Annotated in this window: 38 protein-coding genes and 2 pseudogenes (1 of these 40 only partly in view); 12 read left to right on the top strand and 28 right to left on the bottom strand. The window is 45.5% G+C overall.

Annotated features, from left to right (window positions below; all coding sequences use genetic code 11):
* From ACRN9H_RS12400 to slyA, 7 genes and pseudogenes are all read right to left on the bottom strand, one after another.
* Positions 1-80, bottom strand: a pseudogene (locus ACRN9H_RS12400) (IS5/IS1182 family transposase); the annotation flags it as partial.
* A 170-nt stretch (positions 81-250) separates the two neighbouring features.
* A pseudogene (locus ACRN9H_RS12395) lies at positions 251-766 on the bottom strand (hypothetical protein); the annotation flags it as partial.
* Positions 767-1,158: 392 nt separating this feature from the next.
* Positions 1,159-2,229 (bottom strand): c-type cytochrome, encoded by a 1,071-nt coding sequence (locus tag ACRN9H_RS12390; RefSeq protein ID WP_432314055.1) that lies wholly within the window; start codon positions 2,227-2,229, stop codon positions 1,159-1,161.
* A 10-nt stretch (positions 2,230-2,239) separates the two neighbouring features.
* On the bottom strand, positions 2,240-2,863 hold the full coding sequence (locus ACRN9H_RS12385) for a c-type cytochrome (protein ID WP_432314053.1): 624 nt from the start codon (positions 2,861-2,863) through the stop codon (positions 2,240-2,242).
* A gap of 348 nt (positions 2,864-3,211) precedes the next feature.
* A complete protein-coding gene (locus ACRN9H_RS12380; RefSeq protein ID WP_432314067.1) occupies positions 3,212-4,240 on the bottom strand; it encodes a DUF2955 domain-containing protein in 1,029 nt (342 codons plus the stop codon).
* A gap of 208 nt (positions 4,241-4,448) precedes the next feature.
* Positions 4,449-5,507 carry an HlyD family secretion protein gene (locus tag ACRN9H_RS12375; RefSeq protein WP_432314051.1) on the bottom strand — a complete coding sequence of 353 codons (1,059 nt, stop codon included), beginning with the start codon at positions 5,505-5,507 and terminating at the stop codon, positions 4,449-4,451.
* A 7-nt stretch (positions 5,508-5,514) separates the two neighbouring features.
* Complete coding sequence (gene slyA / locus ACRN9H_RS12370; RefSeq protein WP_432314049.1) at positions 5,515-5,988, bottom strand: transcriptional regulator SlyA; 474 nt, start codon at positions 5,986-5,988, stop codon at positions 5,515-5,517.
* 221 nt (positions 5,989-6,209) lie between these two features.
* Between slyA and ACRN9H_RS12365 the strand changes: the two genes are divergently transcribed.
* Positions 6,210-8,111 (top strand): methyl-accepting chemotaxis protein, encoded by a 1,902-nt coding sequence (locus ACRN9H_RS12365; protein ID WP_432314065.1) that lies wholly within the window; start codon positions 6,210-6,212, stop codon positions 8,109-8,111.
* 78 nt (positions 8,112-8,189) lie between these two features.
* On the opposite strand, the gene metF is transcribed toward ACRN9H_RS12365, so the two are convergent.
* The 3 genes from metF to metB all read right to left on the bottom strand — a co-directional run bounded on the left by metF (position 8,190) and on the right by metB (position 12,870).
* A complete protein-coding gene (gene metF / locus ACRN9H_RS12360) occupies positions 8,190-9,074 on the bottom strand; it encodes a methylenetetrahydrofolate reductase (RefSeq protein ID WP_432314047.1) in 885 nt (294 codons plus the stop codon).
* Positions 9,075-9,301: 227 nt separating this feature from the next.
* Positions 9,302-11,695 carry a bifunctional aspartate kinase/homoserine dehydrogenase II gene (locus ACRN9H_RS12355; protein WP_432314046.1) on the bottom strand — a complete coding sequence of 798 codons (2,394 nt, stop codon included), beginning with the start codon at positions 11,693-11,695 and terminating at the stop codon, positions 9,302-9,304.
* Between the two features lie 14 nt (positions 11,696-11,709).
* A complete protein-coding gene (gene metB, locus ACRN9H_RS12350; RefSeq protein WP_432314044.1) occupies positions 11,710-12,870 on the bottom strand; it encodes a cystathionine gamma-synthase in 1,161 nt (386 codons plus the stop codon).
* 211 nt (positions 12,871-13,081) lie between these two features.
* On the opposite strand from metB, the gene metJ reads away from it, so the two are divergent.
* Together metJ and ACRN9H_RS12340 are read left to right on the top strand one after the other, a co-directional pair.
* The gene (gene metJ, locus ACRN9H_RS12345) at positions 13,082-13,396 is read left to right on the top strand and encodes a met regulon transcriptional regulator MetJ (protein ID WP_220774330.1); all 315 of its coding nucleotides are present in this window, start codon (positions 13,082-13,084) and stop codon (positions 13,394-13,396) included.
* A 130-nt stretch (positions 13,397-13,526) separates the two neighbouring features.
* The gene (locus tag ACRN9H_RS12340; protein ID WP_432314043.1) at positions 13,527-14,270 is read left to right on the top strand and encodes a sulfite exporter TauE/SafE family protein; all 744 of its coding nucleotides are present in this window, start codon (positions 13,527-13,529) and stop codon (positions 14,268-14,270) included.
* Positions 14,271-14,372: 102 nt separating this feature from the next.
* On the opposite strand, the gene nrfD is transcribed toward ACRN9H_RS12340, so the two are convergent.
* The 4 genes from nrfD to ACRN9H_RS12320 all read right to left on the bottom strand — a co-directional run bounded on the left by nrfD (position 14,373) and on the right by ACRN9H_RS12320 (position 19,207).
* Complete coding sequence (nrfD, locus tag ACRN9H_RS12335) at positions 14,373-15,320, bottom strand: NrfD/PsrC family molybdoenzyme membrane anchor subunit (protein WP_432314041.1); 948 nt, start codon at positions 15,318-15,320, stop codon at positions 14,373-14,375.
* Entirely contained in the window at positions 15,317-15,889 is a 573-nt protein-coding gene (locus ACRN9H_RS12330) for a 4Fe-4S dicluster domain-containing protein (protein ID WP_432314039.1), read from the bottom strand. Before ACRN9H_RS12330 ends, nrfD begins: the two co-directional genes overlap by 4 nt.
* A 12-nt stretch (positions 15,890-15,901) precedes the next feature.
* A complete protein-coding gene (gene phsA / locus ACRN9H_RS12325) occupies positions 15,902-18,184 on the bottom strand; it encodes a thiosulfate reductase PhsA (protein WP_432314037.1) in 2,283 nt (760 codons plus the stop codon).
* Positions 18,185-18,589: 405 nt separating this feature from the next.
* Positions 18,590-19,207 carry a pentapeptide repeat-containing protein gene (locus ACRN9H_RS12320; protein WP_432314036.1) on the bottom strand — a complete coding sequence of 206 codons (618 nt, stop codon included), beginning with the start codon at positions 19,205-19,207 and terminating at the stop codon, positions 18,590-18,592.
* Between the two features lie 204 nt (positions 19,208-19,411).
* Between ACRN9H_RS12320 and ACRN9H_RS12315 the strand changes: the two genes are divergently transcribed.
* The 3 genes from ACRN9H_RS12315 (at position 19,412) to ACRN9H_RS12305 (ending at position 22,286) form a co-directional block, all read left to right on the top strand.
* Positions 19,412-19,798 carry a hypothetical protein gene (locus ACRN9H_RS12315; RefSeq protein ID WP_432314034.1) on the top strand — a complete coding sequence of 129 codons (387 nt, stop codon included), beginning with the start codon at positions 19,412-19,414 and terminating at the stop codon, positions 19,796-19,798.
* Positions 19,785-20,888: a phosphoribosylaminoimidazolesuccinocarboxamide synthase gene (locus ACRN9H_RS12310; RefSeq protein WP_432314033.1), complete on the top strand. Its 1,104-nt coding sequence runs from the start codon at positions 19,785-19,787 to the stop codon at positions 20,886-20,888. Before ACRN9H_RS12315 ends, ACRN9H_RS12310 begins: the two co-directional genes overlap by 14 nt.
* Before the next feature lie 939 nt (positions 20,889-21,827).
* The gene (locus ACRN9H_RS12305) at positions 21,828-22,286 is read left to right on the top strand and encodes a hypothetical protein (RefSeq protein WP_432314031.1); all 459 of its coding nucleotides are present in this window, start codon (positions 21,828-21,830) and stop codon (positions 22,284-22,286) included.
* A 231-nt stretch (positions 22,287-22,517) separates the two neighbouring features.
* On the opposite strand, the gene ACRN9H_RS12300 is transcribed toward ACRN9H_RS12305, so the two are convergent.
* The 3 genes from ACRN9H_RS12300 to ACRN9H_RS12290 form a co-directional block, all read right to left on the bottom strand.
* Entirely contained in the window at positions 22,518-23,096 is a 579-nt protein-coding gene (locus tag ACRN9H_RS12300) for a porin family protein (protein WP_432314029.1), read from the bottom strand.
* Between the two features lie 405 nt (positions 23,097-23,501).
* Positions 23,502-24,305 carry a class I SAM-dependent DNA methyltransferase gene (locus ACRN9H_RS12295; RefSeq protein ID WP_432314027.1) on the bottom strand — a complete coding sequence of 268 codons (804 nt, stop codon included), beginning with the start codon at positions 24,303-24,305 and terminating at the stop codon, positions 23,502-23,504.
* Positions 24,306-24,463: 158 nt separating this feature from the next.
* Positions 24,464-25,240 carry an EAL domain-containing protein gene (locus ACRN9H_RS12290; RefSeq protein ID WP_432314025.1) on the bottom strand — a complete coding sequence of 259 codons (777 nt, stop codon included), beginning with the start codon at positions 25,238-25,240 and terminating at the stop codon, positions 24,464-24,466.
* Between the two features lie 296 nt (positions 25,241-25,536).
* Between ACRN9H_RS12290 and ACRN9H_RS12285 the strand changes: the two genes are divergently transcribed.
* A complete protein-coding gene (locus tag ACRN9H_RS12285) occupies positions 25,537-27,687 on the top strand; it encodes a TonB-dependent siderophore receptor (protein WP_432314023.1) in 2,151 nt (716 codons plus the stop codon).
* Between the two features lie 131 nt (positions 27,688-27,818).
* Here the strand turns inward: ACRN9H_RS12285 and ACRN9H_RS12280 are convergent, their stop codons facing one another.
* Positions 27,819-28,532 (bottom strand): oxidative stress defense protein, encoded by a 714-nt coding sequence (locus ACRN9H_RS12280; RefSeq protein ID WP_432314021.1) that lies wholly within the window; start codon positions 28,530-28,532, stop codon positions 27,819-27,821.
* A 361-nt stretch (positions 28,533-28,893) separates the two neighbouring features.
* Between ACRN9H_RS12280 and rimO the strand changes: the two genes are divergently transcribed.
* Positions 28,894-30,312 (top strand): 30S ribosomal protein S12 methylthiotransferase RimO, encoded by a 1,419-nt coding sequence (rimO, locus tag ACRN9H_RS12275; protein ID WP_432314019.1) that lies wholly within the window; start codon positions 28,894-28,896, stop codon positions 30,310-30,312.
* Positions 30,313-30,493: 181 nt separating this feature from the next.
* Here rimO and fumC read toward each other — a convergent pair whose 3' ends face one another.
* Both fumC and ACRN9H_RS12265 read right to left on the bottom strand, forming a co-directional pair.
* Positions 30,494-31,897 carry a class II fumarate hydratase gene (gene fumC / locus ACRN9H_RS12270; RefSeq protein ID WP_432314017.1) on the bottom strand — a complete coding sequence of 468 codons (1,404 nt, stop codon included), beginning with the start codon at positions 31,895-31,897 and terminating at the stop codon, positions 30,494-30,496.
* A 216-nt stretch (positions 31,898-32,113) separates the two neighbouring features.
* Entirely contained in the window at positions 32,114-32,338 is a 225-nt protein-coding gene (locus ACRN9H_RS12265; RefSeq protein ID WP_071938697.1) for a ribosome alternative rescue factor ArfA, read from the bottom strand.
* Between the two features lie 163 nt (positions 32,339-32,501).
* Here ACRN9H_RS12265 and ACRN9H_RS12260 point away from each other — a divergent pair, with 163 nt between their 5' ends.
* Complete coding sequence (locus ACRN9H_RS12260) at positions 32,502-34,628, top strand: TonB-dependent receptor (RefSeq protein ID WP_432314015.1); 2,127 nt, start codon at positions 32,502-32,504, stop codon at positions 34,626-34,628.
* Positions 34,622-34,732 carry a pentapeptide repeat-containing protein gene (locus ACRN9H_RS12255; protein ID WP_432314063.1) on the top strand — a complete coding sequence of 37 codons (111 nt, stop codon included), beginning with the start codon at positions 34,622-34,624 and terminating at the stop codon, positions 34,730-34,732. The genes ACRN9H_RS12260 and ACRN9H_RS12255 overlap by 7 nt, the downstream gene beginning before the upstream one ends.
* A gap of 163 nt (positions 34,733-34,895) precedes the next feature.
* On the opposite strand, the gene pmbA is transcribed toward ACRN9H_RS12255, so the two are convergent.
* Positions 34,896-36,239: a metalloprotease PmbA gene (pmbA, locus tag ACRN9H_RS12250; RefSeq protein WP_432314013.1), complete on the bottom strand. Its 1,344-nt coding sequence runs from the start codon at positions 36,237-36,239 to the stop codon at positions 34,896-34,898.
* Positions 36,240-36,469: 230 nt separating this feature from the next.
* Between pmbA and yjgA the strand changes: the two genes are divergently transcribed.
* Positions 36,470-37,006 (top strand): ribosome biogenesis factor YjgA, encoded by a 537-nt coding sequence (gene yjgA, locus ACRN9H_RS12245; protein WP_107881467.1) that lies wholly within the window; start codon positions 36,470-36,472, stop codon positions 37,004-37,006.
* Positions 37,007-37,034: 28 nt separating this feature from the next.
* Positions 37,035-39,566, top strand: coding sequence for an Ig-like domain-containing protein (locus ACRN9H_RS12240; RefSeq protein ID WP_432314011.1), 2,532 nt, complete (start codon positions 37,035-37,037; stop codon positions 39,564-39,566).
* 205 nt (positions 39,567-39,771) lie between these two features.
* On the opposite strand, the gene ACRN9H_RS12235 is transcribed toward ACRN9H_RS12240, so the two are convergent.
* The 7 genes from ACRN9H_RS12235 to ACRN9H_RS12205 all read right to left on the bottom strand — a co-directional run.
* On the bottom strand, positions 39,772-40,920 hold the full coding sequence (locus ACRN9H_RS12235) for an ABC transporter permease (protein ID WP_432314009.1): 1,149 nt from the start codon (positions 40,918-40,920) through the stop codon (positions 39,772-39,774).
* Position 40,921: 1 nt separating this feature from the next.
* Positions 40,922-42,151: an ABC transporter permease gene (locus ACRN9H_RS12230; RefSeq protein ID WP_432314061.1), complete on the bottom strand. Its 1,230-nt coding sequence runs from the start codon at positions 42,149-42,151 to the stop codon at positions 40,922-40,924.
* A 65-nt stretch (positions 42,152-42,216) separates the two neighbouring features.
* Positions 42,217-43,191, bottom strand: coding sequence for an HlyD family secretion protein (locus ACRN9H_RS12225; RefSeq protein ID WP_432314007.1), 975 nt, complete (start codon positions 43,189-43,191; stop codon positions 42,217-42,219).
* Entirely contained in the window at positions 43,181-44,590 is a 1,410-nt protein-coding gene (locus tag ACRN9H_RS12220) for a TolC family protein (protein ID WP_432314005.1), read from the bottom strand. The genes ACRN9H_RS12225 and ACRN9H_RS12220 overlap by 11 nt, the downstream gene beginning before the upstream one ends.
* A 144-nt stretch (positions 44,591-44,734) precedes the next feature.
* Positions 44,735-46,183: a metalloprotease TldD gene (tldD, locus tag ACRN9H_RS12215; protein WP_432314004.1), complete on the bottom strand. Its 1,449-nt coding sequence runs from the start codon at positions 46,181-46,183 to the stop codon at positions 44,735-44,737.
* A 112-nt stretch (positions 46,184-46,295) separates the two neighbouring features.
* Entirely contained in the window at positions 46,296-47,144 is an 849-nt protein-coding gene (locus ACRN9H_RS12210; protein ID WP_432314002.1) for a carbon-nitrogen hydrolase family protein, read from the bottom strand.
* On the bottom strand, positions 47,068-47,168 hold the end of the coding sequence (locus ACRN9H_RS12205) for a YhdP family protein (RefSeq protein WP_432314000.1). It continues 4,042 nt past the right edge of the window; the window shows 101 of its 4,143 coding nt (coding positions 4,043-4,143); the start codon falls outside the window, past its right edge; it ends in the stop codon at positions 47,068-47,070. Before ACRN9H_RS12205 ends, ACRN9H_RS12210 begins: the two co-directional genes overlap by 77 nt.

Raw genomic sequence — 47,168 nt, 5'->3', positions numbered from 1 at the left:
TTGTCATAAACACGGCCTGTGCTTTTCATTAAATGAAATAGCTTTTCCCAGCGTTCATCGGTTAGCATAAGTCTTGGCATGGCTTGAGGTTATGGTTACTTTTGGCGAAGCAAATTATAACGTCTTGCCATGCTGTCTAAAAATCACTCTCGAAAGATCAACAGACCCTAGCCATTGCAACCCAAGATTGAAACCTTTCGTCCATAGTTACCTCTTGAAACTTAACGCCCGTTTAAGTGCATGAGCAACGTTATATAGCTTTATCCAACAGTTCAATCATCAATAAACAAAATGTCTTGTGGCAAACAACAACTTGTTGCTCTATTTGTATATTATTCCGCATCATCAACGCTAAAGATAAGCCAGCAAAGTATTGCCAAAAATAGTCATTCCCATCAAATTTTGTATACTTCGATAGAGTAAGAATGCGGTCTTTAATTGATGGATGTGTATCTGTGCCCTTCCAGTTTCCTTTTGGAGTAATTACAAACAAATAGAATGATGACAACGCTATGCTCATAGCTCGTTTTGAAGAAACTATTTTAGAATCATAGCCATTAGCCAAAGAATATTCTTCAGCCCCAGATAACAAAAACTCACTAGCAAACTTATCACATTCCATCTCTTCATCGTGGATTGAGATTTTGATGTCAGATTTGCCAAACATAATGTGTTTAATTTCATGAAGGAAACAATATGCTCCAGACATACAAATAAGGTCAAAAACCATACTCCCGTCTATATCCGCGGGCTTTCCATCGTATGGTTTGGGAACTTTGTCTAGCTACAAAAATAATAAATACTTTCAACAACATACATTGACAAGCCACCCATAACTAAATTCTCTGTGTACTTTAGATCAACAGATGACACTAATGCTCGAAAGGCGAGTCATGGTGATTTGCGAGACGACCGTCCGCCCCATGGACGGGGCGGTCGAGCATCCAAGGATGGACTGGCTGCGAGTCGACGAGCGAATGCCATGACAAGCCGATAGTAGCGGGCTAAACCACTCAGTACTAATACCCTGAAATCACAGAGCGCTCAGTAGAATTGACCAATAAAAAAGCCAGCAAAGCTAAATACTTGCTGGCTTTTCTGTCTAACTTATTCACTCGCTTTATAACATCACACGAGCACTTAATCTCAGCGGCTCAACTATGACTTTTTAGGAAAAACAGGGTAAGACTCAGTACCTAAAACTTTGCCATCAACACTCAGCCCATAATAGTCACTGTCATTGTGGTATTTCTCCTGCGCCTGCTTCACATCGCCCTTGCTACGCGGATCCTGTGGACGCTCGTGGGAGTTGATATAAGCGGCAACATCCCAAGCTTGTTGGTGAGTCAACTGCATGCTCTTACCAAAGGGCATATTCTCATAAATGAAAAATGCAGCGGTGTTAACTCTGTGCATACCCGCACCCCAGTTATAACTTTGAGGTCCCCACAGCGGCGGTAGTGCATACACGCCAGCAATCGCTTGACCTTGACCATCAACACTGTGACAAGTTTGGCAATGGGCTACATACACCTCTTTACCCCGTTCTGGCGAATAGGCGAGTTCAGGTTTTGGTATTTCAGGATAAGCTCGACCCGGCAAGTTGGCACGCTGCTCAACGGTCATCACATTAGCTAATCCCTCAGGTAGTGGGAAATCTTCACGTTTGGCGCCTTTAAGCAGTTCAGTATCACTCAGCTCAGGGACTGGACCACTGATTTTGGCTTCATCCATCAAGCCGCCCATACCTAACCAATAAGCGTAGGCAGAAAGTGCCACTAACTCAGGGCTACCTGATGCTGGTGCTTTACCATTCATCGAATAGTTAAAACAACCTTGGATACGTTCTTCAAAGCTACTGACTTTATCGTCTTTTTTACGATACGCCGGATAAGCAAAATACGCGCCCCATAACGGTGAGGCATTAGCCTTGCGGCCAGCATCCATATGGCAATTAGTACAGTTAAGTTCATTACCCACATACTTGTCGCGCAGCTGCTGCGTATTAACAAACAGTTGATAACCTAAACGCACCTTATCGCCAAAAGCCCCATCAGGGATTGCACTTAAAGGTCTAGGCGTTAAATAGGTTTGCTCTGGCATTTTAGGGAAAGAAGGTAACGGTGCTTGTTTATCAGGACGCTCTGGTGCCTGTTCCGTTGAAGATGCTTGCGCCTGAAGGGTAAATAATCCCGTCGCAGCCAGTAATAACATTGCAGAATATTTCATGGCCGGTTCCTTATTTCAAATTGGCAAAGTAAGTTGCTAAGGCGTCAACCTCAGCAGCGGTAAGCTTGTTGGCCACATTCGCCATCATGCCATCAACATCACCTTTACGCGTGCCATCTTGCCATGCCAATAACTGTGTTTTGATATAACTGGCTTGTTGACCTGCTAAGCGAGGAAATAAACCACCGCCTAATCCCGAAGGACCATGACATGTCACGCAGGCTGGTAAACCACGAGACCAATCACCTTGGTAAGCTAAACGTGCAGTATCGTCAGCAAAAGTAACCTGTTTACCGCGGATCACTGGCGTAACCTGGGTCTTAACTTGCTGGGCTGAAAAATAGCTGGCGACTTGCTCAATCCCGTCACCTTGAAGCGTCATTGCCATTGGCATCATTGTGGCATTTTGGCGTATGCCCTTTTGAAAATGGTGTAGCTGCGTTGAAATGTATTCCGATGAGAGTCCAGCCAATCGAGGACCAAGCGGTTCAATACCCTCACCTTGTGCGCCATGACAACTCACACAAAGTTGTGCTGATGGAGGCATAACGCCTGTGGGTTGCACAGGAGCATCCGAGGCGGCAGCATAGCCACTGACAAGCGTCAGGCTAATGACCAATGTGTTAATCTTCATTTGCGTTCCTTCAAAAGGGGTGAAGCTCTAAAGCATAGGTGGTTATTATTGTTTATGCTTATTTTCAGCTAAGCATAAAATACAATTACATCTTATTTATTATGCAGTAAAAAACGTATTGATTTATTTTTTGCAGTCATCAACTGCAAAATAGTCGCACTAGTTTAATACCAGGGCCGGATTATACATTGTTAGATTGGTTAACAAACCTATCCAGTCGAACGAATTTCATTCAATTATGGATGATTTATATAAATCAATACTGTCGCATTAAGTCGATTAAAGAACAAAAAAGCTAAATGTTAAGAGAATTTACAAAGCATAATCTCACCCTGAGTTTAATACACACTAATAACCAAAACGAGTTGATTCAAAACGATTCAATATTTTATGGATTAAATAACACATAAATAATGTGGCGACGATGGCAATAAAAATACTGCTCATCCGATAAAGGGCACTAAAGATAAGATCATTGCCTGGAGTAAGATATTGCCCAAATAGAATACCTAAGGTTGTCAGCGCACCAAACCCAACTCCTGAGCCATTGGCTTCTCTAACGTGTGCTTGGCTAAATAGCATTAATCCTATCCACAACAAGGGCACAATCAATAGCAATAACCCAGACCAATCATAAAGAAACAACTGTACTAACACCCCAAATGACACACCAAGTAACGTACCAATGGCACGTTTACGGGCGTAATCTAAGGCGCCATCCCAATGCATAGGAAACAACAATAATAAAGTTGTCGCTTGGGCTGACATAGAGTCTCGTAAATCGAATATTTGAAATATTAGAAAGGAAGCCGTCGCAATACTGGCCCCAAGCAACGCCTCATGTCGCATCCGGTGTGGCGCCTTAGGTCCAGGCTTATAAGCCGCTCTGGGCTCTACATCTGGCCAAAGTGCCATCATTAAATAAGCTATCACCACTGAGAGTACCGTGGCCCAGAAATTACTGAATACTAAGTCATTTAAATCGGTATTTGGGTAGCTGGCAAAATGCAGCATAATGCTCAAACTCAGCACACCATTGGCACCAAATAGAAATAAACTGCCGCGTGACATGGCGGCAAAACGATATAAAAACAGTAAAAAAACAATCGGCGTCATTAATCCTGGATGGCTACCAAAAAAACCACCGAGTAATCCGACTTCAATACCCGCCATTACCGATGAAGCTAATAGCTGACGCATAGCATGGCCGCTCATCACCGGCACTAATCCAAGCAATAGCATAGGTGTGACCGTAAAAAATACGCCATTACTCCAGCCAAAAATTTTGCACAGGGTAAAACCAATGGTGCCTCCGGTTGCAATGCGTAAGCACTGGCGTAAATCGTTGGCAGTCAGTGGACTATGGCGTAATAACAACATACAGCTCGCCTTGTATTAAATTTATTTTCATCGTAAATCTATATCCACAGTGCAGCTTACCTAGATTGGTACTCATCTACATTACAACTCATTTAAATTGATCATGCTTGGGGTAAAACCCCTACATTTAGGGGAAAGCTGAACCCAATAATTAAGTCAGTTTTTTAGAAATAACCTATTTCCGCGGCCAACATGAAGCATAAATTTAATAGATATAATGCAGCACACTAATGACTTTTATTTGTAGCTTAGCTAACAGGCTAAATAGACTATTTTCAGGTAGTAGCTGTACCGTCGCGCGCGCTCCGGCGGGTAAGTTATTCAATGCATTACCCTCTAATACTAAGTGCAACCTTAAACGTTGCGCATCGCGTACCCAACGATCTGATTCTTGTGGCGCAGCTAAACGACCATTCGCATCAAACTGCCCTGCACTCACCCCTGCATCAACACTACTCACTTGCGCACGATAAAGTCGGCCAGGTTCACCATCAAAGGCAATCAAAGCAATAGAAGAGGCAGTAATGCCGCGTAAACTTTTTTCACGAAAATCAGCAATAATATCAACTTTATCTGACACTACAGCTAACAGAGGTTGCCCCACAGTCGCAAAACTACCGACTTCTAACTGCAGGTTCGTCACTATTCCGTCCTGATCGGCACGGATTTGGGTATATGACAGATTGAGCTCGGCCTGAGCGAGATGGTTTTGTGCCTGACGCACCTTAAGGTTTTCTTCGCCATAACTGCCGCGGCTCACCTTAAGTTTTTCTAAACGCGCATTGGCGGCCAGTAAATTAGCTTCGGCAGCAGCGGCATCACTATCGGCTAGCTCCTTTTGCTGCTGCGATACGCCATGGGTGTCATACAGGGCATCGAGACGTTTAGCTTCACTGCGTTTCTGCTGTGAGGTAGTTTTGTTGGCATCAACCTCGGCCTTCGCTGCCAGCAATGAGGCATCTAACTCTGCATTGTCTTGGCGGGCTTGCTCTAAGGCCAATTTAGCTTGAAATACCACTAACTCATAGGGTGCGGGATCGACTTGAAACAGTAAATCATCCTTAGCAACAGCTTGGTTGTTCGTCACGGCTATGGTGTGAATTTTACCGCTGATCTGCGGGGTGACCTTAGTTACCACACGAGTCGCCATGGCCTGAGGTGTTAAGGGCATCACAGTGTCTGCAAACATAAAATAGCCAAATATCAGCACGAAACCGAGCATAGCTATTTTAACTAAGCGGGCAAATTGTTGATCCGGTGTCATCTTTTTCTCACTCAATTATTACCGGCGCGGTGGCCATTTTCGCTAACGCGTTATGGCTAATTAGTCCAATAATGCGTTCAAATTCATTAAGCTCAACGGCACTAATGCCCGTTAGCAATTCACTACGTACTTGAATAATCCGTTTTTCTACTTGCGTTAACACAGCACGCCCCGCTGGCGTCAGGCTCACAATCCTTGCGCGTTTATCCTTTTCACAACTATGGCGGCTGACTAACCCTTGCTCCTCTAATTGACCTAAGGTGCGCATTAAAGACGCTAATTCAATTTCGAGTGCATCGGCGAGCACTTTCTGACTCACATTGTCACCTAAGCGCAATAGCTTCCAGAGCGCCGTCCAGCGTGGATGCGTTAACTCTAGCGGTGCGAGTTCAATATCAGCCACAGTGCGCCATAGCCGATGTAAACGTCCTAGATTTTCTGCCAGCGATAACTCTTTAAGCCGCTCTAGTTCAGTGTGCATGTCATCATCCATTTACTTAGCATGCTAAGCATTATACTTACTTAGCCTGCTAAGTAAATATTTAGAATCAAAAAAGCTTGTGTGCTACAGTTCACAAAATGACCACGAATAAAAAATATCAGTTAAAATGACTTATGCCATCGCAAACGTGCAATGACTACATATTTATAATTGCAAACAGTTAAATAAGATTGATATATCCAACTGGGAAATTTACCGTGATAAACCTAAAAATTAGCTCGAGGATCGTAATTGGCATCTGCTTATTATTGTTAGCAATGATGGGATTTATTCTACCGATCGTACTGTCAGAATTCAGCAATCAAGTTGAAAAGGCCGAACAACGAGAGCTGCAAAAGTTATATGAAACCGCCGTTGCTGAAATCACTTCGTCGGGTAAACTTGCGCAGGCGATGGCAACAATTATTTCATTAACGCCTGAAATTCAAAGTGACTTTGCCGAACAAAACCGTGATGCACTCGCTGCGCGCACCTTGCCGATATTTAAACAACTTAAGCAAGAGTTCAATGTACAGCAGTTTCAATTTCACACATCACCCGCGACCTCTTTTTTACGAGTGCATCGCCCAGAAAAATTCGGTGATGATCTCAGTGCTATCCGTAAAACGATTGTTGAAACCAATACGCAAAAACACTCATTAAGCGGTTTAGAATACGGTGTTGAAGGCTTAGGTATCCGTGGTTTAGTGCCGATGAATTATCAGGGGAAACATACGGGCTCAGTCGAATTGGGCATGTCATTTGGGCAACCTTTCTTTGATAACTTTAAACAGGCCTACCAAGCAGATATTGCTTTGTTATTACCCGAAGGTAGTGGATTTAAACCCTTTGGAGCTACTTTTACGCCAGATACTCAAGCAGTTAGTGAGCTTAAAAGCGTTATGCAAGGCAGTGAAATCATTCGCACCATTAGCTTAAACAACACTTCCTACGCACTATATCGTCACGCCATAAAAGATTACTCAGGACAAATATTTGGGGTACTTGATATTGCGATGGACAGAACGCACACAGAGCAAGCTATTGCTAATATCCGTTTAAAACTACTGCTCATTGGTTTAGCCGCGCTCTTTGTCGGTACGGGTATCGCTTGGTTTATCGCTAAAAGTATTACTCGTCCTATCGCAGAAACCACGTCTGCCATGAACGATATAGCTGAAGGTGAAGGCGATTTAACACGTCGAATTGCGGTAAACACTAAGGACGAAATTGCCGAGTTAGCGCAAGCGTTTAACCGTTTTGTCGAGAAAATTCATACGACTGTTACGCAAGTTTCTGACTCTACAAGCTTACTGGCAACCTCAGCCGAAGAAATGTCGGGTATTACGCGAGAAACCCAGCAAATGGCGCATCGTCAGTATCTCGAAACCGAGCAAGTTGCCACCGCCATGAACGAAATGGCAGCCACAGTTCAAGAAGTCGCTCAAAACGCGACCGATGCCGCTGATGCCGCTAACCACGCCAATGAATCCACAGAGCAAGGTAAATTGGTGGTACAAAAAGTTGTCGCGACGATTAACATCCTCGCCGAGGAGATTGCAGATGCTGCCAGCGCAATCGATGATTTAGAACGTAACACCAATGAAATTGATTCAGTATTAGTCGTTATCCGTAATATTGCCGATCAAACGAACTTACTCGCACTTAATGCAGCAATTGAGGCCGCTAGAGCGGGCGAGCAAGGGCGAGGCTTTGCCGTCGTGGCCGATGAGGTTCGTACCCTTGCCAGCCGTACACAAACCTCTACCTCTGAAATTCAGCAAATGATTGAAGTCTTGCAACATAAAGCCAAGTCTACCGTTGCCGCCATGAAGACCAGTACCGCTACGACGCAAAATTGTGTCGCTCAGGTGCATCAAGCCGGTGAGTCACTCGAAGCGATAACGCATGCAGTATCAACCATTAGCCAAATGAATATTCAAATTGCCAGCGCTGCAAATGAGCAATGTGCTGTCTCGGCAGAAATTAATCAAAACGTAAATAACATCAACGATATTGCCAATAGCTCAACCCAAGCCGCACAGCAAACGGCGCAGGCGGGCGACGAACTGGCACAACTATCTGCACGTTTACAAATTCTATTAGCACAATTTAAGATTTAGCGATTATTCGCCTAAAAACAAAAACGCCGCATTTATTGCGGCGTTTTTTTATCTGACATTTCCTGCATCTATAGCAAATTACACCCGCACGCCTAAGGTATGGCAAATCGCGTAGGTCAATTCGGCGCGATTTAGCGTATAAAAATGGAAGTCTTTCACGCCTTCACGAGACAACACCTTAACCATATCAATCGCCACGTTTGCACCGACTAATTGGCGCGTACCCGCATCGTTTTCTAAACCTTCAAATTGCTTATGTAGCCAACCTGGTAGTGACACATTAGTCATACCCGCAAAACGTTTCAGCTGAGTAAAATTGGTCACAGGTAAAATGCCCGGCACAATTTCAACATCGATTCCCGCAGCAACGCAGCGGTCACGAAAACGCAGATAAGATTCCACATCGAAGAAAAACTGAGTAATGGCGCGGCTAGCCCCCGCATCAATCTTACGTTTAAGGTTAATTAAATCTGCCTGTGCATTATTAGCATCGGGATGTACCTCTGGGTACGCGGCGACAGAAATATCAAAGTCGGCCACTGAGCGCAGCAAACGTACTAAATCAACTGCAAAACGGGTGGGTTTTGCGCTACCAGCAGGTAAGTCTCCCCGTAGCGCCACTATGTCACGCACGCCCGATTTCCAGTAATGCTTAGCCAGTTCTAATAGCTCTTCATCGCTGGCATCGACTAAGGTTAAATGCGGCGCTGCAACAAGGTTAGTTTCCTGCTGGATACGTTCAATCACGCCGTGGGTACGATCGCGCACACCAGAGTTAGCGCCATAAGTTACTGACACAAACTTAGGCTTGAGTGGCTCTAAACGGCGGATTGAGTTCCATAAAATTTGTTCCATTTCGGGGGTCGATGGCGGAAAAAACTCAAAAGAAACATTAATATCGCCATTAAGCTCCGATAAGCTTTGGTTTAGCGACTGTGAATGTTGTGCGTGATGAAAAGCCATGTGTATTTCCTCAACCGCCCTTGGCGCTACTCTTTGCTAATATGAATTAGTTTAAATGGACGTTTAGACGTCTACATGTCCATATACTAGAGAAACTAAGATGTAAGTCAAGTCAAAAAATGCCCACTTCGCGGATTTTATTAGCTGCGATGCAGTAATTTATTTTAGCCAATAAAAAAGGACTCGAATGAGTCCTTCAATAAGTAAGCTGCTTCGATCACTCTCGGCTATTCCTGTAGCAGATCGCGACAGATCTGTGTCAGATCTGATTGCACTGCCGCCGCGGTCACTTCGCGTCCTGCACCCGGTCCACGGATGATCAGCGGGTTACCTTGGTAGAAGACACTGCGGATCACAAACACGTTATCGCCTGGGGTTAAGTTAGCGTAGGGATGATGGACATCAATCCACTGCAAGCCGACTTCGGCTTTTAACTCCGGGCCGCTATTATCTAAAGATGCCACGTATCTGAGTACCTTATTTTGCTCCGCCGCTGCGCCATATTGCTGCAGTAAATCGTTATCTAACTCGCCAATACGAGCCATAAATTGATCTAAGGGAATATCGGCCAAGTCGGCTGGTACGAGTGAGCGTAGTTCAATATCTTCAAGCTCTATTTCAAGGCCAATCTCACGGGCCAAGATAAGCAGTTTACGCTGCATATCGCGACCTGACAGATCGTCGCGCGGATCCGGCTCAGTGATACCTAACCCTCTGGCTTCAATCACTAATTCAGAAAATGGCTTGCTGGTGTCGTATTTCTCAAATAACCAACACAGGGTGCCAGAAAAAATCCCGCCCACGGCCTCAACACTATCGCCGCTGTTACGCAAATCATTGAGCGCATGTTGAATAGGTAAACCTGCGCCACAACTGGCATTATAGCGCCAAAATAAACGGCGATTACCTAACTGCTGCTTTAACTCACGGTAGAAAGGCAATGGGCCTGAGCCTGCGAGTTTATTGGCACTGACAATATGAATGCCGCGCTCAAATAACTCAGGATATTGCAGCGTTAAACTGGCGCTGGCACTGATATCTAAGGCCACCAGCTCATCACATTTAACCTGTTCTAATTGTTCGAACAAATGCTCGTACTGCCACGGCGTTGCCTCGGTATTAAACTCACTCTGCCACGCCGCGAGATTAATCCCTGCGGGTTTAATCAAGGCTTTACTCGAACTAACTAAGCCGACCAACTCAACACTGGCTTCGAGTTCACGGTCAAGAGATGGCGAAACTGACTTAAATAAATCAACCCACGCCTCACCGATATTGCCCACACCCAGCAATAACACGCCAATGCGTTTACGCGGCCCAGCACAGCGGCGATGTACCTTTTGGGTTAACAAATTGACCTGCGACTGCGGCACTAAAGTTACTAAACTTAAGTCGCCGCTAAACAAAGGTTTAGCGTCACGACTCAGTAATCGGGCAAAGCTACGACGATAATGTTCGGCATCGGCACTGACTAATGCCACTAGGCCGAGATCTGTGTTGATCTGCTGCTCGCTGATCCCTAATGCTTGTGCCTCGGCGTCGAGTAATCTTTGAACTTGTTTTTGATTCTCAGCGGTATAGGCCAGCTCCACCCTTTGATGGGCAGACGTCCAATGAGCCAATGGTGTTAAACCCGCGGCTATCAATAAATCTAATAAATGAGTTAACTTGCCAGTAAATTTAAAACCAAATAGCACCACAGTATTGAGGTTAGTGACTACCGGTGCACTCGCCGACGAGCTGTGGGGCGCGATTAAGGTAAAATCAGTGTGCGAGGCATAACTTGAGCGCACCGCTAAACTCACTTCGGTATTAAATAGCGGCTGCAAAGTGCGGCAATGCAATACTGGCGAGCCTAAACGCGCTAGACGGTCGGCTTCGGCAAGTGACATGCTTTTCAATAACTTAGCGTCGTTGATCTTATTCGGGTCAGCATTGAACACCCCTTCTACATCGGTCCAAATGGTCACGCGCTCAATATCGGCAAGGCTAGCAATCAGGCTGGCGCTAAAATCTGAGCCGTTACGGCCAAGTAATAGCGTATCACCACGCTCGTTGGCGCAAATAAACCCTGTTATAACTAGTCGTTCATTTGGGTGCGCTGCTAATAATGCGTGTACTTTAGCGCGGGATTCCTGCAGCCGAATTTGCGGTACTGCGGCTTCATCGGCAATTAAAATGGAACAGGCATCCACATGGCTTGCGGCCACACCAGATTCGCGCAGCAGCGCCGCCATCAAACGAGCCGACCAACGCTCGCCAAAACTGACCACATAATTCACTTGGTATTCGTTATGCTGTTCAAGAGATAACAGGGTCACTAATTGCGATCTATCGGTACTTAAACGCTCACGTAAATCGCGGGCTTGCTCACTGGATAATAGTTGCTCAATTAAACCTTGTTGGTAGCTGATTAAGACCTGTAACTCTTCTTGCCATAATTGTCCTGCATCACGCAGCGACAGTAATTTATACAAGAAATTCGTGCTTTTACCCGCCGCAGACACCACCACTAAATCATCGCTATGACCGTGGGTTAATAGAATATGGGCGACTCGGCGATAACAATCGGCATCCGCTAAACTGGAACCACCAAATTTGTGTAAGTGACAACGTGCCATCGATTATTCCTCTACTAACAAGCCGCAGCTGCGACAAGTCCTGCTTGAATATCTGCAACTAAATCAGCGGCATCTTCAATCCCCACTGACAGACGCAATAGAGTCTCTTTTATGCCAGCCTCAAAACGCGCCTGCGGCTCCATGGCTCTGTGGGTCATAGTCGCAGGCACTGCCACTAAACTTTCCACACCACCTAAACTTTCTGCCACGCTAAATAAACTGAGCGCACCTAAAAAGGCCACAACTTCGGCCTCGCCACCCTTGAGCTCAAAACTTAGCATAGCGCCAAAGCCCTGTTGCTGCTTGGCTGCAATTGCATGGCCGGGATGATCCACAAGACCAGGATAATAGACTTTGCTCACCACAGGGCTTTGGGTTAACACGGCAACAATACGCTGCGCATTGGCTTGATGCTCACGAATACGTACCGCTAAAGTACGCAGACCGCGCAGGGTTAAGTAACTGTCAAAAGCCGACCCCGTTAAGCCTAACGTGTTCGACCACCAATGTAAGCTTTCACCGATTTGTGCATCTTTGGTGACCACGGCTCCGCCAACGACATCGCTGTGACCATTAATATATTTAGTGGTGGAGTGGATCACGATATCAGCGCCAAGCTGTAAGGGTTGTTGCAATATCGGCGATAAAAAGGTGTTATCGACCACCACCAGCGCGCCAACGTCGTGGCTTAATTTGGCAATGGCTTCAATATCGACCACGCGCAATAATGGGTTCGATGGGGTTTCGAGCCACACCATTTTTGGTTTTTGTGCTATCGCAATCGCTAACGCTTGGCTGTCGGTTTGGTCAACCACAATTAGCTTAAACTGGCCTTTTTTGGCTAAGTTGATAAATAAACGGTACGAGCCGCCGTAGCAATCGTGGGGCACAACTAATAAGTCATCAGGCCCCAGCAAGGTGGTGACTAAAGTGATAGCCGCCATTCCTGTGCAAGTTACTATGCCTGTGGCGCCATGTTCTAATTGCGCTAACGCATCGCCTAAAATACAGCGAGTAGGATTACCTGAACGACTGTAATCAAATTCACGGGGCTTTTTATGACCATCGAAGGCGTAATTAGTCGACAAATAAATCGGTGGCACTACTGAACCATATTGAGTATCAGTTTCGATACCCTGACGCACTGCCAGTGTGGCTAATTGACGTTCTGCCATGGATGGGCTCCTAAATTCGGTAGACAGATATAGATGTCTGGACGTCTAAATGTACCTAAGTTCAACGCTATCGTCAATCAATTTAAAGACGTTTAGACGTCTAAACATAAAGAAATCTATTTGCATCACAAAGAAATAGTCGCAATAATTTGACTGTTGTTGGTAAGGGTTTAAAATCTGCCCCGAATTTAGCGTTATAACAGGTGAGTCAATGACTGAATGGAATGGGGAATACATCAGCCCCTATGCTGAACATGGCAAGAAGAATGAACAAGTAAAAAAAATTACTGTGTCTATTCCGCTCAAAGTGCTTAAAGTCCTTACGGACGAACGAACTCGTCGTCAGGTCAATAATTTGCGTCACGCCACCAACAGCGAGTTGTTGTGTGAGGCATTTTTGCACGCCTATACCGGCCAGCCATTGCCGAATGATGAAGATTTGTCAAAAGACAGCCCCGATAGTATTCCTGCTGAAGCCAAGCTATTGATGGATCAAATGGGAATCGAGTGGGAAGATATGGAATAGCGACTCATCGCATTCAGGATCACAGTACTCATCAATAGGGATCGTTATCGATCCCTTTTTGTTTATACCCAAATATCCTCAAGATACATGTTTCAACATCTTGAAGAGTGTTTGAGTATGTAGGAATCCTATGTTTTCAATGATAGACCCACAAACACTTATTTTAGCCTCGGTGGTAGTGTTTCTTGGTGCCATAACCCAGAGTTTGATTGGATTTGGCCTTGCGGTTGTCGCCAGCCCGTTATTGTATATTGTCGATCCGCAGCTCGTACCTGGTCCTGTAATCGCTATGGGGTTCACTATCGCCCTACTGACCTTAATGCGCGAGCGTGGCAATTTAGAATTCAATGGCTTGCAATATGCTCTCATCGGCCGAGTGCCCGGTGGCTTTATCGGCGCGAGCCTGTTGTTGTTTGCACCGCAACCAATATTAGGTTTGTCCATTGCCACCATTGTGACGGTAGCGGTTATTCTTAGCCTGTACAAATTTAGCCTGCCTGTGAATAAAAAAACGCTTTTCGGTGCAGGGGTCATCTCAGGAATTTTCGGTAATATCGCCGCCATTGGTGGCCCACCAATGGCGATACTGTTAGCAGGTAAAGATGCCTCACAGTTTCGCGCAGCCCTATCAGCCTTCTTTATTTTTAGTTCCGCCATCGCTATGGCTATTTTGGCTATCACTGGCTTATTAGAATTAAAGCATCTGTGGTTATCGTTAATGTTACTACCTTCGGTGATTTTAGGTTATTTGGTCGCAGGGCGATTAGTGGGCCGCGTCGATAAAGATAAGACTAAAATGGCAACTTTGATTCTTTGCAGTATTAGTGCCTTAGTATTAACGGTGAAATCAGTTATTGAGCTATTAGCGCAATAAGCTGTCCTTTACAGGTAAAATACCTTTGCATTCTGGTAATAAAAAAGCACTGAGATTATCAGTGCTTTTCTTTATCCATCAATATCTAAATCACGTTAACACTCAGCTTAAATAGCTTTGCCCTGCGTACACAATAAAGTGCCTTAAGGCGAGTACACCCGTCAAGCTAGCACACGCCACCATAATCATTGCCCCCTTAGTGTGGCGAGTTGCAGCAGGTAACAGCATAAACAGCAGCGGAATACCAAAGCCAATTCCAACAACGCCTACCCAGAACACGCTAGCCCATAAACCAGAACTTAACGATGCTAACGCCGCAGCCGCCGCGCCGCCTTTAAAGTACAAGGCGCAAAACAGCATGAACAGTAACAGAATTTCAATCGCCATTACGGGTAACTCTAAACCATGCATCTTGACTAAGGTTTTATCGTGGCTATCGGTTTTAAACATCACTAATGCCAATAGCGCATTCGCCGCGGCTCCCGCTGATAGACCTGATACTAAAAACAGTGCCGGTAATACCGCAGTATTGAGCATTGGGTAAGCATTCATCGCCGAAATTAAAAAGCCAGTATAAGCACCAACGCCAATCGCGAGGACAAACAGCAGCACTTCAATCAGCTTTCGAAATGGCATCAGTAACTTAGCGACGGGGGCGAGAAAACCCAAACCCCATTTGGGTAAGTCATCACGCAACACTATCACCGCATAGGCGAAAGCTAAGGGCGAATAAGCCAGTAGCGCTAACACCCCAATCGCCATCACAGATTGGAAGTTATAGTGAATTAAAATCAGCCAGAAGTGGAACGGCTTGGTTAAGTCAAACACTAAGCAAGCCAAGCCTAAGCTAATCGCCACAGGACCAATAATGGCCGCCGCTTTGAGAATACTGCTTTCTGCACCGACGCTCAGCTCCTTATTCGCCCAGCGTAAACCTATACCAATCAATAAACTGCCGGCAGATAAACCCGCCATAAATAAGTAGACGGCGATGACCCAGTGCCAAGTGACGGGATCATATTGCGCCATATCGCCCCAAGTGTTGTTCATAATCCAATCCCCCCTCTTTTGGTAGGAACGCGGTAAACCCTAGGCTTAGTGCCTAAATGGGTTTTATCTTGATAGGTTATTTTAGTGTTGAGCATGATGGCGACTTCACTATGTGGATCATTAGCATCGCCAAACACTAAGGCATCGGTTGGACATACCGTTACGCAGGCAGGTTCTTCGCCACGCGCTAAACGCGTATCCTTACAGAAGTTACACTTATCCGCCGCCTTGGTTTCTGGGTTCATAAAGCGCACTTTATAAGGGCACGCTGCCACACAGTACATACAGCCGACACACTTCTCGGTATGGATAGAGATAATGCCATCTTCACCCACATAGGCCGCGCCTGTTGGGCACACCTTAACGCAAGGTGCATCTTCACATTGCTGGCAAGATACCCTGTGATATTTGAAATGCAGATTGGGCATCTCACCAAAGGGACCTTCCACACGCACTTGCAGACGAGTTACGCCTTCGGGTACGCCATTTTCACTGCGACACGCCACGTTACAGGCTTGGCAGCCGATGCACTTATTCTCGTCGTGCACCATTACATATCGTTTATTCATTTAAGCCTCCGATTAGCGCTTTGCCAGCGTAACGCCCGTGGTGTGCACAGTCATGCCACACACAGGAGCCGTCACGTGCGGCAGTAAGTTACCGCAGTGGATACCTTTGCCCGTTGCTCTGACCAACTCTTTGTTTTTAGAGCCAAAGCCCATGTAAGCAAACACTGTATCTTGGCGAATGCCCGGCGTGACTAAGGCATGGCCTTCTTCTGTGCCAACACTGCTGGTGAGGCGGATTGGGTCGCCATTGCTGATCCCTAACTTGCCCGCAGTGACGGGGTGAACCCACACAGCGTTATCCGACATCAAGTTCGCGAGCATAGGCACATTGTGGGTGGCGCCATTGGTGTGCACCGCCACTTTGCCTTGGATAAAGTACAACTCATCTGCTTTTTTAAGATGCACTTCGCGGAACTTGATCACCCCACGGCCCGGTGCCATGGCTTCGACTTTCGCGGAGGTGAGTTCAATCTTGCCACTCGGGGTTTTAAAGGTGAGTGCACTGGCGAAAGTGCCGTCTTCATCGGCAGGTCGCGCATTGGGGTATGCCTTAATAAACTCGGCAACCATCTTAGGCTCGCACAACATAATTGGCTTACCGAAGCTCACAAAACCTTCGTCTTTGATCCGGCGCAGCAGGTCAGTGTCGCGGTTCACCTGCAGCATTTGCAGGGTTTCCATGTTTTCCCATGGATAGAACTCGCCAAGGCCCATAGCCACACCCACATCCTTAAAGATCTGCCAAGAAGGCTTAGTATCACCTAAGGTTTCAACCACACGTTGGCGCACATAATAGGCGGGATTTTTACCGGATTTGTCGGCAATTTCTTCGTCACGTTCAAGGTAAGTTGACTCAGGTAAAATCACGTCCGCATAGGCGGCGGTTTCGCTGATATACACATCACACACGGCGATAAAGTCGAGCTTTTTCATGGCTTCAACAACGCGCGCCCTGTCTGTCATGGTTTGCATTGGATTAGTGCGTGACATCACCCAGCCGTGTAACTGGTAAGGCACAGCGCTTAAGGTGGCATCGAGAATGGTTTGGTAAACGCCGCCCGATGTCCACATCATGGCGTACTGTTCTTCCACTTGATCGATTCGTTTCGCTGCTGGTTTTGGCATGTCTTTCACGCCAGGTTTTGCCAATACGGGCGCAACCGCATCACCGGCAAGCTTGTTGTAATCACCGGGTTTCTGGCCGATATAAATCCCGCCCTTGCGCTCAATATTACCAATCAAGACGTTAGCGGCGTACAAGGCGCGGCGCATCTCAAACTCTTCGGTGGTAAAGGTGGCTCTATGGCCAAAATCCACCACGGCATGGGGCGCCTTGGCGGCATATTCATGGGCAATGCGGCGAATATCTTTAGCTGGCACATCAGAAATCGTTTCAGCCCATTCAGGGGTATAGGCTTTAACCTCAGCGGCAAAGGCTTCAAAGCCTTCAACGTAGCGTTCAACAAACGCCTTGTTATAAAGGTTATCTTCAATTAATACATGACATAACGCCAAGGCAACGGCCACATCAGTACCGGGACGAATGGCGTACCACTCATCAGCCTTATCAGCCACAATTGAGAATCTTGGCTCAAACACTACCAGCTTGGCACCTTTGTCCATTTGCGCCGCCATCATGCCGCGGGTTTCGGACATATTGATGCCTTCGTACAGGTTATGGCCGAAGTTAATGATGTATTTTGAATTACTTAAATCGCGCTTAACCTTAGTACCAAAGATGGCCTTAGCGGCAATCTCATAACCACCGGGGCAAGTCGAGGCATGGGTAAAAGTATTGGGGCTACCAAAAGCGGTCGCGAGGTGAAACAAATGCTTTTCTTGTGAGCCAGATTTAGACGAGAACGCCACAGCCTCTGGGCCATATTCTTTTTTGATTTTATTTAAATTATCCGCAATTAAACGGTAGGCTTCATCCCAACTAATCTCGGCCCATTTACCTTCGCCACGCTCGCCAACCCGCTTTAACGGTTTAACAATACGCTGCGGATCGTACAATAAACTATGGCCTGCGCCGCCGCGGGCACACACTTTACCGCCAAAGGCTTTAGCAGCTTTATTACCACTAATAAAAACGTTTTTACCCTCAATTACCCGCGCCGAAATCGGGCAACGGGTCGAGCACATCTCGCAAATACTGGCAATATCTTTGCCCATGCCCTTTAGCTGCTTATTCTCTAATGCGGCTAAGCTACCGGGCAGCAAACTGGCTAACGCGCACGTTGCACCGCTTGCCCCCGCTCCCTTTAAAAAGGTCCGCCTATTAAGCTCAATCATGGTTACCTCCATCACGCTCATCCCACCCGTCAGTCGCCATTTATGGCGCCATCGAGCAGAGGTTTGCTCACTGATTTGATTACTTTTTTAGTTATAAAGCGTTAAAACAGCGCCACCATATCTTCAAAATACACGGCATACGCTGAATACACGGCTCATCCACAGAGATTGTTATCCCGAAAGAGGTAGGTGGGTATTGTGGTAAACCACATGGGGAAGCTCGGTGTGATCTAAGGCAGCGAAAAGCTAAAATTAATCTAAAAAAACGTGAATAAGATCAATAGACTTGCTGAGGGCTTTTAGAGAAAAAAGATGATATTTTTTTATAAAAAATCACCTTTGATAAACATAAAAAATTATAAAAATACTTTAAAAATAATTAGTTAATACTTATTCAACCACATTTTAATCTACAAGTTCTATATCGAGGCAGTTGAGCAGCCGAATCGCTTCGTCGCGGCTAAACTTAGCGCCTTTGATTTTATTGTTAAAAATGTCGATATCGTAATTGGAGGCCTCACTAAAATCGGCTTCAAGTAACTGGCTACGACCAAACAGACTATGACTAAAATCCGTGTAGGTGAAATTAGCTTGGTTGAAACTGCCCTCGCGAAAATCCACATCATGGGCCTTGCATTCTTCAATGATGATTTCATCTAATGACAAACCTAAAAAGGAACAGTCATTCAAGATGCATTGTTTAAAAGAAAATGGCGCAGCAAAGGCTAAACGCGACCATGCGGCGCGGGTCCAATCTATGCCAACTAATTTACACTCTTCAAACTCTACCCCGCTAAACTGACACTGAGGCACTTTAACTAAACTCAAGTTACAGCGCACAAAGCGGCAATCGATAAACTTACACTTACGAAAAATACTCTCGCTAAAATGACAATCTTGAAAGCAGCAATCTTCAAACTCTATTCCTTGCCACTCCTGTGCAATTTCGGACAAACCATTAAAGTGTTTTGATAAAAAATCATTACCCTGAAAAGCCACACTGGGCCCTACTAGTGGCGACATATCAGCCTATCCTCTTGATATTATTTATTTTAGTCATTTAATCCATTATGATTTTAAGTGTGACTATCTCCACGCCATCATACAACCGCTTTATGTTATTACGCAGTTTTACCCGATGAAATATTTAGCGACATAGCCTAATTACCTTGTAAAACGCACACATCTACACAAATAGCCGTGGCAAATTTGGTCAAAAAAGGTAGAATGTCGCCACTTTTTCGCGGCAGTCTAGAACAAGGTTCTCTCGGATTAATGGTGAGCATTTTCGAGCAAAATACTACGGCAATCGCCCCCTGCGAACCACGCTCAATGTGGTGCCAACCTTGCTTTGCGTTTGCTCTTCCTCAAGCATTATCTCCTGCAGACACCATTCAAACGCCGCTCACCAATAAGATTATTACTGCTGAAAATTTAACATCAAATCCCGCAAACTGGCTCAGCGCTTTACGCCCTAAGCCAAGCGCAAATAATAAAGCGGTTGCAATGAATCAGGCTGTTACTAACACCACTGCCCATCTGCAAACCGATACTTATAAAAACCTAATCCCTACACTCTCTACCCTAAGGAATACTCGTCATGAGTCTTGCTGATTCCGTATTAGCTATCAATAACGATTTGCCTATCCGCACCGACAGCCCAGTCCACAGCGGCAAGGTTCGCAGCGTTTACTGGCTCACCGATGCTGACAGTCGCCGCTTAATTACTACTAAGGGTTACAACGTCCCTGAAGATACTCCGCTTGCTATCATGGTGATCAGCGACCGTATCTCGGCCTTCGACTGCATCTTCCACGGTGAAGGCGGCCTCAAAGGTATTCCCGGTAAAGGCGCGGCATTAAACGCGATTTCTAATCATTGGTTTAAACTGTTCGCCGAAAACGGTCTAGCCGACAGCCATATTTTAGATATCCCACACCCGTTCGTATGGATAGTACAAAAAGCCCGCCCAATTAAAGTTGAAGCCATTTGTCGCCAGTACATCACCGGCTCAATGTGGCGCGCTTATTCAAAAGGTGAGCGAGTATTCTGTGGCATCACACTGCCTGAAGGCTTAGAAAAAGATCAAAAGCTACCAGAGCTATTAATCACCCCATCGACTAAGGGTATTTTAATCGGCATCCCAGGCGTACCCGCCCAAGATGATGTGAACATCAGCCGAGCCGATATCGAAGCCAACTACCAAGCCTTTGGCTTTGAAAAGCTTGCTGATATTGACCTGTACGAGAAGCTGTTAAAAGATGGCTTTAAGGTGATTTCAAAAGCACTGGCCGACATTGATCAAGTGTTTGTCGACACTAAATTTGAGTTCGGCTATGTCACCGACAAAGACGGTAATTCAAAACTTATCTATATGGATGAAGTCGGTACTCCAGACTCATCACGCATTTGGGACGGCGCCGCCTACCGTGATGGCAAGATTTTAGAAAACTCTAAAGAGGGGTTCCGCCAGTTCCTGCTAAATCATTTCCCCGATCCTGATGTATTGCTAAATAAAGACAGAATGCCAGAGCGTGAAGCCCTAGCTCGTGATAATGACCTGCCATTAGAGGCCATGATGCAAGTGTCACGCACTTATACCGGCGTTGCCGAGAAAGTGACTGGCGCCCCAATCCCACTGCCAGCGAATCCAAAGGCAGATATCATTAAGATACTCAAAGATGAGTATCATTTGATTGTTTAATCAGATTTTGGTTTTTATCAAAACTTAAATAGAAAAGGCGCTTAGGCGCCTTTTTGTTTAAGTCATTCACAAACTTAACCAATACATCGCTGATAATTAAGCACTGTCATTCCAGTGACACGCCATAAACTCATCCATGAGGGCTCAACGACGGCATCCATGCCGTCAACGGTCACTTACATGCCAATGCTTAATCCCGCCAACCCATCTAGCAATCTGTATGCCTTTTCACAAGCATACACTTTGCAAATTTAACAATGGGTGGCTCGTTAAAACCCTATCCTCCTTGGTCGGGTGTGGGGTGAAACCCCACGACTTTGATTCACCTCGGCCGTAAGGCCGCAATGACAGACAAAGATAGGACATGCATAACTCTCTTGGGATTGCGGCCAACACAGCGGCAACAGAAGGTCACCTCCCCTCTGAGTTGCCGCAGGGCATTTGCGTTCGTTGCGTGATCGAGGCATGGTAGTTCTCGAGCCTCCATGCACTTCACGATATTCAGGCATCCTGCCTATCAGATGCCGAGATAGCGTCAGTCGAATCAGGGACGAGCGTCTGACGCGATAGCATAAGAGCGCGCTAATTGCCGAAGGGGCTTTCAACTCCTGGTTGATTGTTTATAAATAGGAAGGAGGATAGGACGAGCAGTCCTCCTTGGTCGACTCTTTATTAAAAAATCAGGGGGGGTGAAACCCCACGACTTTGATTCACATCGGCCGCAATGACAAACAAAGATGGGATTTACATAGCTCTCATGGGATTGCGGTCAACACCGCGGCGTCAGTAGTTCACCTCCCTCGGAGTTGCCGCCAGGGGCTGATATTTAGGAAGCGAACCTTCTGGAGAAGAAACATGGTGTTGAGTACAAAGTGGTACAGTGAGATTTTGTTGGTATTTTGTATCTAAGAGACATTAACTGAATTAAGAGGTATTTCCATGAATAAAATGTTATTGCTAATTTTATTGATAATATCAGGTTGTTCACATCATAATGTTACAGATGATGAAGTTATAAAACATTATTACGATAATTCAGTTCTGTATAATGAGCTAGCAAAGCAATCGTGTTCTCAATTTGAGGTTCTTGCTAGTAGAGAAATCGTAGAGATTACCAGCAACGATAAGAAATACCCAATTATAGCTAATAATTTAAAACAACTAGAAAGAGATTCTATTTATATTGACCGGAGAGATGGAGAATGTAGTTTACAACTCATTTATTTTGGTGAGGGTGCTTTTAATACAGTCACCGTCTTTTATTTAAATTTCAACCTAAAAAACCCCAAGTTATATGATGATAAAACTGATAAAGCTAGCGTGAGAGATAAGATGAAACGCTATTATTTTGATATGCCACTGTCAAATGATTGGTACTTCTCCTATGAAACTTACTAATTAACCCACTCTAGCTCCCTTAGATTTAATTATTTTATAGTATCTAGTGTTAAAATAAGTTAAATATTAGCTCTACCTAAAACGCCTGATGAATCTCATTGGGAATTTTGTATTTTAAAATAAGCGAAACAAAATAAAATTTACAATAAAAATAAAATCAAAGTAAAAAAGGCGTAACACTTAAAGTGTCACGCCTTAATAATTAAACTATAAGTATCAAAACACTACTAATTAGAAGCGATATTCAACACCGATACTCGCTTGATTAAAGTCTGTATCTGTTTTTCCGCCATTGGCGACATTATCAACATTAATATCTGCATCATACCAAGTGTACTCAGCATTAATTAAAAATCGATCTGTGACTTTAAATGCCACACCGGCGCCGACAAATACACCTTCGCCATCGTCATTGCCAGAAAAACCGACGACGTCATAATCTGTCGAATACCATAACTGACCACCTTTAGCGTATAGTTCTACTCGGTCTACAATAGGAAGCATGACTTTAAGGGCTGCAGTATAACCATCGGTTTCGGCATTTGCTAAACCATTACCATAGTCACCAAAGTTAATGTAACTACCTTCAAGAGCAAGGTATTTATTAAACTTATAACCCACAAGGCCCTGCATTACATCACTATTATCATCAAAATCATCATCGCCATCGACTTTTAAATAACCGTAGTTAGCGCCGACATAGATTCCGTTTTCTGCGGCATCACTGTTGCTCATGTTATCAGCATGAGAATATACACTAAAAGAGGCTAAAGAAATCACAGCAGCTAAAGTTAGAATTTTATTTTTCATAAAGAACTCCTTGTTAATTATTTAAATACACTAGATACAATACAAGAGTAATGCCAAACTTAATTAACTAATGTTTACAAAAAAGAATAGCCAAACAAAAAACAAAGGAAATCAAATGATTATAATAAAAAATATGTAATATAAATTAAATAGGAAACACTTACCAAGACCTATATTAGTCTCATAATCATATAACGCTATCGCGACTAAACGCTGTCTAAATGTATTTATTGCCTATGCATTTGTAACTATTTCCGAGGTAAAATAGCAACACAACAAACAAGCTACATTTAACTATATTATTTATCATTTATATTAATGAAATAATATAAATAATAAATAGGCATAACTCTTTATTTAACTGACGAGCAAGCTATACCCAGTTGTCAAACCTTCAACAGAAGATTAAATCTTCACGCAAACAAATAATGCATTACCGGATACACAATCCCACGGCACGATTTTTTCATAATCATGTTCAAAAATATGTACGTCAAAATAAGGGGCTAACAATTGCTGTAACTCAGTAAAACTGGTGGCGACCATGGTATGTTGGTCTTGCCATAGTTCTATCTCTTGCAAACCTGCATCTAGTGTATCAAATAGTGGTAAAGCGTCTGCTAGACTAGCCGTAAACGGCTGGCGACTTTTGGCAATATTCAATTTTAAATGCTGTTGCTCGCCTTCGCCGCCATAATGCCAACCGGACTCAAAAGCAAAATGATGAGCTGCAAACTCGGTAAAATGTTTAACCGAAGTGCTGTTATCGATTTTGTGTTTATCAACACTATTAAAACAGAATAAACCACCGTCGTTGAGCGCACTGTGCACGCTGGCAATACAACTTTTAAGGCGCTCAATACTTTGGCTGTAATGGATAGAATATAAAAAACAGGTAATCAGGTCGACGCGCTGTTCAAGGTAAAAAGTGGTCATATCTTGGAGGTTAAACTGAGCTTCAGGACAACGGCGCATCGCCATATCAAGCATAGGCTGGTTGATATCTAAACCGCTACATTGGTAGCCAAAGTCGATAAAATGCCGTACATGCGGACCCGTACCACAAGCTAAATCAAGGTGCTGATAGCCATTATTACCTAAGAATTGTTGTAAACGATGAACGCTAGCACTCTGCTGTTGATAGTTGATATCGCTGCACATTAAATCGTAATAAGCGGATAAATCGGTATAGAGCGCATTAGAAGACATAGTAGCGGAACATTCACGGGGCAATTTTAGGTGGCGCATGATATATCAGTTCGACCACATCAGAAACAACCAATTGCCAATCGACAGTTACAGCACAAGTCGCGGTGATGGAATACATCTTAATCTAAGTGCCTCGCTACAGTAAAAGCTAACGCATTTTACGTTAGCGCATGAAAGTTGAGCTCAGCATAAGTACTCAGATGCTCAAGTTGCGGTTTAGCAAAGTAGTAGCCTTGAAAATATTCAATCCCAATGGCAGCGAGATAATTAAGTTCAGCTTCAATCTCAATGCCTTCAGCTAATACTGTGGTGTTCTGCTCAAGGCAAATACGTAAAATATCATCAACGACTAACTGTTTAGCGGGTTCTAAATGAATATCGCGGATTAAATTCATATCCAATTTTAATACGTGTGGGCGTAAGGTTTCCAGCCAACTGATATCAGCATAACCACTACCAAAATCATCAATAGCCGTAATAAATCCACGTTTGGCATAACTTTCAAAAATACGGATCAATTTATTAAGGTCAACGATTTGCTCGCCTTCGATCACTTCAAACATGATTTTTCGGATATCAAAGCCATATATATCAGCGGCTTCAATTGTCGCGCGGATACAAGTTTCAGGGTTATAGACCGCATTGGGTAAAAAATTGATACTGAGCATTTTATCGAGCCCTAGCCTTGAAGCCGTTTCTATCGCTTTAACGCGGCAAGCCTGATCAAAATAATATTTATTTTCGTCATTAATTCGTTCAAATACCCATGCGGCGCCCTGCCCATCAGGGCCTCTAACAAGGGCTTCATAGCCACTAATCTGCTGACTCGGCCAATGAATAATGGGCTGGAATGCCATTCTAATTTCAAATCCTAGCGACTTGCCACTTAAGCAATCCATGCAAGTTTGTTGTTTTATACGTGCGGGAAAATCCATAAACGGTCTCCTTAATATGGCAGCTAGTTAGTGTGAGGATAAATTGTTAATTTTGCCAGTTTTTACTGTTCATCATGCAATAAAATCCGCCGCTATAAAATGTAGGCTTTTAATGATGAGCACTTAGCGCATTCACGTCAAACACCATACAAAGTGGAATAGACCTGCACTGGATTCATCGTCTTATCTAGAAAACTTAACAAATGTAAATGATAACGAATATCATTAACCAAGCCATCTACTTACGCTATATTGTGCGCACATAGACATTTCATCCTACAAAATCAGGTTTAACGATGAACACACTGCGCTTATCCACACTCTATTCTGCCATTATCTTCGCTTTATCAGCAACAACGCCAAGTTATGCCGACGATACTGCAGAAAATAAAAATGTTACTGAAAACATTGAAAAAGTAGAAGTTAAAGGCAGTTATATTGCTGGATATAACGCCAGCACAGCGAGTGGTGCTTCAAAATTAGAATTACCCATTAGTGAGATCCCGCAATCAGTCTCTGTTATTACCAGTGCGCAAATGAGTGACTTCCAACTGACCAATATCAATGCGGTTTTAGACACGGCGACAGGAGTTAATGTTGAACGTATCGAGACTGACCGTACGTATTACACTGCTCGTGGCTTCGATATTACTAACTTTCAGATTGATGGTATCGGCTTACCCTTAAGCTCAGGCAGTAACCATTCCGATGAAGATACCGCCATTTATGATCGTATTGAAGTTATCCGCGGTGCCAATGGTTTAATGACAGGTGTGGGTAATCCTTCAGCCACAGTTAACTTTATTCGTAAGCGCCCGACAATAGATAATCAGCTCAATATTAATGCCAGTTACGGTAGCTTTAACGATGCGCGTGTTGAACTTGATGGCTCTGTGAATTTAAGTGACAAAGTCGCTGCCCGTGCAGTCGCGGTTAAGCAATTACAAGACTCGTATCTTGATCGCTACGAACAAGACAAAAATGTGCTTTATGCCATGCTTGAAGCCCAATTATCCGATAACACTTCGTTATCACTTAGCCATAGCTATATCAAAAATGACACTGATGGAGGCTTATGGGGCGCACTACCGCTGTATTATACCGATGGTAGCGCAACAAATTATGATCGCTCCACCAGCACCTCAGCCAATTGGTCATCATGGTTAGTGGAAAAGCACAATACTGTCGTTGAGCTAAGCCATTACTTTAGTGATGACTGGCACTTACGCGCGACTTATTCACATAAATCAAACGATGAAGACACACAGCTTTTTTATGTTTATGGCACACCAGATAAAACCACTGAATTAGGTCTGACCGGTTACGGTAGCGAATACAATGCTGCAGAGCGCAGTAATTTAGCCGATGTGTACGTTAAAGGTGATATCAATCTGTTTGGCCGTGATCACCAATTAGTGTTTGGCGTTAATTACTCCACCGCAGATAAAAAAGAAAACTCACTCTACGATTACACCACAGGTAATGGTTTCCCTGCCATGCCCGATCTCAATACTTGGGACGGCAACACCCCCTACCCAACCTTTGCCGATGATCCTCAAGGCAGTGATGTGAGTTCAACCCAAAAAGCGGCTTATTTTACTGGGCGATTTAATGTGTTTGAAGACATGCATATCATTGCTGGAGGACGCTTTAATCAATGGGAAGCAAAAGGTGAATCCTATGGCACAGCTCAACTTGCAGACGCAAATAAATTTATCCCTTATCTTGGAGCGGTTTACCGCTTTATACCTGAATTAGTTGCTTATGCGAGTTATACCGAGACCTTTTTGGCTCAAACACAGTTAGATTTAGAGAATAAACTACTCGATCCTGTTACAGGTGAAAGCCGTGAGATTGGTTTGAAAAGTGAGCTTTTTGAAGGTCGTCTAATCACAAGTTTGGCCTATTTCCAAATAGATCAAAAAAACCTCGCTAAACTCGACCCCGCCACTGCAAACCTACCACCAACAGAGCAAAGATATATTGGTATCAATGGCATAAGCAGTGACGGTTATGAAATTGATGTTGCGGGTGAAATTTACGATGGTTTACAGGTTAGCCTTGGTTTTACCGACTTTGATATCAAAGGCGATGAATTAGTAGCAAATTACACTCCAAGTCAGTTATTTAAACTGGCTGCAACCTATGAAATAGAGCAATTTGAAGGGCTAACACTTGGCGTTAATATGCGTTGGCAGGATGCCATATCCCGTGAACAAGGCGTTGTTGGTAGTGGCTTTACCAATGCGGGGGACACTATCACCACTAAACAAGATGCCTATGCCATCGTCGATTTAATGGCACGTTATGCTTTTACCGACAATGTAAGTCTTACCGTCAATGCCAATAATGTGACCGATGAAAAATATCTCAATAGCCTGTATTGGGATCAAGGCTTTTACGGAGCGCCAGCAAGCTACAGTGCAACTATTAGCTGGAAGATGTAATACCTGTGAGGCTCTGAACTGATTAGATATTTAATGTGATTGGTATAACGCTAGTATTAGCGGCAACGACTAAAAATTGCTGAAAAAATGGCTAACTCCTTGAGTTAGCCATTTTTATTATTCAGCTTTTGCTATTTCAGTTTATAAATCACTTCAACTCTATCTTCAATGCTCACTTGACCGTATTGATAACTCTCAGTCGTCCCCATGGCTTCTGCTTTAGCATTCATACGCAACATGACAGGTTGCACTGGACGTTGATCGTAATAGCGAATTTGCCAAATTTTACCGAGGTTTTCACCAAAGCCTTTAGCCAAAGACTCAGCTTTTTGTTTAGCATCAACAATCGCGGCTTGGCGAGCCTTGGCAACATATTCAGCTTCTTTACTCGACTTTAGAGCAATATTATTTACCCGATTCATTCCCTCTTCTAAGGCTGAGTCTAAGATAGTATTCAGTCGACTTAAGTCTGTTATTGTCACGGTAATTTGGCGACTGGCAGTGTAGCCCGACAGTTCTGGTGCTTTATCCTGCACATATACGTATTGTGGTTGTAGATTTAAGTTGGCACTCTGAATTTGATCTTTAGTCACACCCGCTGCAGTAAGCCGAGCGATAAACTTCGCCACGGCGGCATCAGAATTATCTTTAGCGGCTTTGGCGGTTTTTTCAGTAACGGCCACTTCTACCGTCAAATCGGCCATATCGGGTTCGACTTGAATTTGACTGACGCCCAGCGTTTCAATATGTGGGAAATCAACCTCAGCCGCCAGCACTGCGGGTGCTATCAGCATGCTAGAAAATAAACTACCGGCCACGAATATTGCTAAAAAAGATTGTTTCATCACTAACTCCAAAAATAATATCTAAAATCCCAGCATTAACATGGGATAGCGAAAACAAGAAACCGGATACTCAACTCTCAACGTTAATCCTGATATTTCCCTATAAACGCAGGGCAAAATCAAAAGGGTTAATGTTTATAACAAATATTTATAAAAAACATTTATATTTTTAGCGCGCCCCAACACTGCGATGCAGCACCAGCGCCTATTATTAAATCCATACTCAAAATAGGGTCAAAGACGACCTCGTACACTCGCCATTCAACTGTACACTTTTCAGCCAAATTTACTGTACCTTTTAATCACTTCAGGTATAATCCGCCAACTTTTTTAAGGTTGCTTTAAACCTCAGCGAGAAACCATGACAGTTGAAACTTTTAAACCCAAGCAAACAACCACGCTTGATATCCCAGTAAAAACATTAGAAGCTGCAAGCACTAATGCTGTTGCTACTGGAAATCGCATTGGTTTCATATCTTTGGGCTGCCCAAAAAACCTCGTGGATTCTGAGCGAATTCTGACTCAATTACGTATCGACGGCTACGAAGTGACTAATAGTTACGACAATGCCGATCTGGTTATCGTCAATACCTGTGGCTTTATTGATGCTGCGGTTGAAGAGTCCCTTGATGCGATACGTGAAGCCCTAGAAGAAAACGGCAAAGTGATCGTAACTGGCTGTCTTGGCGCTAAAGAAAACCAAATCCGCGAAGTGCATCCAGACGTGTTAGAAATCACTGGCCCACACAGCTACGAAGCCGTGTTGAAGCATGTTCACAAGTACGTGCCTAAGCCAGAGCACAACCCTTTCACCTCATTAATCCCACAAACTGGGGTTAAGTTAACGCCTAAGCATTACTCTTATTTGAAAATTTCAGAAGGTTGCGACAATCGTTGTACTTTCTGCATCATTCCTTCACTGCGTGGTGACTTAGATAGCCGCCCAGCGGGCAGCATCTTAGATGAAGCCAAACGTTTAGTGGAATCTGGCGTACAAGAAATTCTCGTTGTCAGCCAAGACACTTCGGCCTACGGCAAAGACAAAGGCGGTCGTACCGATTTTTGGAACGGTATGCCAGTTAAGCAAGACATTACTAGCCTAGCTCGCCAACTGGGTAAAATGGGCGCTTGGGTACGTTTGCATTATATCTACCCATACCCTTGGGTTGACGATTTGATCCCGCTGATGGCAGAAGGTTTAATCCTGCCGTATTTGGATATTCCAATGCAGCATGCAAGCCCACGCATCCTGAAAATGATGAAGCGCCCAGGCCGTGTTGACCGTCAGTTAGAGGCTATTCAACGCTGGCGTGAAATCTGCCCAGATCTCGTGATCCGCTCAACCTTCATCGTCGGCTTCCCAGGTGAGACCGAAGAGGATTTCCAAATCCTGCTCGATTTCTTAAAAGAAGCACGTCTGGATCGCGTTGGTTGCTTTAAGTATTCAGAAGTCGATGGCGCTGTCGCCAACACCATCGCCGAGCTTATCAGCGAAGAAGTGAAAGAAGATAGATACCACAGATTTATGGAACTCCAAGCCGAGATCAGCGCCGAGCGTTTAGCCCGTTTCGTTGGTCGCACTTTAGACATTCTGATTGACGATGTCGACGAAGAAGGCGCCATTGGCCGCAGCTTTGCTGACGCACCTGAAATCGACGGCATGGTGTTTATCAATGGTGAAACTGAGCTTGAGCCAGGTATGTTGGTTCGTGCCCGCATCACCCATTCAGACGAACACGATCTGTGGGCTGAAGTGGTCGACGCTGACACCCAAGACTAAGCTGTTCTGATATAGGACAGGCTATGACTCAAAAAGCGAACCTCTGGTTCGCTTTTTGTTTTTTATCATTCAATACAGTTTACGCACTAGCGTTCCGGATGCCTTTAATCAGTTTCTAGAACTGCATTTATATCAGCGCCTAATCCTATGATTTGATGCCTGAGACTTGAAGTATTAGACATCAAGCATCTGGCCCTAGCATTTTATTCGCATCGACCCAAAGCTCGAATTCTTCTGCCGTGACAAACTCAAGTTCTAATGCCGCTTGGCGCAGTGTCTTATGCTCACTATGGGCTTTTTTGGCTATCTTAGCGGCCTTTTCATAACCGATATGTTGATTTAGCGCTGTCACTAACATGAGTGAATTTTCCACATGCTGCGCGATTTGTGGCTCGTTCGCCACTATGCCGACCACGCAATGATCGCGAAACGATTGGCAAGCATCCCCCAATAAGCGCCCAGATTGCAGCACATTGGCGATGATCATTGGCTTAAACACATTGAGCTCAAACTGACCATTACTGCCGCCAATACCGACGGCAACGTCGTTACCCATAATTTGCGCGCACACCATAGTCATGGCCTCGACCTGAGTCGGGTTGACTTTCCCCGGCATAATGGATGAACCCGGTTCATTTTCAGGCAGTAATAACTCGCCAATACCGCAGCGCGGGCCAGAACCTAACAGCCTAATATCATTTGCGATCTTCATTAAACTGACCGCTGCCACTTTATAGGCCGCCGACAGCGCAACTAATTCATCGTGGGCGGCAAGCGCAGCAAACTTATTTGGCGCAGTCACTAACGGTAAGCCTGTGAGTTTTGCGATATTGCCAGCCACCTTAACCGCGTAATCCTTATGCGTGTTTAGCCCAGTACCCACGGCTGTCGCGCCTAAGGCTAGCTCGGCTACGCGCTTGAGACTGTGCTTCATAGCTTCGATAGCATGGCTTAACTGCGCCGCGTAACCCGAAAACTCTTGGCCTAAGGTTAACGGTGTCGCATCCATAAAATGTGTACGGCCGATTTTAACGATGGGCGCAAACTCATCAGCCTTAAACTGCAAGCTCTGCTGCAATAACGTCATGCAGGGCAAAACAAGTTCAACGGCTTGACGATAGGCAGCAATATGCATAGCAGTAGGAAAAGTATCGTTGGAAGATTGTGAGCGGTTAACATCGTCATTGGGGTGTAAGTATTTAACGGCATCGCTGAGCAGCCCACCCGAGAGCACATGGCCGCGATAGGCAATCACTTCATTAACGTTCATATTAGTTTGCGTGCCGGAGCCAGTTTGCCAAATCACTAAGGGAAATTGTGTATCCAATTCCCCTGCAATTAACTCATCGCACACTTTGGCAATCAGTTGCGCTTTATCCGCAGTTAAAGTGCCCAACTGTTGATTCGTGATAGCAGCGGCCTTTTTCAAGTAACCAAACGCATGGATTACTTCAATCGGCATAGATGCGCTAGCACCAATACGAAAATGCTGCCGCGAACGCTCGGTTTGTGCGCCCCAATAACAATCGGCGGGGACTTTCACCTCACCCATAGTGTCGTGTTCAACTCGATATTGCTGTGCCATGTGCATCTCCTTCGCTAAAACGCTCTAAGCGTTCACCATACTCGCTCAGGGTAAAAGTACCAATTCATTCCAAGCTAAGCTCTCAGAAGGAAAGCGACTATCGACAATAAGGCTGATTTAAGCGTAAAGACGGATGTTGAGGCTGGGGAAGTAGCAGTAACGGGCAGGACTAACGAGGGATTAAAGCAAGCGGACTAAAACAGGGAAAGCAACAGATTAACAAAAACTTAGACCTAGAAAGTCAAAAGGGGCATCGCCCTTGTGCTGATGCCCCTTTCGGTTTTGTGCATTACGGTCGTATGACCCTTTGCCCTTTTTCGCTTTCTCGGTACGGGTCCTAAATAAAGGGCTCGTCACTAACGCTTTGAGTGCGTTGTCGGTAATGGTGCCTCGGCCACTTTCGTGCTCTAAGGTCATATTTTGTGGTTTTTGCTTAGTCATTTTATGCCTCACTACTTAATGAAAGTTAAGCCCATAGCCTAACAGCGAAAATTATAACGCAATCAAATCAGATGTACAGAGTGCGACAATATGCCGCACCTGCCACACTGAGATGCTCTTTATAATGCAGCGCAATTAATCCAAGTGAATGGAAGACAATAAGATGGCTGCAAATTCTGCGTATTTATCTCACCCGTTTAAAACTTCAGTAATTTCCTCATCCCTCGCAATCGCCATGGGTTTATCACTAGCGCCACAGGCCATGGCTGACGACAGCGAATTAGCCAATATTGAACGCTTAGAGGTCCATGGCCAACAGGCCGAAAACCGTAACGCCTTAGGTTCGGCGGAAAATCTACTGAAAGGGCAAGGAGTCGATTTCTCCGAAGCGGGCGGCGTATCGGCCCTACCTATCCTCAATGGCATGATGGGCGATCGCATCAAAGTGCTGGTTGATGGTGCGGACATTACTGCTTCCTGCGCCAACCAAATGAATCCACCGCTGTCCTATATCTCCGCCAATCAAATCACCACAGCCGAAGTCATTGCGGGCGTATCGCCAGTCAGCGCGGGTGGCGACAATATTGCGGGTGTGATCAAGGTTAGCAGCCTTAACCCTAAATTTGGTGAAAGCGAGGCCATCAAATGGAATAGTGGCGATATTTCAACGGGATACCGCAGTGTGAGTGACACTTTATTACTCGGCACCAATGCCACTGTCGCAAGCAAAAATGTCAGTCTTAGCTATCAAGGCGCCTATGAAGATGCCAACAGCTATAAAGATGGCAATGGCGATAAAGTCATCGATACCCTGTACCGCGCACAAAACCATGCACTGACCGCCGCATGGCGCGATGAGACTCAAGAAGTTGCCATCAAATTGACCCACCAAAATATTCCATTCCAAGGTTTTGCTAACCAATACATGGATATGACGGATAACAAGAGTTACGGTGCCCTCGCCCGTTATCAACTCAAACTCGACGATGACGGTGAATTCAGTGCCCAAGTAAACTGGCACGGCGTGAAACACGAGATGGGCTTTTTCACCCCAGAAAAAACCGGCAAGATGCCAATGAACACTGAAGGTGATGACTACAGCTATCAACTACACTGGCGCTTGCCAATGGGTGATGACAGCACCTTACTGGTCGGCCAAGAATACTATAGCTACCAGCTCGACGATGTTTGGCCTGCGGTGCCTGGCACTATGATGGCGCCCAATGACTACATCAACATCAACGATGGTGAACGCCGCCGTGCCGCCGTTTATGGCGAATGGCAGCAAGATTTAAGTCAAAGCTGGTGGCTATCGGCGGGAGTTCGCTTTGAGTATGTCACCACCAATACAGGTGAAGTCCAAGCCTATAGCAACATGCCTATGATGGGCGTGCCCAATGTCGACGCAGAAGCGGCAAAAGCCTTTAATGCGATGGACAGAAAACGTGATGATAATCTGATCGATGCCACCTTACTGGCACGCTATCAATTATCTACCAATCAACAACTTGAGTTTGGTTTAGCCCGCAAGAATCGTGCACCGAATCTGTACGAGCGTTACAGTTGGGGCCGCGGCACTATGGCAACCACTATGATAGGTTGGTATGGCGATGGTAATGGTTATGTGGGTAATGCAGATCTTAAGCCAGAAACCGCCCATACCCTGAGCGCAGCCTACAAATATAACGGTGATAGCTGGCAAGTCTCGACCACAGCTTGGTACACAGCGGTGACTGACTATATCGATGCCGAAGTGATTGGTAGCTTCAATCGCACTAGCTCACCTGATGGCAAACGCAATATTCTTCAATTCACTAACTTAGATGCCAATCTCTATGGTGCACGTTTTAATGCGCTCTATCAGTTTGCCGAAACCAGCACAGGTAAATGGCAAGTGTTAGGCAAAGTGAATGTGACCCGTGGTGAGCGAGATGAAGGCAATGAGCCTTTATATCAAATCAAGCCGCTGCAAACCGAGTTAGCACTGCAACATCAACTCGGTAACTGGGAAAACAGCCTTTCATGGCAATGGGTTGCGACCAAAGATCGCGTGGATGACCGCCGCCTTGAAAATGAAACCGATAGCTACTCCTTGCTTAACTTGAACAGCAGCATGAAATGGCAGGATCTGACTGTCACCTTCGCGGTGAATAACCTATTCGACAGTTACTATGAGCTGCCGCTGGGCGGCGTGAGTGTGGCTGAATTTAAGGCCGATAATACTAATGGCTTTAAGCAGATTGCCGGTGCAGGTCGCTCGTTTGAACTCAGCGCAAGCTATGCATTTTAACGGCTGATTTTAAAGGCACTGATTTTAAAGGCACTGATTTTAAAGGCACTGTTTTTAACAACATAGTTTTTAACAACATGGTTTTTAACGGCGCGGATTTTTAGGTCGAACAGCTCTAATCCGAACGTTAAACAAAAAGGGCAAGCAGATTAAGTGATTAATCGCTTGCCCTTTTTTATGCTCGAACCACATTCATGCCACTGACACTAAAGCACAGAGACGACTTAAGCGCACTATGCAGCACGGCGGAACGAGTGACACTATGGATTAGTTACCCGCAATCTTCATTTCAGATAACAAGATACCGCCGGTACGAATCGATGAGCGCAAATCAAAATCCTTACTCACGGCTTGCACGCCACGGAACATCTCTTTTAAGTTACCCGCGATAGTGATCTCTTCCACTGGATATTGGATCTCACCGTTTTCAACGTAGAAACCCGCCGCACCACGGGAATAATCGCCCGTTACCATGTTCACGCCTTGGCCCATGACTTCGGTCACAATCAAACCTGTGCCCATGTCTTTCACCAATTCGTCGAAGGTTTGGCCTGTGTGGCCGAGCGTCCAATTATAAATACCGCCCGCATGGCCCGTGTTGGTTAAGCCTAACTTGCGCGCCGAGTAGCTAGTCAGCAAATAGGTTTCTAACATACCACGGTCGATAATACGTCTGTCTTGAGTCGCCACGCCTTCGCTATCGTAGTTCGCACTCGCTAGGGCGCCGAGTAAATGCGGCTGTTCTTCAATATTAAACCAATCAGGGAATATTTGAGTATTGATAGAGTCCAGTAAGAAACTGGATTTACGATAAATACTGCCGCCACTGATCGCGCCGATAAAGTGGCCGATTAAGCCTGTTGCAATATCTGGGGCTAATAAAATCGGTAAGCGAGTTGTGGCGATTTTACGGGCGCCAAGACGACTGACGGTTTTCTCGGCGGTTTTTAAGCCTACGGTTTCAGGTGCAAGCATCTCGCTGAATTTACGGGCGATAGTGTAATCGTAATCCCGTTGCATATTGCCGTCACTGTCTTCACCAATAACGCTACAGCTCAAACTATAACGCGAGCTGCAATAGCCGTTCAAAAAACCATGGCTATTACCGTACACTTTAACCGACGTATGGGCATTGGCGCTGGCGCCGTCAGAATTATTGATACGCGGATCGGCATCAAGAGCCGCTGTTTCGGCGCGAATAGCCAGTTGCGCTAACTCATCGGGGGAAATATCTTCTGGATAATATAGTTGCAGATCGCGGATCTTCGTTGCCATTAATGCTTTGTCGGCAAGACCACTGAAAGGATCGGGCGAAGTATAACGGGCAATATCATCGGCCGCTTTTACCGCTAAGGCAATCGCCTCAGGGCTCAAATCTGACGTCGATGAGCTGCCTTTGCAACCATCGCGGTAAACCGTAATCCCTAGTGCACCATCTTTATTAAATTCAACGGTTTCGATTTCTTTTAAACGGGTAGAAACCGACAAACCTTGCTGTTTACTGATCGCCACTTCGGCAGCGTTCGTTCCTAATTTATTGGCATATTCCAGCGCCACGGCCACCGCATCTTTCAGCGCGCCTAATTCACTATCGATTCGATTTAAAGACACAAAGCTACTCTTTCGTTGTCGGCAATGGTCGTAGCATAACAAACACAAATCTCATTCACATTAATTATTCGTGCTAACCCGCAGCCAATAAGGTGGCTGCACTGAAAATAGCTGAAAACGTAGTGTCTAATAGAAAACGGGCAGCAATCTCGGAATCAGCACATTCACCTAGGCGATTTTTAGCTGGGGATGTTATTATTAGCCAGTATATTACTTGAGGTTTTATCTATATGAAGATTGTTGGTGATTCAGAACATTTTAAACAGCCCTACGACATCGATGAAGATTATGTCAGCAGCAAAACAACGGATAAGCGTGATAGCGAAGCCGTGCAAAAAGTCGGTATGGAGCTTGTTTCACTGAGCAAGACTCAGCTAGATAAAATCGAGCTGGATGAGTTTTTGTACGACGCTATTCTGCAAACGCGTAAAATCAAGGTCAATACTGAGGCTTATCGTCGCCACATGCAGTATATCGGCAAGTTGATGCGTAATTTTGATATCGAACCAATTAAAGCGTCACTCGCTATCGTGTTGAATAAAAACAACAACGAGACAGCGAAATTGCAGATGTTCGAAAAAATGCGTGAACGCTTACTGACCCAAGGTGACGAAGAAATTCAAACCGTAGTCGAGCATTATCCGCAATTAGACCGACAAAAACTGCGTACTTTGGTGCGTCAAGCCACCAAGGAACTCGCTAAAGGTACCGATTCAAAATCATCTAAAGAGCTGTTTAAATACCTACGCAGCGAAATTCAAGACTAATCAACTTCAGCTCACAAGGATGTTGCTTATGCGACTTAGCAAAACGTTATGTAGCCTAGCTTTGCTTTTTATTGGACTATTTGGACTTGGGGCCTGTAATGGCCCTGCGGACGAAGATAACGGTGGCACAGATGCCACTGACGGTATCTATAAACTGTCTATCGACTTTACAACCTTATCGGGTTCTGAATGCGCTAGTTTTACGTCACGCCAAAGCTTTCCTAAAGAGACAAAATTTTGTGCCGTCGCGAAGTTAAAAAAAGGCTCAGCCACCGTCAGTAATCAGAAAGTCGACTTTACGACAGACCTTGGTGTATTAACACCGAGTAGCAAACTAACCGATAATAACGGTGAAGCCATTATTATCATTAGTAATCCTGATTTACTTGTCAATGCAGGGACAATTACGGCAACGACAACCCCAAATGATTCCACCACGGCGCTAACAGCTACACGTAATTTTGAGTTTTTAACTACTGTTGATGGCACCTCTCCAATTCCAGCAACACCTAAACTCAGCGCCAGTATTTTAAACAACTCAGCTTTAGTGACTCGTTTTAAAGTCGACGAGTCAGTACAACTGCAAGCCATATTGCTCGATAGCGCAAGTAACGGCATCGACGGCGTTAAAGTCACGTTTACTGCAGGTTCAGCAGCGCTTAATCCAGCAAGTACATTGACCGACACCCAAGGCATTGCGCAGGTGACCTACACACCAAGTGCGACTGAATTAGGGGCAAACACCTTAACGGTAACCGCTGACTATCAAGGTCAATCACTGCAAACCAGCAGTTTGTATGAAGTATTGAGTAAAGATGCGGTCAATCAAGAAGGTACGCTGAAACTCGGCTCGTTCAATGGCACAGTATTCAATGAAAACACCTTGGCAAGCACCTTAACAGCCGATACTAATGGCACTTACAAGGTCAGCGCCGGAGGCAGTTTTGGCGTGAACGCAAGTTTAGTGTTAGTGGCTAATGATGGCACCATTACGCGAGTGCAATCCCCTTCTTCAATCAGCTTTAGCTCTGATTGCACCAGCAACAATAGTGCGACCCTTGATACGCCAGTGACCACCTTATCGGGTAATGCCAGTTCAACTTTCCAAGACACTAAATGTAGTGGTAATAGTGAACGTAGCGACCAGATTATTGCCACAACAGTGGTAGGCAATCAAACACTCACGGCGAGTTTCCCGTTTACCTTGCAACGCCAAACGCTTGCTAGCTTAAGTTTTGAATCCGCTGAGCCTAAGCAAATTCGTATCAAAGGTGCGGGCGGCACAGGTTCAAACGAATCCTCTTTAGTCAGCTTTAAAGTCACCAGTGCTAATGGACAACCTGCAGCGCAACAAAAGGTGAGTTTTGAACTTGATACCGTTGTTGGCGGCTTAAGTTTTGCTAATGGCACCGCTAATGCTCAAGGCCAAACTAACTCCCAAGGCATCACAAGTGTGCGCGTGTTATCGGGCACTGTGCCCACACCTGTACGCGTGGTTGCCACAGCCGTTGATGCCGATACTAAAGAGGTTATTACTAGTCAATCGGAGCAACTGACAATCAATACTGGCTTACCGCAACAGCTTGGATTTAGCCTATCGAGCAGTAATCCCAATCCTGAGACTGCTAGTATTGACGGAGAAAAGGTCACAGTTACAGCAAGACTTTCAGATAGTTTCGGTAACCCAGCGCCAAATGATACCACCGTCAACTTCACGACTGAAGGTGGCCAAATAGAGCCTAGCTGCTTAACCCTAGATGGTGCCTGTAGCGTAAATTGGACATCATCTAACCCTAGGGTCACAGATCACCGCATAACCATTTTAGCCTATGCTCTAGGTCACGAAACCTTCTTCGATACTAACGGTAACAACCAATTTGATGCCGCCGATGGCACCGCAATCATAAAGGCGTGTTTACAAGATGGGGCAGATGTTAGCTGTAGTGGCAACGGCTTAGATATTGAGACGTTCCACAGTTCCGGCTTTAGCGATTTACCAACCGCTTTTCGGGATGATAACGAAAACTTTGCCTACGACTCAGGTGAACCTTATTTTGATAATCTTGCTGCCGTCACTTATTCCGGCGCCGATGGTCTTTTTAATGGCCCCCAATGTGTCGAAAATTTATGTGGTTTAAATCAAGCCAATAAAACCTATGTACGCAAAGCGGTAGTCATGGTCATGTCGGGCTCAAAGGCATACTTCACTCTCTGGCAAGATGGCGTGAAAGTATATGAAGACCGTAAAGGGCAAAATATTCTGGATAATCTCAGCGCAATCAAACCTATTAACGCAGGGGTAAGTGGTAAATTCACCGTTCAATTTTATGATGATGCCGATCAAATTATGCCATCAGCAACCACCCTTGGCGTAACAGTAACGGAAGGTAAGCTCGTCTATAACCCATTTACTGTGAGCAAAACCAATAAAGCCGATGCAGCTACCACGAGTTTCTCTCTTGAAAAAAATGCACTGTCAATCAATAGCCAAGTATTGATCACGGTTAAAACACCTAGTGGTAACACATCAGAGTTAAAATTTGACGTCAGCTTGCTATAGCAAGCTGCTTTTTCTCTTAAAAAAAAACCGCTCAAGCGGTTTTTTTTTGGAAAATGAGTTCAGTCTGCTGAACTAGTCGATATGAATTAGGCGTTATGAATTAGTGCGCTAGAAAGCCGCTACTAAGTGAGCAGAGGTTGAGTCGATATCAATAGATATGCTGCGTGTTACTGGCAAGATAGTGCTTATAAATGGCTCCAAAATACTAACCCACTTGCGCTTGTAATAACCTAACTCTGCGTTTAACCCCCAAAATAGCTAAACCAAAAAAGACGGCAAACAAGCCCCAGAGCTGTAGCCATTTTGGCATCACACTCGCCCAACTTGCGCCCATTTGATTGAGTTCTAGCATGCCCATAATTGCGGGTACTGCAGGGATAAACTGCGAACCTAACACTAAAGGTTCAGGGATCAATGCCAGCGGCCAAACAAAACCAGATACAAATAAGATAGGCATAGAAATCAACAACAATACTTGGGTCGGTAAATCGCGACGAGTAAATAAGCTGCTCATAGCGATACCTGCGGCGGCGGTAGCCAGTAAAAACGGCAATAACCACAGCGCAACTAAGCCAAGGCTGGCTTGAATACTCACGTTATACCAGTGGTAACAGTAACCGACATAAAAACTAGTAAAAAAGATATAAATCAACATGAAGGCGAGTATTCGACCGCATATCAACTGTACGGGTGATACCTGCTGCCAATAGCCCTTTTGGCGCCATTGTCCTGCCCCTAAAATACCTGTGCCTATCAGTAAGGTTTGATGCAAAATCAGCAAAAACAGCCCAGGCACTACATAGGGTGTATAACCTAAACTAGGATTAAAGGCGGGCACACTATTAAGGTGAATCGAATTTAAGCTTTGCTGTGCTTGCTTAGGATTTTGCCCCTGAGCCAACATACCAATTAACTGTACTTGCTTGCCCGCATCCATCCCCGCACTCACTAAGCCTTCGGCAACCGCAGAATAAATCAAGAAGTAGCTAGCATCGCCGCCATAACTTAAGGTTACGCCTTTACCCAGCAGTAAGTCGCGGCGAAACCCTGCTGGGATCACCAATAAACCATGGGCTTTACCTGTCTCAATATAACGCTTTGCTTCGGTGATTGAACCAACTTGCCCTATCACTTGGATTTTTGCGCTGGCATCGGCATGGCGGATCAACTGACGGCTTAAGGAAGAATGGTCTAAATCCACCACGATCAGTTGTTGTTCGGTCGGTACTTCGTGCAAATAAGGTAAAGGATATAACACCGAATAAAACAGTACGCCGCCAAATAAGGTTACTGCAATGGCTTTATCGCTAATTATGGCTTTAAGTTCAGTCAACATCAGTTGCCACATATTCATCCTATTGCCCCTTTACTGGCAGAGTTGCATCAGAGTCATATGCGGTTACCGCGCTAGTAGCGTTAACTGTAATAGGCAGTAATTTACGTGATAGAAAATAAATCACCGGCAACAGGCAGAGAAAGCCCCAATAGCTACAGAGCTGGGTCGCCACACTCGGTAATGCAGCGCCATAACTGACAACGCTCACATGGGACTCAATATAATGACTCGATGGCATGATAAGCCGCCACCACTGGGCCAATTGTGGCATTTCATGGGTGGGAAACGTGATCCCCATAAAGGCAAAGGCAGGGGCGAATAAGGCCGTGCAAAAACTAATCACCCGTGCACTGTCGCGCATCACAACAAACACCAACAGCACTAAGCTCCATACCGCCAGCAACATCACTGATTGCGCCAACAGTAGTAAAGCTAAACTGCCTGCGATGGGCAATCCAAGACACAAGTACAACCACACTAAGATAAAGCCACCTTGCAGCATTAATATCGGCGTAAATAACACCATTTTCGCCAGCACTTTAGGCCAAAAAGCCACGTTCAGCACATTCGATACACCATGATTAGTGGCAGAATCGATATTCGTCGTGGGGTTTAAGTGCAACTCTCGATTCAAGCTGTTAGCCATCACTAACATCGATAATAACTGCCACAGCGCCACCAGCACTGGCGGCACTAAAAAGCCAATGTAATTATTATTTCGGTTAAACAGCGCCGTAGTTTGACTTTTGACTGGACTTAAATTGACTGCCACTTGGGATTTTGGCGTCCCGCTAGCCAGCTGCTTTAAGCCCGCAACATGCAATAAGCCTTCGCCAAGGCTCAGCTGAATTTGGCTTGAGAGTAACTTGCCCACCAATAAAAACTGGCTGTTATAGCGCACGTCTATCGTAGGTTTATGACCCGTGAGTAAATCTTTTTTCATATCATAGGGAAAAACCACAATAGCGTAGACTTTAGCCTGCTGCATGGCCGTTACAGCCGCAGTGAGATCGGTAAAGTTTTGCGGGTCAGTCACAGGATTAGCCTTCAACTGACGGGCCAGCATACGGCTCAGTTGACTATGATCTTGATCGACAATCGCCACTGGCAGTTGCCTTGGTAAACCAGCACTGAATAACCACCACAGGCAAAAAATCCCTAGCAGTGGAATATAACTGACTAAAGCTAATTGCCAAGGGTCGTGCCACAGGGCGCGCAGTTCACGGCGCACTAACGCGATAAAACTGATGCGCGAGGGTGACTGCTTACTATTGTCCACCGTATTGGTGTCTGGCGTGCGTTCAATCACAGCCCTTACTCACCACGCAGTAAAACAGACATGCCGACACGTAGGTCGCTAATTGGCTGGCTTGGACGCAATTCAACCTCGAAGGTACGCATATCAAAATCGTGGCCACTTTCGGTCGAGCGCCATGTGGCAAACTCACCCATGACGCTAATATGCGACACAGTAAACTCAATATCCTGCTCGAGCGCCGGAATATTTAACTGGATTTTTTGACCTTTTTTAAAGCGTTTAAGTTGGTCCTCTCGCACTTGGAACACCGCCCAAGCATCTTGCATATCAATCAGGCTCACGATGGGAAAACCACTTGGTGCCAATTCACCCGCTTGCAAGAGTACGTCGCTGATTTCACCCGATTTTGGGGCGCGCATTTGGCTATCTTGCATAATCGCGCTAACCTCTTTCACCGCGCCTTCTGCCATACGCGTATTGCCCGCCGCTGCGGCTTTAAGTTCAACGCGCGCGCCTTCCTGCGCCATTTGATACATGGCTAACGCCGCTTGTTCTGTATATTTTGCCGCCTGCCATTGAGTAAACGCTTCATCGCGTTTTTGCCTTGCAGCCACGCCTTCGTTGAACAGGTTTTCCACCCGGCTATAGGTCGTTTTAGCGAGCGTTGCCGCCGCTTGTGCTTTAAGCCATTGTTCTTTAGCCGCCATGATCTCTTGGCGACGAGCGCCGTTATCGGCCTCTGATTGTTTCGCTTTGGCGGCGTCGCGGCCACCTTCGGCTTGCATTAACTTAGCGTCTAATTCTGGGCTGTGGATAGCGAACAACAAATCCCCCTCGGCCACACGATCGCCGCGGCGAACGAGCACTTGCTCAACACGGCCAGGAACCTTAGAAGAAACGTTATATTCGCGCGCTTCAATCTGCCCCTGCAATAAGCTCGGCTGCGGGCTGTAAGCCAACTTAAGGCCATAGCCTAAGATAAGGCCTAATGCGACCAATGCCACCAAGGCCAGTATTCTGTTAGCGCGCATTATTTGTCTCCTGCGACAGTGTACGGTCAGCGGTGCGACCAATAAATTCATCTAGTTGGCCACTAATGGCCATTAATCGGGCATAGGCTTGCACATAGCGATAACGGGCGGCCAGTTGTTGAGTGTTAACTGCGCTCAGTTTCAGCTCAGCATCGACTCTGTCAATAGACGTAGAAAGCCCTTGATTAAAGGCGATTTCTCGCAGGCGCAGATTTTCAGCAGCCAGTTCAAGTGAAGTATCGAGCGCCTTCACCTCTTCTTCAGCTTGTAATAATTGACGATAACTTTGATCCACTAACAGGCTCAAATCCTGCCGCGTTTGTGCCTTAGTGTAGCGGGCTTGCAATAAGGCACTTTTCGCCGCTTCGACCTTACCACTACGGCCATCACGGCTCAGTATAGGAACTTTAACGCCAACGCCGAGCATCCAATCAGGCTCTACCTGAGAAAATAGGCTGTCATCTTCGTAAAGCGTGTAATTGCCAAACAGGAATACGGTGGGGTGATACTTACCCTGTTCTAATGAAACCAAGCCATTGGCTTGGGTCTCTTTTGCTTCGAGCAATTTTAGCGCCGGATGTTGGCTCAGGGTCACTTGAGTTAATTGGTCTAAAGACGGCGCATGTGGCAAAAAAAATAAAGGTGACTGCGTGCCAACATCGCTTTGCTGCAACATGCGCGACAGAGCGATGACCGCCATTTCGTGCTGGCGGCGAGCACTGCCTAAATTAACTTTGGCATTGTCTAAGGCAACCTGCGCATTAAGCCGTTCAACCTTAGCGATTTGCCCTTCTCGCTCTAACGCTAACGCATGATCAACATGCTTAGTTAAAGAGCTTACTAGCTCAGTTTGCGTGCTCACTAACGCCTGAGTGACATCAACAGCGTAGTATCTGTCTACCAGCAAGGTAAATAAATCGCGCGTGACTAATTGCAACTCCTGTTGCTTTTCGGCCACCATAGCGGTGTGTATACCTTGGGCGGCAGTGATCTGCCCACCGGTATAAATCGGCCACATAGCTTGTAAGCTAGCTCGGAAAATATCTTGCTCGGTAAAAGGTGTAACAAACATTGATCCTGGAATACCTGCTAGTGCTCCGCCAAGGGCTGGCGGTAACGTCGCAGGATCAAGCGAGGCTAATGGATTGAGATCCCGAAGATCGAGTTCGATGGGTTTTTCAAGATGAGTATAGCTGCCATTAATGCTCAAAGAGGGCAGATTTAAGCTCTCACCCGCCTCTTGCTCGCCCTTAGCACGGTTAACTTCCTGCGATTGCGCCTGTAGCTTATCGCTCACTTTTAGCATTTGTTGCCAAGCGTCGGTAAAGCTAATCGGCTGTGCATGACTCGCCAAAGGCAAAGATAAAAGGCACAGCCAAGCCACTTGTGATAGATTCATTAACACCTCTAGAGTAGTTACTCTAATTCCATTTGCGAATGATAACATCCATTATGGCAAGCAGCTATCATACCCAAGTTGCCTAAAGATACGAGTTTCAGCCTCTTCAGGTAGCTTGGCTATAAAGACAATAACTAACCTGAGCTACGCCGTACCGCCCACAGTTAAACGATCTAACTTCAAGGTCGGTTGACCAACGCCTACGGGTACGCTTTGTCCATCTTTACCACAAACGCCAACCCCTTGATCTAACGCCATATCGTTACCGACCATCGAAATTTGACTCATGGCCTCAGGGCCATTGCCGATTAAGGTTGCGCCTTTAATGGCTTGAGTCACTTCACCATTTTCAATCAAATAGGCTTCAGATGCAGAGAATACAAACTTACCCGAGGTGATATCCACTTGGCCGCCACCAAAGTTAGGGGCGTAAATGCCCTTTTTGACCGATTTAATGATCTCACTTGGATCTGACTCACCCGCCGTCATATAAGTGTTGGTCATCCGCGGCATAGGCAAATGCGCGTAGGATTCGCGGCGACCATTACCGGTTGGTGCCACACCCATCAAGCGTGCATTGAGTTTGTCTTGGATGTAACCCTTTAAAATACCGTCTTCAATCAACACCGTTCTTTGGGTCGGCACACCTTCATCGTCGATGCTGAGTGAACCACGACGATTAGGCAAGGTGCCATCATCAACCACAGTCACTAACTTAGAGGCTACGAGTTGTCCCATTTTACCGCTGAAAGCACTGCTGCCCTTACGGTTAAAGTCACCCTCTAAACCATGGCCTACGGCTTCGTGAAGCAATACGCCCGGCCAGCCATTACCTAACACCACTGGCATTTCACCCGCTGGCGCATCGATAGCATTAAGATTGACCTGCGCTTGACGCACCGCTTCGCGGGCAAAGGCAAAACACATAGGTAAACCAGTATCGTCGCTTGCCATCAACACGCCGTAGTCATGGCGACCACCGCCACCTGCACCGCCACGCTCACGTTTGCCGTTTTCTTCTAGAATCACGCTGCAGTTAAAACGCACTAAAGGACGAATATCGGCCGCTAGCGTACCGTCACTCGCGGCAATCAAAATCTCTTCGTGCACGCCCGCCAAGCTAACAACCACTTGGATAATGCGGCTATCTAAACTGCGAATAAAAGCATCGGCTTCTTTTAGCAGATTAATCTTTTTGACTTCTTCCATCGCGGCAATGGGATCTAAACTGTCGTATAAGGCTAATGCCTTACGGCGCTCAAATGCGCGAACCTGAGTTTGCTCGCCTGCGCTGGCAATACCACGCGCGGCTTCTGCTGCGGCGCTTAAGGCGGCAGGTGTAATATCGTCAGCATAGGCGAAACCGGTTTTTTCACCGCTAATAGCACGTACACCCACACCGCGTTCAATGTGGAAACTACCATCTTTAATAATGCCGTCTTCCAGCACCCAAGACTCATGGCGGCTACCTTGAAAATAGAGATCGGAATAATCGATTTTGTGTTGATGTATAGTGTTGAGATAACCCTGTAGGCCCTCTAACGCTAACCCATTCTTCAATAAACTTTGCTCTACTTGTGCTAAAAATGGCATCGATGCTCTCTTTGATCCCAGGGATCTTATATTCTGAGTGTAAATTCGTTGTACTAATTCTGTACGTCAATCGCGGTCTAATTCGGTATTGCCGCTCGCCAGTGCGGACGGTTTATTTCAAGCTTGGCTCAGTAAAACGATTATGCTGCATAACGGGCATTTTACGGCGAATATCGTGCAGTTCGGTTAAGTCGACCTCAGCCTGTACCCAACCCGTACCCGTTTTACGCTGCGCCAAAATGTTACCCCAAGGACCGACTATCATGCTCTGCCCCCAGGTTTCACGGCTACCTTCGTTATGCTGTCCCCACTGAGCGGCAGCAAGAATAACGCATTGGGTTTCAATGGCTCTCGCCTGTAACAACACCTGCCAATGGGCTTCCCCCGTCACTTTGGTGAAGGCAGAAGGGACAGTAATAATCTCGGCACCCGCAAGGCGCATCGCCCTAAACAAGTCGGGAAAGCGTAAATCATAACAGATGGTTAAGCCAATTTTGCCAAAAGGTGTATCGATAACACTAATGTGATCACCGGGACAGAAGGTTTCGCTCTCGCGATATTGTTTTGTACCATCGGCAACATCCACATCAAAAAGGTGCAGTTTATCGTAATGCCCTAACGTATCACCTTTATCATCAAACAAATAACTGCGGCTATAGACACGACCATCTTCAGCCAACGCCGGAATAGTCCCCGCCACCATAAACACCCGATACTTGGCGGCCAGTGCACTTAACGCCGATTTGAGCGGGCTCTGATGAACATCACCCCCATAGGCCAGTTGCTGACTTTCGTGGCCACCAAACAATAAACAACATTCAGGTAATACCACTAAATGAGGTGTATGGAGACTGTCTTTATTAAGGGCTGATCGCGAGAGTGCGTTAAGCTGCGATTCGATAAACAGCAGATTGGCGCTGACGTCGCGACTGCTCTGACATTGCAACAGGCTGATGTGCATTCTTACCTCCCTGAATTTGTTTAA

It is taken from the genome of Shewanella sp. MF08487, from assembly GCF_050848685.1.
Lineage (GTDB): Bacteria > Pseudomonadota > Gammaproteobacteria > Enterobacterales > Shewanellaceae > Shewanella > Shewanella glacialipiscicola.
Note: the sequence above shows the minus strand (reverse complement) of the source record. Positions and strands in the feature narration are given on the sequence as shown.

Coding starts and splice junctions, on each gene's coding strand:
- ACRN9H_RS12390 (WP_432314055.1), bottom strand. CDS start 2,229: ATGAAATATTCTGCAATGTTATTACTGGCTGCGACGGGATTATTTACC.
- ACRN9H_RS12385 (WP_432314053.1), bottom strand. CDS start 2,863: ATGAAGATTAACACATTGGTCATTAGCCTGACGCTTGTCAGTGGCTAT.
- ACRN9H_RS12375 (WP_432314051.1), bottom strand. CDS start 5,507: ATGACACCGGATCAACAATTTGCCCGCTTAGTTAAAATAGCTATGCTC.
- slyA (WP_432314049.1), bottom strand. CDS start 5,988: ATGCACACTGAACTAGAGCGGCTTAAAGAGTTATCGCTGGCAGAAAAT.
- metF (WP_432314047.1), bottom strand. CDS start 9,074: ATGGCTTTTCATCACGCACAACATTCACAGTCGCTAAACCAAAGCTTA.
- ACRN9H_RS12355 (WP_432314046.1), bottom strand. CDS start 11,695: ATGGCACGTTGTCACTTACACAAATTTGGTGGTTCCAGTTTAGCGGAT.
- metB (WP_432314044.1), bottom strand. CDS start 12,870: ATGGCAGAACGTCAATTAGCCACACTGGCAGTGCGTCAGGGTATCGAA.
- metJ (WP_220774330.1), top strand. CDS start 13,082: ATGACTGAATGGAATGGGGAATACATCAGCCCCTATGCTGAACATGGC.
- ACRN9H_RS12340 (WP_432314043.1), top strand. CDS start 13,527: ATGTTTTCAATGATAGACCCACAAACACTTATTTTAGCCTCGGTGGTA.
- nrfD (WP_432314041.1), bottom strand. CDS start 15,320: ATGAACAACACTTGGGGCGATATGGCGCAATATGATCCCGTCACTTGG.
- ACRN9H_RS12330 (WP_432314039.1), bottom strand. CDS start 15,889: ATGAATAAACGATATGTAATGGTGCACGACGAGAATAAGTGCATCGGC.
- phsA (WP_432314037.1), bottom strand. CDS start 18,184: ATGATTGAGCTTAATAGGCGGACCTTTTTAAAGGGAGCGGGGGCAAGC.
- ACRN9H_RS12320 (WP_432314036.1), bottom strand. CDS start 19,207: ATGTCGCCACTAGTAGGGCCCAGTGTGGCTTTTCAGGGTAATGATTTT.
- ACRN9H_RS12315 (WP_432314034.1), top strand. CDS start 19,412: ATGTCGCCACTTTTTCGCGGCAGTCTAGAACAAGGTTCTCTCGGATTA.
- ACRN9H_RS12310 (WP_432314033.1), top strand. CDS start 19,785: ATGAGTCTTGCTGATTCCGTATTAGCTATCAATAACGATTTGCCTATC.
- ACRN9H_RS12305 (WP_432314031.1), top strand. CDS start 21,828: ATGAATAAAATGTTATTGCTAATTTTATTGATAATATCAGGTTGTTCA.
- ACRN9H_RS12300 (WP_432314029.1), bottom strand. CDS start 23,096: ATGAAAAATAAAATTCTAACTTTAGCTGCTGTGATTTCTTTAGCCTCT.
- ACRN9H_RS12295 (WP_432314027.1), bottom strand. CDS start 24,305: ATGTCTTCTAATGCGCTCTATACCGATTTATCCGCTTATTACGATTTA.
- ACRN9H_RS12290 (WP_432314025.1), bottom strand. CDS start 25,240: ATGGATTTTCCCGCACGTATAAAACAACAAACTTGCATGGATTGCTTA.
- ACRN9H_RS12285 (WP_432314023.1), top strand. CDS start 25,537: ATGAACACACTGCGCTTATCCACACTCTATTCTGCCATTATCTTCGCT.
- ACRN9H_RS12280 (WP_432314021.1), bottom strand. CDS start 28,532: ATGAAACAATCTTTTTTAGCAATATTCGTGGCCGGTAGTTTATTTTCT.
- rimO (WP_432314019.1), top strand. CDS start 28,894: ATGACAGTTGAAACTTTTAAACCCAAGCAAACAACCACGCTTGATATC.
- fumC (WP_432314017.1), bottom strand. CDS start 31,897: ATGGCACAGCAATATCGAGTTGAACACGACACTATGGGTGAGGTGAAA.
- ACRN9H_RS12265 (WP_071938697.1), bottom strand. CDS start 32,338: ATGACTAAGCAAAAACCACAAAATATGACCTTAGAGCACGAAAGTGGC.
- ACRN9H_RS12260 (WP_432314015.1), top strand. CDS start 32,502: ATGGCTGCAAATTCTGCGTATTTATCTCACCCGTTTAAAACTTCAGTA.
- yjgA (WP_107881467.1), top strand. CDS start 36,470: ATGAAGATTGTTGGTGATTCAGAACATTTTAAACAGCCCTACGACATC.
- ACRN9H_RS12240 (WP_432314011.1), top strand. CDS start 37,035: ATGCGACTTAGCAAAACGTTATGTAGCCTAGCTTTGCTTTTTATTGGA.
- ACRN9H_RS12235 (WP_432314009.1), bottom strand. CDS start 40,920: ATGAATATGTGGCAACTGATGTTGACTGAACTTAAAGCCATAATTAGC.
- ACRN9H_RS12225 (WP_432314007.1), bottom strand. CDS start 43,191: ATGCGCGCTAACAGAATACTGGCCTTGGTGGCATTGGTCGCATTAGGC.
- ACRN9H_RS12220 (WP_432314005.1), bottom strand. CDS start 44,590: ATGAATCTATCACAAGTGGCTTGGCTGTGCCTTTTATCTTTGCCTTTG.
- tldD (WP_432314004.1), bottom strand. CDS start 46,183: ATGCCATTTTTAGCACAAGTAGAGCAAAGTTTATTGAAGAATGGGTTA.
- ACRN9H_RS12210 (WP_432314002.1), bottom strand. CDS start 47,144: ATGCACATCAGCCTGTTGCAATGTCAGAGCAGTCGCGACGTCAGCGCC.